The sequence below is a fragment of the Leifsonia sp. Y862 genome, from assembly GCF_057669585.1.
Genome location: NZ_JBYHFR010000001.1, coordinates 1,088,349 through 1,143,288, shown reverse-complemented (window position 1 = coordinate 1,143,288; position 54,940 = coordinate 1,088,349). Strand labels below are relative to the sequence as shown.

Below are 54,940 nucleotides of genomic sequence, written 5' to 3'. Positions count from 1 at the left end.
TAGGGAACCCTGAGAAGTTCGTGTCAGAATCGGCCGTCTCTCAGCGACACTTTGAGCAATTCGGAGCGCACACACAAGGTGCCGAGATGACTTAGGATTAGTGAAAATGCAATACGTAAGAGGAGCAATGGACGTCGCTGTAGAGACCCGGACCACAAGCGGATCGACAAGCGTCCGGCAGACTTTCAAGGCCTATCTGTCCCTGACGAAGCCGCGTGTTGTCGAACTGCTACTCGTTGTCACCGCACCCACCATGATTCTGGCGGAGCGGGGCATCCCGAACCTGTGGCTCATGCTTGCCACTCTCATCGGTGGTTCGCTGAGTGCCGGGTCTGCAGGTGCCTTCAACTGCTACATCGACCGCGATATCGACCGCATCATGAAGCGGACCAAAGATCGTCCGTTGGTGACGGGAGAGCTGACCGACCGCCAGGCACTCGTATTCGCGTGGGTGCTCGGAATCGCATCCATCGTGTGGCTGCTTGTCTTCACAAATTGGCAGGCCGCAGCGCTGTCACTCGGCGCCATCCTGCTGTACGTGGTCTTCTACACGATTATCCTCAAGCGCCGCACCGCGCAGAACATCATCTGGGGCGGAGTGGCCGGCTGCATGCCGGTACTCATCGGCTGGGCTGCCGTGACCGGCGATCTGTCGTGGCCGCCGTTCATCCTCTTCGCGATCATCTTCCTCTGGACCCCGCCGCACTACTGGCCGCTGTCCATGAAGTACCGCGACGACTACCAGGCAGCCGGCGTGCCGATGTTGGCCGTCGTCCGCGGGCGCACCCAGGTCGGACTGCAGGTCATCCTGTACGCATGGGCGACTGTCGCGTGCTCGTTGCTGCTGATTCCGATCGCGCAGATGGGCGTGGTCTACACCGTCGTCGCTCTCGCGAGCGGTGGCTGGTTCATCTACGAGACGCACCGCCTGTACAACCTGGCCATTCGTCACGAGCACGTTTCACCGATGCGGGTGTTCCACGGCTCGATCACCTACCTCACGCTGGTGTTCCTCGCGGTGGCCATCGACCCACTGCTGCCTTTCTAGAAAGCACCGTGAGTCCGGGCTAGAGTCCGGGCATGGGAATCACTCAGTACTTCGTCGCGTCGACGATTGACGGTTTCATCGCCGACGAGAATGACCGCATCGAGTGGCTGCTGCAGTTCGGCTTCGAGCCTTTTCAGGCCGGCTATGACGACTTCATGCGCTGGGTCGGCGCGATCGTTATGGGCGCCACGACCTACGAATACCTCCTTGGTGCCGACGAGTCGTGGGCCTATGGCGTGCTGCCAGTGTGGGTGCTCACATCACGCACGCTGCCTGCGGTACCCGGCGCCGACATCCGCTTTCACCACGGTGATGTGACGGCCGTGCACTCTGCCTCGCTCGAGGCGGCGGCCGGCAAGAACGTCTGGGTGATGGGCGGCGGCAACGTCGCTGCGCAGTTCGCGGATGCCGGCCTGCTCGACGAGCTGCTGCTCAGCATCGTTCCGATCCTGCTTGGCGCCGGAAAGCGACTGCTGCCGCTCTCAGGCCCAACGAGTCCGCTCACGCTGCAGCGGACCAGGGCGCTGTCGAACGGCGCCCTGGAACTCGCATACAGCCTGTCAGGCAGCCGCAGCTAGCGGGCGGCCGACTCCAAGCGCTCTGAGGTGGCGTCCGGCACGGAAGCGACAGGCAGCTTCAGGTTCAGGATCACGGCCACCATCGCAGCGACGAGCGCGCTGGCCAGCACCATGTGGATGCCGACGAGCATGGCGGGGAGGCCCAGGTTCGCCTGCAGGAGTCCGACGGCAATCTGGACCAGTTCGACGCCCAGCAGCAGCATGGCCCACAGCCTGGTGGGCAGCTGCAAGCGGATCGCGGCGACGACGAGCACGATGGTGAGCACGAAGGTCGCGTATGCGGGCCAGGCGTGGAAGTGCTGCATCAGCTCGGAGTTCAGGCCGTTGCGAGGAGCGTCCGCATCACCGGCGTGCGGGCCTGAGCCAGTCGTCATGATGCCGACGAGCACGGTGATGGCAACCACGAAACTCGTGATGTGGGTGAGGATCAGGTACCAGCGGGGGACCGCGGCAGCACGTGGGCCGGGCGTCGTGTACGTGCGCTGCAGGAACGCGGTGCAGAGGCCGACGAGCACAGCAGAGACGACGAAGTGCAGCCCGACGACGTACGGGTTCAGCTGGGTCAGCACGCTGATGCCGCCGATGACGGCCTGTGCAGGGATGCCGAGGCCGGCGAGCAGGGTGAGCCAGAACAGGTCGGGGCGAGACTTCCGCACGCGCAAGATGGCAATGAACGCGAGAATCGCCAGCAGGCCAAGTGCGACGCCGAGCAGGCGGTTTCCGAACTCGATGATGCCGTGGATGCCCATTTCAGGGGTGTTCACGATCGATTCGTCGGTGCACTTCGGCCAGGTGGGGCAGCCGAGCCCAGAACTGGTCAGTCGTACAAGTCCGCCAGTGCCGATCAAGAGGATCTGAGCGGCGAGGTACACCCACGCGATCACACGCAGTCGTACATCAACCCGATCGGGTACCAGTGCCCAGATCCGCTTCAACTGTTTTACTCCTTGTTCGTCAAGACTTGTGAAATCGCCGTGTGACCACTACTAAACCCACATTCAACCTGTAGAATTAGGTGTTTCATGGATCGTGCAAGTGATGTGCCCGGCGGGCAACACGCGCGAATAGTCCATGAACATCTTAGGTACGCAATGTAGCCGTCCACACAATCCGTTCCCGCGCAGGGTCTCCTTCTGGAGTGCTGTCCGGGAATGACCGGACTGATATCCGGGTTGTTGTGGATAGGAGAAGAGGTAAGTATGTCGGATGTCCTGCTTGACCGCCCCGAACTTGAGGGGCTGGGTACCTACGAATTCGGTTGGTCAGACCCTGACGCCGCTGGCGCATCTGCGCGGCGCGGAATTTCGCCGGAGGTTGTTGCCGACATTTCGGCGCTGAAGAGCGAGCCAGAATGGATGCTGAACCGCCGCCAGAAGGCCCTGCAGCTTTTTGAGCGCAAGCCAATGCCGACGTGGGGCGCAGACCTCTCTGAGATTGACTTCGACAACATCAAGTATTTCGTCCGCTCGACGGAGAAGCAGGCCCAGACCTGGGACGACCTTCCTGACGACATCAAGAACACGTACGAGAAACTCGGCATCCCAGAGGCAGAGCGCCAGCGCCTCGTCTCCGGTGTCGCAGCCCAGTACGAGTCAGAGGTTGTCTACCACCAGATCAACGAAGAACTCGAAGCCCAGGGCGTCATCTTCATGGACACCGACACGGCGCTCAAGGAGCACCCGGAGTTCTTCGAAGAGTACTTCGGCACGGTCATCCCCTCCGGCGACAACAAGTTCGCCGCCCTCAACACGGCCGTGTGGTCGGGCGGATCCTTCGTCTACGTGCCGCCTGGCGTGCACGTCGAGATCCCGCTTCAGGCCTACTTCCGCATCAACACCGAGAACATGGGCCAGTTCGAGCGCACGCTCATCATCGCCGACGAGGGCAGCTACGTTCACTACATCGAGGGCTGCACCGCCCCGATCTACAAGTCGGACTCCCTGCACTCCGCCGTCGTCGAGATCATCGTGAAGAAGAACGCCCGCGTTCGCTACACGACAATCCAGAACTGGTCGAACAACGTCTACAACCTGGTCACCAAGCGTGCGACGGCTGCTGAAGGCGCGACCATGGAGTGGATCGACGGCAACATCGGCTCAAAGGTCACCATGAAGTACCCGTCGATCTACCTGATGGGTGAGCACGCCAAGGGTGAGACCCTGTCCGTCGCATTCGCCGGCCCCGGCCAGCACCAGGATGCCGGCGCCAAGATGATCCACATGGCTCCGTACACGCAGTCATCCATCGTCTCCAAGTCGATCGCCCGTGGCGGCGGCCGCGCCGGATACCGCGGTGAGGTGCGAGTGGATGCCGCTGCGCACCACTCAGCGAACACCGTGCGCTGCGACGCGCTGCTGGTCGACACCAAGTCGCGTTCAGACACGTACCCGGCCATCGACATCCGTGTTGACGACGTGCAGCTCGGCCACGAGGCCACGGTCTCGCGGGTCAGCGAAGAGCAGCTCTTCTACCTGATGAGCCGCGGCATGCCTGAAGACGAGGCCATGGCCATGATCGTGCGTGGCTTCATCGAACCAATCGCCAGGGAGCTCCCGATGGAGTACGCCCTCGAACTCAATAAGCTCATCGAAATGGGCATGGAAGGATCCGTCGGCTAAATGACCGCCGCCTCTGCGCCAGCATCAAGCGCTTCAACAGCTATGCCCACGAACGAACAGCACGGTATCAAAGAGCATTCAGACGGTCGGTTCGGGTTCGTTCCCGTTCAGACACGGTCGGATCGCTTCAAGAGCGTCAACGTCACCGACTTCGAGGCCGTCACCGGTCGCGAAGCGGTGTGGAAGCTCTCTCCCGTCGGCAAGTTCACCGACCTTACAGGGGGAGACCTCGACGGCTCGCCGTACCAGATCCAGTCAACGGATGCCCCCGGCATCTCCGTTGAGTGGGTCGGTCGCGACGACGCCAGGATCGGCACCGCCGGCACCCCTGAAGAGCGCGCATCCGCCAACGCCTGGACCAACTTCGAGCAGGCCTTGGCCGTCACCGTCAGCGGTGAAGAGGCCAAGGAGATCACGATCACTCGTGCCCAGCTTGGCGATGCTCCTCGTGCAGCCCACACGATCATCGAGGCCAAGCCGTTCAGCCAGGCCGTTGTGATCCTGCAGAACACCGGATCTGCCCGCCTCACGGAGAACGTCGAGATCATCCTCGGCGAATCGGCGAACCTCACCGTCGTCACGCTCCAGGAGTGGGATGGCGCGGCCGTGCAGCTCGCGAACCACTTCGCCTCCGTCGGCCGCGACGCCAGGCTCAAGCACGTTGTCGTATCCCTCGGCGGCAGCATCGTTCGGGTCAACCCGTCGATTCACCTCGCCGGCGCAGGCTCCGACATCGAGGCGCTCGGCCTCTACTTCGCGGATGCCGGCCAGCACCTCGAGCAGCAGGTGTACGTCAACCACGACGCACCCCACAGCCGCAGCCGTGTGACGTACAAGGGTGCGCTGCAGGGCGACGGTGCGCGCACCGTGTGGATCGGCGATGTGCTCATCGGCAATTCAGCTCCTGGCACCGACAGCTACGAGCAGAACCGCAACCTGGTTCTCACCGAGGGCACGCGCGCAGACTCGATCCCGAACCTCGAGATCGAAACCGGCGACATCCTCGGGGCTGGCCACGCGAGTGCGACCGGCCGTTTTGATGACGAGCAGTTGTTTTACCTGCAGTCCCGTGGAATCTCGGAGGACGAGGCCCGGCGCCTGGTCGTGCGTGGATTCCTCACCGAAATCGTGCAGCAGATCGGTTCGCCGGCGCTCGAAGAGCGCTTGCAGAAGGCGATCGAAGCAGAACTCCGCGGAACGGATGTGAAGTAGATCATGGCATCCGTCAAGATTTGTGCCCTCGACGACCTGACGCCGAACGAAGCTGTCAAGGTCGAGATCGACGGGCTGCCCATCGCGGTCGTCCGCGACTCAGCCGGCGACGTCTTCGCCATCGGTGACACGTGCACCCACGGTGATATCTCGCTGTCTGAGGGTTTCGTCGAAGACGACACCCTTGAATGCTGGGCCCACGGGTCCAAGTTCTCGCTGCGCACCGGCAAGCCGATCACGCTCCCAGCCTACGAACCGGTGCCGGTGTACCAGGTGTCACTGGTCGACGGCGATGTCTACATCGACCCGGCCGTCACCATTCCCGTCTGAGAACCAGACCTGCACCTGTCCGCTGCACAGCATCCGGCGTCCAGACGCCAATTTTTATACGAAGAAAGTGAATTTCATGTCTGTTCTTGAGATCAAAGACCTGCACGTCAGTGTCGAGACCGACCAGGGCACCAAGCAGATCCTGCGGGGCGTCAACCTCACCATCAACGAGGGCGAGATCCACGCGATCATGGGCCCCAATGGCTCAGGTAAGTCAACACTGGCGTACACGATCGCCGGTCACCCGAAGTACCACGTCGAGAGCGGATCCATCCTGCTCGACGGCGCAGAGGTGCTGACGATGACCGTCGACGAGCGTGCACGCGCCGGTCTGTTCCTGGCCATGCAGTACCCGGTCGAGATCCCCGGTGTGTCCGTCACCAACTTCCTGCGCACCGCGAAGACCGCGATCGACGGCGAAGCTCCCGCGATCCGCAGCTGGATCAAGGAAGTCCGTGAGGCAATGACCAAGCTGCGCATGGACAAGTCCTTCGCAGAGCGCAACGTGAACGAGGGCTTCTCCGGTGGAGAGAAGAAGCGTCACGAGATCCTGCAGCTCGAGCTTCTGAAGCCGAAGTTCGCCGTGCTCGACGAGACCGACTCTGGCCTCGACGTCGACGCGCTGAAGATCGTGTCTGAGGGCGTCAACCGTGCCAAGGAGAACTCCGACCTCGGTATTCTCCTCATCACGCACTACACGCGCATCCTGCGTTACATCAAGCCGGACTTCGTGCACGTGTTCGTCAATGGACGCGTCGCAGAGCAGGGTGGCTCTGAGCTGGCCGACCGTCTTGAAGATGAGGGATACGATCGCTATCTCGAAGCGTCGAACGTAGGCTAGTCGCATGGTTTCAACGCTCAGTCCCACGCGCTACGACGAAATCGAAGAAGCGCTCAAAGACGTCATGGATCCAGAGCTCGGCATCAACGTCGTCGACCTCGGTCTGATCTATGACCTTGGTTGGGATGACGAGAACGACGCTCTCATCATCCACATGACCCTGACCTCCGCTGGCTGCCCTCTCACCGATGTGCTCGAAGAGCAGACGGCTGAGGCGCTCGATGGCGTTGTCGACCAGTTCCGCATCAACTGGGTGTGGATGCCGCCGTGGGGTCCTGAAAAGATCACCGATGACGGCCGTGACATGATGCGTGCCCTCGGGTTCGCCATCTAACACTCGTTCTGTGAGCGGGCGGATGTCCGTTGTTTCACCAATTCGGCGTGCGCGCCGTTTCCATAAGTTTCATACTTGTGGAAACGGCGCACATGCCGTTTTGTGCGAAATGGGGCATTGTGCGGCATCGTCGACGTGTGGCGCCCAGCCTGATGGTGGCGCTCGTGTGTGCCCTGGCCACACTGTCTGCCTGTTCGTTGTCGACGGACAGGCGTCTCGTCGAGGGCGAAGCAGAACAGCTGACCGATGCGTCGTTCTATGAACTTGCTGAGCCTGTAGCCCCAGGGGAACCAGGCGACATCGTGCGCACTGAACCCATTGAGAGTGCGCCTGACGGCACCAAGGCGTGGCGCGTGCTCTATCACTCGCGGGATGTTCACGGGTCTGACATCGTGGTCTCCGGCACGGTGCTGGCCCCTGATGTGTCTGGCGCGGTGTCGGACCGGGCAATCGTGTCCTGGGCGCATCCAACGACCGGTGCGGCCGAGCATTGTGCGCCGTCACGAGGCGTTGATCCGTTCCTCCTGGTCGAAGGGGCACGTGCCATGGTGAAGGCCGGGTACGTCGTTGTCTCCACCGACTACCCGGGCCTCGGGGTGGCCGGCCCCGATTCATACCTCATCGGTACAAGTGAGGGGAACAGCGTGCTTGACGTGGCACGCGCGGCTCGCCTTATTCCAGACGCACACGCCGGAGCCGATCTTCTGCTGTGGGGACACTCGCAGGGTGGCCAGGCCGCGCTCTTCGCCGGGCAGGATGCGGCGTCGTACGCTCCAGAGCTGAACCTCACAGCCGTCGCTGTCGCGGCACCGGCGGCAAACCTTGCTCAGCTATTCGCCGATCATCTCAGCGATGCCTCAGGCGTCACGATCGGCTCCTATGCATTCTCGGCCTACGTCTCTGTATACGCGGCTGAGTATCCAGGCCTCTCGCTGACGTCGATTCTCACGGAGGCCGGCGCGAAAGCGACTCCGGCTATGGCGCAGCTGTGCCTGATCAGTCAGCACCCCTGGCTGCACGCCGATGCCGAGAAGCTGGTTGGGAATTACACCACGGTGAACCCGACCTCAATCGAACCGTGGGCAACGCTGCTCGCTCTGAACACTCCAGGGGGAAAACCGCTTGGCGTTCCCTTGCTCATCGCGCAGGGGGAGAAGGACACTCTCGTTCTTCCCGCTGCCACTGCAGCATTCGTCGCTGCAGAGTGTGCGTCGGGGGAGCATGTGATCTACGACACGATTCCGAAGGCCACGCACGGCACGGTTGCTCTTGATGCTGTGACGACGGTCGTGGAGTTCTTTGCGGCCGCCAGCGCTGGAGCGCCGCCAGCCTCGACCTGTCCCTGATGTGTTGCCTGCCTGCTATGCCGGCCGCCTGGCTATGCCGTGAGCCGCGCGCCGGAGCGATGCACGATGTGGTCAGCGACATAGGCTGCGTCGCGACCGACCCCGCCCATGAGCGCGGAAGTCAGCGCGTACTGGAACGGAATCCCCACGAAGTAGAGACCAGGCAGGTCGGGCAGCACGCCGCGATCCTGGTCTGGCCAGCCGTCCTGGCGAAGCGGCAGCCCGTCGATGAAGCGGAAGTCAGGGCGATATCCCGTTGCCCAGATCACGGTGGTGGGAGTCAGGCGCTGGCCGTCCTCTGTGACGGGCCGGCCGTCATCCACTCTCTCGATCCTGCCGACCCTCGTCACGCCGGCGGCATCGATATCACGTGTTGAAATGCCAATCAGCGGGGCACCCTTCTGGGTGAAGCCGACCGCGGCGCGACGGCCAATGGGCGTGCTGCGGGTGAGCACGGAGTTGATGAAGCGCCAGTACGCGCCACTCGCATACCGCAGCGCTGCTTCGGGAACATGCGGTGTCGGGCGACCGGCCAGCGTGACCGGATGTGTGTGGGCCAGCTCGCGTGCGATCTCTGAGCCTGAGGTTCCCGCGCCGATGACCAACACAGGACCATCCGGGAGCAGCGACGGTCGACGATAATCCGTTGTGTGCAGTTGGGCGATCGAGGGATCCAGCTCACCCGCTATCGCTGGAATGTGTGGAACAGTATGGGAGCCCGTCGCGACGACGACGTTCTCTGTGACAAATACCGCTGGACCGGCGATCGGACCAGCGGCCGGGCCTGCAATGCTGACCTGCCACCCTTCGGGCGTCATGGCCACCCTGCTCACGACGGTGCCCGTGCGAATGTTCAGGCCCCACCGATCCGCATAGGACTGGTGATACGCCGCAACGGCGTCTTTGCCTGGCATGCTGTCTGGTGGGGCAGGGAACCTGAGGCCGGGGAGGCCATCGTGCCTGGCCGGTGTGAAGAGAGCCAGCGAGTCCCATCGATCGCGCCACACGTCGCCGACCCTGTCCCGCGCCTCGAGCACGAGCGGCTCGGCGGGGAGCAGTGACGCCTCTGTGCGCATCCACGCCGTCGGCAGCATGGACGTATCGCTGGCATGAACGCGCGCGGCGACGAGCTGTTTCTGCAGTGCGTGGGCAACGGCGAGGCCTGCCTGGCCGCCGCCGATGACAATGGTGTGGAGCAGACGCGGTGCGTGATCGTCGTGCATGATGCCCTCCAGCCGGTGGACCGATTCGTGGCACACAGTATCTGGCACGGCGCTCAGGGGACAGCCACCAACAGCAGTCCGGTGCCGCGTCATCAGTGATTAGAATATCACTCCAGTCACTGGAACGGTATGCTAATCAAGTGATGACAACCGCGGAATCCCGGCCGACTCGACCCTCAAGACGCGATCTACAGAGCGCGGCGACGCGGGATGCCGTGGTCAGGGCAGCCAGTGCGCTGATGCTCGAGCGCGGGTACATCCCAACATCCATCACCGCTATCGCACGGGAAGCAAACGTTGCGGTGCAGACGATTTACAACTCGATCGGCGGCAAAGCGGAGCTGCTGGCAGCGGTGCTCGACCACCTCGCAGCTGGCCCAGATGCTCCTGCCCTCGTTCCGGATGTCATGCGCGCTCGGGTCAGTGAGGCGCGCACGCCGGCCGATGTGGTGACGATCATGACCAACTGGTTCGTTGACGTCAACCAGCGCACGGCTCGCATCAACCAGGTCATCAGCCAGGCGGCATCCGTTGACCCCGATGTGGCAGAGCTGGAGCAGCGACGTTCTGCGAGACGGCTGCACAACTATGGGGAAGCCGCCTCACGCCTCCGTGCGCTGCGTGGGTTGCGGAGCGGCCTGAGCGACCACGAGGCGGCCGCAGCGCTCTGGTCCATCGGGCATCCGCAGATTTATCGGTCTCTTGTCGGCGACATCGGCTGGTCAGCGGATGCGTATCGCCAGTGGGTCAGAACGTCCCTGACGGCACTGTTGGCATAGTGCGCGTACTCGGGCAGCCGCGCGAGGAAATATACTAGAGAGTTGGTCCAGTCGGACCCGAACCTCACCATCACCTTCGAACGGACTATTGCTGTGCTCAGTGTGCAAGATCTCGAAATCCGAGTTGGAGCACGCGTGCTCATGGAGGGCGTGAATTTCCGCGTCTCCGCAGGCGACAAAATCGGTCTGGTCGGGCGTAACGGTGCGGGTAAGACCACACTGACCAAGACGCTTGCGGGGGAGACCCTGCCCACCAAGGGCAAGATCGATCGCATCGGTGAGATCGGCTACCTGCCGCAGGACCCGCGCTCAGGCGACCCGGAGATGCTCGCCCGCACGCGCATCCTCGATGCGCGTGGCCTCGGCACGATCGCGCTCGGAATGCATGAGTCGAGCCTGCTTATGGGCGATTCGGATGAATCTGTCAGCTCAGCCGCCATGCGCAAGTACTCCCGATTGACCGACCAGTTCAACGCGCTCGGCGGCTACTCAGCCGAGGCGGAAGCTGCGTCGATCGCCAGCAACCTGAGCCTCCCAGACCACATCCTCGACCAGCAGCTGAAGACGCTCTCCGGTGGACAGCGTCGACGCATCGAACTCGCACGCATCCTGTTCTCTGCCGCAGAGACGATGATCCTCGATGAGCCCACCAACCACCTCGACGCCGATTCAGTGGTCTGGTTGCGCGAATACGTCAAGAACTACCGCGGCGGATGCATCATGATCAGCCACGACATCGAGCTCGTCGGCGAGTCGGTCAACCGCGTCTTCTACCTCGACGCGAACCGCACCGTCATCGACGTGTACAACATGGGCTGGAAGCACTACCTGCGCCAGCGTGCATCTGACGAGGAGCGTCGCCGCAAGGAGCGCACGAACGTCGAAAAGAAGGCCTCTACCCTGCAGCTGCAGGCTGCCAAGTTCGGCGCCAAGGCCAGCAAGGCTGCCTCAGCGCACCAGATGGTTGCTCGCGCTGAGAAGATGCTCTCCGGACTGGAAGAAGTGCGCGCTGTCGACCGCGTGGCCAAGCTGCGCTTCCCAGAGCCTGCTCCCTGTGGGCGCACGCCGCTTATGGCGACCAACCTGTCGAAGAGCTACGGCTCCCTCGAGATCTTCACGGCCGTCGACCTCGCGATCGACCGTGGCTCCAAGGTCGTCATCCTGGGCCTGAACGGTGCCGGAAAGACCACCCTCTTGCGCATGCTCGCCGGCGTCGACAAATCGGACACCGGTGAGATCCTGCCCGGCCACGGCCTGCGTATCGGCTACTACGCCCAGGAGCACGAGACGATCGACGTCAAGCGCTCCGTGTTGCAGAACATGGTGTCGTCGTCGCCCAACATCACTGAGATGGAAGCCAGGCGCGTGCTCGGCTCGTTCCTGTTCACCGGTGATGACTCCAACAAGCTGGCCGGCGTGCTGTCTGGTGGCGAGAAGACCAGGCTCGCCCTGGCCATGATCGTTGTCTCCGGCGCCAACGTGTTGCTGCTTGACGAACCGACTAACAACCTCGACCCAGCCAGCCGCGAGGAAATCCTCGACGCCCTGGCGAACTATGCCGGCGCTGTTGTCCTGGTCAGCCACGACGAGGGTGCCGTCGAGGCGCTGAACCCCGAGCGCGTCCTCATCCTGCCTGACGGTGTTGAAGACCACTGGAACAAGGACTACCTCGACCTGATCACGCTTGCGTAGCAGGGTGTAGCAACACGAAGGGCCGGGAATCTGATTCCCGGCCCTTTCTGTCATGATGGCGCCATGCGTTATACCCCCGACTACATCGTCACAGACCCTGAGGAAGTCAAGCGGTTGATCCGCGAGAACCCCTGGGCAACCATCGTCTCCAGTACCGCGAAAGGACTGGTGGCGTCGCATTATCCGGTCATTCTGGAAGAGGATAGCGACGGCATCAGCATCGTCAGTCATGTCGGTCGTCCAGACGACCGCGCCCTTGAGCTGGGGGAGCACGAGGTCATGATCATCATCCAGGGCCCACACGGCTACGTGTCGCCTGGCTGGTACGACGGCAAGCCGGCTGTGCCGACGTGGAACCACGTCACGGCGCACCTCTACGGCACGCCAGAGGTGCTGAGTGATGAGGAGAATTGGCGGATGCTCAGCACGCTCGTGCAGCACTTCGAACACAAGCTGCCAGAGCCGAACCTGCTCGAGGACAACGAAGAGTACGGCCGCCGCATCGTGTCTGGCACCGTCGGATTCCGGCTGCTCGTCGACAGGTTCGAGGCCCGCGCAAAGCTCAGCCAGGACAAGACAGACGAGATCGTCGGCCATGTTGTTGCCGAGCTCGAACACGGCGAGAACTACGCCCACCCCGACCTCGCAGCGGAGATGCGCAGGGTGCACGACAAGTGAGCGCGTTTGTAGCGACTGGCCCGATGGCAGCGCCTGCGGAAGACCTGCGCAGGTAATAGGAAGGTGCAGGCCCGTATTCTTGAGGCTTCGCGGTCGTGCCGATGTCCGGCAATCGCTACACAGTCACACGAGTACAAAGGAACACCAGCACCAGTGGAATCATCTGCGACTGTGAGTCGTGACATCCAGGTCGGTTCGCCTGACGACATTCTCCGGCGGGTCAGCTCGGTCCCCGATCGAACGTATTTCCCCACCATGGACGAGCTCACCGCTCGCTTCGAGAAGCTGCACGCTGACAATCCGGAGTTGATCACCGCCCAGCGCATCGGAACCAGCCGTCTGGGAGAGGGCCTGTGGATGTACTCGATCGGGAATGGCAGCCTGTCGCACCTCGTCGTCGGCGGAGTGCACCCGAATGAGCCGGTCGGCGCCTGGACAGCCGTGCACCTGCTTGAGCAGCTCGTCACCGATGAGGAGCTCCGTGCCGGTCTCGATGCGCGCTGGAACATCGTGCCGTGCATCGATCCCGACGGCGCCAGGCTCAACGAAGGCTGGTTCAACGAACCAGGCGATCGTGGCAGCTACGCGCGGGCGTTCTACCGACCTGCACCCAACGAACAGGTCGAATGGACCTTCCCATGGGCCTATAAGAAGGCCTACTTCGACGCCATGCTCCCAGAGACGCAGGCGCTCGCTCGCGCCATCGACCTCACGAGGCCAGACCTCTACGTCCCGCTGCACAACGCGGAAATGGGCGGCGTCTACTACTACCTCACCCGCGACGTGCCGGAAATCTATGACCTGCTGGCCGCTGTGCCCGCGAGCCTTGGACTTCCCCTCGACAAGGGAGAGCCGGAAGGCGGGCATCTCAAGGAGCTCGCACCGGCCATCTTCATCACGGGCACTCTGGAGGAGGTTTATGACTGGATCGAGTCCCTCGGCGGTGACCCGTTCCCGGTGGGCTCCGGCGGCAATGCCTCCAGCGACTACGCCCTGCGCTACGGCACGCTGTCGATGATCGCCGAGCTTCCCTACTGGAAGCATGCCGACGCCGACAACACCGTGCCGATCGAGGAGACGTATTCGTCGCTTCTCGCACGCACCGGTGAGACATTCGTTGACTTCGGGACAGAGCTGAACTCGCTGCTTGACCAGGCAGAGCCGATGCTCAGCCTCGACACCCCGTTCATCCGCGCATCCCGCGCCTTCGTGCCGATGATGACGTCGACAGGTGAGTCGAACGTTGCTCGTTCGAAGCAGTCGGAATCCCAGCGCCCCGCAACTGTCGCCGAACGCTTCGGCTGCGAAGACCTGATTCACATGTTCCGGCTCCGATTCGGCGGAATGCTCCTGCGCGCGTTCGAGGCAGAAGTGAACGCGGGCACGGCGCCGGCAGAGCTGCGCCGCATTTCAGAGCGGATGCGTGACCTCTACACCCGGTGGCAGGCAGAGGCCGCGGCCGACAACGATGCTGATGATATTCCGATCGCCTCGCTCGTCGGAGTGCAGTACGGGGCGATCCTCACCGGCGCTGCGTATTTCGCTGGCACCCTGTAACGAGATTCGGGCGCGCGGGCCGTCTCGCTCAGCCCTGCCATCCCGCGGCACATTGCCGGTGAATCAGCGGTTGTGGCCGAGGAGCTCGTCTTCGATCTCGGCGTCGCTTCGCGGCTTGGCCGCCTGCTTGCGCGCCCGCTCAGCGGCACGATCCTGCTCGTCAGGGTCGAGCGCGTTGATCGTGCGGAACTCCTGCCTGGCTGCCCAGCCGAGGCCCACGAATCCCATCAGGGCGAACACGAACCACTGGAACGCGTACGACAGGTGTGGGCCTTCGTCCCTGACCGGTCTCGTCACGGCCACCGGACGTTCGTCGGGCGCCGGGTCTTCGCTGGCCATCAGGCCGTATGCGCCGGTGTAGGTCGGCTTGTCGACGCGACCGGCGATGTCCTCAAGATTGATGGTGGCGATCTGGTTCCCGCTCGCGGTTCGGCCGGCAAGCGTCGGCTCGCCGGCTTTCAACCGGACGACGACGGTGACGGGGCCCGTCGGAGCCGCGGGGACGACATCCGGTGCGTCCTGTGCTTCACCGGTCGGAAGCCAGCCACGGTCGACGACAAAAACCGTGCCGTCGTCGAGCAGTAGCGGGGTGAGTACTTCAAAGCCCGGGTTGATATTCAGCGGACGGTTGCGTGCCAGAAGTTCCTGGTCAACCAGGTACGTCCCGGTCATTTCGACCTGGAGCCATTTCTGGGACTCGTCGAAGGAATCAAGGGCCGGCAGCGCCTCATCGAGCGCCACGGGGGTTGAGTCAAAGTTCGCGTCAACCCTGGCGATTTCTGCCTGGGCCTCCGCGCGCCGGGACAACTGCCAGGCGCCGAGCGCGCAACACACGAGCGCAAACACGATAGTGAGCGCCAGGTAGCCGGCCCATCGCCGGGAAACGAGGAATGACCAGCCCTTCACGCCTTGGTCACCTCTGTTGCGGCAGCGGATGCGGCGTCGCCGTGCAGCGGAGTCACGCGCAGCGGGAAGTCACGGGCGCTGATGAACTCGCGCAGGTAATCGACGTGTTCGTCGCAGGCTAGCCAGGTCTTCACTCTGTCCTCAGTGTGTATGCGGGGGTTGCGCCAGTCGAGTCGCCACGATGCCGGCTCGCGGCAACCTGCTCGCGAGCAGGTGTCGTGGTCAAGGTCCATGCCCTGCAGGATCACTGTCGCTTGCCTTCTGTTGAATCGCGGGGGTCATCCGCAGGCTGTCGTGGGCGCACGGGAAGGATTCCACCTGGCCGCTCCACCTGGCCGCCTCGCGGATCGGAGTGGACATTGGCCAGCACAACGGCAAAGTACGGCAGCACGATCGCGGCGGTTGCGAATACCAGCAGCCACCAGCCCTGCACGAAGAGCATCATCACGATGCAGACAACGCGCACACCCATCGCGATCGAATACTTGATCATTCGATTGCGTCGTTCGACCTCTGGGGAGAGGGGAAGGGATGTGATCGCCTGCTGCTTCATTCCAACTGTCGCTTCATCAAGGTGCTGCGGTTCGTACCGGTGCCTCTTAAGACTACGTCTCGCGGGAGGGTTCGAGCGCACGCCCTAAGCTGAACTCAGGTATGCGCGGCTGTGAATTCGCCGTGCCCAGATTGGATACAGGCATGACGACTCCCAGGACAGTACTCGTAACCGGTGGAAACCGCGGTATCGGCTTCGCAATAGCCGAAGAATTCGTGGCCCAGGGCCACAGGGTCGCCGTGACCGCTCGCTCCGGCGAGGGCCCGGCAGGAACCCTTACCGTGCGTGCAGACGTGACGGATGCCGCATCCGTTGATGCCGCATTCACCCAGATCGAGGCCGAACTCGGCCCGGTCGAAGTTGTCGTCGCCAACGCGGGCATCACCAAAGACACCCTGCTCATGCGGATGTCTGAAGATGACTTCACCTCCGTCATCGACACGAACCTCTCCGGTGCGTTCCGCGTGGTCAAGCGTGCCTCAAAGGGCATGCTCAAGGCACGCTTCGGTCGCATCGTGCTGATCTCCAGCGTCGTCGGACTGTACGGCTCTGCCGGCCAGGTCAACTACTCAGCGTCGAAGAGCGGTCTGGTCGGAATGGCCAGGTCGGTGACCCGCGAACTCGGGTCGCGTGGCATCACCGCCAACGTTGTCGCGCCCGGCTTCATTGAAACGGATATGACGGCAGAGCTGCCTGAAGCGCAGCAGGCCGAGTACAAGCGCAACATCCCGGCCGGCCGCTTCGCCACGCCGACAGAGGTCGCGCGCGTTGTCACCTGGGTGGCTGGGGACGACGCCGGCTACATCTCCGGCGCCGTCATCCCCGTTGATGGTGGACTGGGCATGGGCCACTAGGCCCCGCCAGTCGCTTCAGACCCTTAGGCGCTTCCGCAGTTAGCCGCGGAGCCCGAGCACGGGAAGCAGCTGGCTCAGGTCACACACGTTCATGACCAGGTCGGCTTCGTCCTTCACGCGCGGCTTGGCGTTGAACGCCACGGAGAGACCGGCAACGGCCATCATCTCCAGGTCGTTCGCGCCATCGCCGACGGCGATCGTCTGGGGGAGTGCAATGCCGTCTTGCGCCGCCCACTCCCGGAGTGCGGCGGCCTTGGCGGCCGCGTCGATGATGGGGCCGACGAGGCCGCCGGTCAGGCGACCGTTGTCGACCTCGAGGCGATTGGCGCGCCAGTGGTCGAGGCCGAGCGATGCGCCGAGTGGGTCGAGCAGTTCGTGGAAGCCTCCTGAGACAACGCCGACGATGCTGCCGTGCTCGTGAAGTCCCGCGATCATGTCGTGCACGCCAGGCGTCGGCCGGATCTGGGCGCTGACGTCCGCGAAGACCGACGTGGGCAGGCCCGCCAGCGTGGCGACCCTGGCCCGCAGGCTCTCTGCGAAGTCCAGCTCGCCGCGCATGGCGCGTTCTGTCACGTCGGCAACCAGTTCACGTGAGCCAGCGGCATCCGCTAACAGCTCAATGACTTCGTCTTCGATCAGGGTCGAATCCGCGTCGAGAACGACGAGGAACCGGGAGGAATTGTGGGGGATGGGGCGATGAAGGGTGGAGCGGGTCACGGGTGTACTCGAACTCCCTTGCCAACGACGGTGATGCCGGAATCGGTCACACTGAACCCCCTGGCCAGGTCGCGCTGACGGTCGATACCGACCTGTGCTCCTTCTTCAATGACAACTTCCTTATCCAGAATTGCGCGATGCACGGTGGCATCGGGGTGAACCTGGACGCGATCGAAAATGATCGAGTCGACGATTTTTGCACCAGAACCAATTGTCACCCAGGGGCCGAGCACGCTGCGCTCAATGTGGGCGCCGGAGATGACGCATCCGAGCGACACCACTGAATCGATCATCGTGCCGAGCGCACCGCGTGCGTCGCGCACGAACTTCGCCGGCGGTGAGTTGAGCTGGCGGCTGAAGATCGGCCATGACTGGTTGTACAGGTTGAACACGGGCAGGGCGGAGATGAGGTCCTGGTGGGCTTCGAAGAACGAATCGATCGTTCCGACGTCGCGCCAGTAGTAGCGATCCCTGTCCGTCGAACCCGGCACGTCATTGCGCTTGAGGTCGTACACGCCGGCCTGGCCGCGTGCGACGAAATCAGGGACGATGTCGCCGCCCATGTCGTGGCTGGAATCTGTCCGTTCGCCATCGCGGAGAACTGCTTCGATGAGGGCGTCCGTGTTGAAGACGTAGTTGCCCATCGAAGCGAATACCTCGTGCGGCGCGTCGGCGAGACCAACGGCATCCGTCGGCTTCTCGCGGAATTCTCGAATGCGATCCGGAGTGGCCGCGTCGACCTCGATGACTCCGAACTGGTCGGCCAGGCCGATCGGCTGGCGAATGGCGGCGACGGTGGCCTGGGCGCCAGACGCCACATGGGCCTCAACCATCTGGCTGAAGTCCATGCGATAGACGTGGTCAGCACCGACCACGACCACGATGTCAGGTTTCTCATCGTGGATGAGATTGAGGCTCTGCAGGATGGCATCCGCTGAACCGCTGAACCAGCGTTTGCCGAGGCGCTGCTGGGCGGGGACTGACGCGATGTATGAGTTGACGAGGCCTGACACATGCCAGGTCTGCGACACATGACGGTCGAGGCTGTGCGACTTGTACTGCGTCAACACCACGATCTGACTCAGCCCTGAGTTGATGAGGTTTGACAGTGCGAAGTCGATCAATCGATAGTGGCCACCAAAAGGCACCGCTGGTTTGGCTCGGTCTTCCGTCAGCGGCATTAGCCGCTTTCCCTCGCCACCCGCTAAGACAATGCCAAAGATCTTCAAAGGCTTCATGCCTTTACAGTAGGGCCAACCAGGCCATCTGAGGCATTTGACTAACGTATGTGTCTGGCTTCGGCTGCGCTAGCTTTACTCCATGCGAGTAGACCTGCTGACGAAAGAGTATCCGCCGGAGATTTACGGCGGTGCTGGGGTGCACGTGACGGAGCTGGTGCGGGCGCTCCGCACCGAGATGGACGTGACAGTGCGGTGCTTCGGCGCCCCGCGAACTGACGCGCACACTGTTGCATACCCGGTGCCGGCGGAGCTTCGTGAGTCAAACGGTGCGCTTGCCACGCTGGGTGTCGACCTGCAGATGGCGGATGCCGTCGGGGGAGCCGACCTTGTCCACTCCCACACCTGGTATGCGAACGGCGCAGGCCACCTGGCCAAGTTGCTGCACGGCATCCCTCACGTCGTCACAGCACACAGCCTCGAGCCGCTCCGGCCGTGGAAGGCCGAACAGCTGGGCGGCGGATACCGTGTCTCCAGCTGGATCGAGAAGACGGCATTCGAAGCAGCGGATGCCGTCATCGCCGTCAGCGGCGGCATGCGTCGCGACATCCTCCGCTGCTACCCAGATCTCGACGAGTCGCGTGTGCACGTGGTCTACAACGGTATCGATCTCGATCGGTGGAAGCCGGTGCATGACCCTGAGCTGGTACGTTCCCTCGGCATCGACCCAGATCGCCCCGCTGTTGTCTTCGTCGGCAGAATCACTCGGCAGAAGGGCCTTCCGTACCTGCTGCGCGCTGCCGCGCTGCTGCCGCCTGACGTGCAGCTCGTTCTGTGCGCCGGTGCGCCAGACACGCCGGGGATCATGGCGGAGGTCACCGCAGGTGTCGAGCAGCTGCAGCGTGAACGCGACGGCGTCGTCTGGATCGACAGGCTGCTGCCGCACCACGAGCTCTCTGCGGTGTTGACCGCTGGCACCGTTTTCGTCTGCCCGTCGGTCTATGAACCGCTCGGCATCGTGAATCTCGAGGCAATGGCGTGCGGGTTGCCGGTGGTCGGAACAGCAACCGGTGGCATCCCAGAGGTCGTCGTCGATGGCGTCACTGGACGACTGGTCCCCATCGAACAGATGGAGGACGGCACCGGAACCCCGATCCATCCAGACCGATTCGTGGCCGATCTTGCGGCGGCTTTGACCGACGTGCTCAGCGATCAGGCGAGGGCGGCCGAGATGGGCGCCGCAGGGCGAAAGCGGGCGGAGGTCGAGTTCAGCTGGACCAAGATCGCCACCAGGACACGGGAAATCTACCGGTCTCTCCGGTAGCGGGGTGCCGCGACGGACGACCAGCTGAAGCCCGATAACATGGCTGTATGGTCAACGTTCTTGAGCTCTCCGACGTGTCTGTCGTTCGCGGCGGCACCCCAATCCTGGATTCAGTGAGCTGGAGCGTCGACGACGATCAGCGCTGGGTGATTCTCGGTCCGAATGGCGCCGGGAAGACGACGATGCTGCAGATCGCTGCAGCTCTCGGCTACCCGACCAGCGGCACCGCTGAGGTTCTCGGCGAGCCGCTGGGGGGAACGGATGTCTTCGAGCTGCGTCCGCGCATCGGCTTCGCGTCGACCGCGCTGGCACGCAAGGTTCCGGGTGCAGAGCGAGTGCTCGACGTGGTGATGACCGCCGCGTACTCCGTGACCGGCCGCTGGAACGAAGAGTACGAAGAGATCGACGAACGTCGTGCACAGCGCGTGCTGTCAGAGTGGAAGCTCGATCACCTGGGCGAACGCACGTTCGGCACCCTGAGTGATGGTGAACAGAAGCGGGTGCAGATTGCCCGCGCGGTCATGACAGACCCTGAGCTCCTCCTGCTCGACGAACCGGCCGCAAGCCTTGACCTGGGCGCACGGGAAGAGCTGTTGCAGCTGCTGGGCGGCTACGCCAGTTCGCCCAACGCCCCCGCCATCGTCATGGTCACTCATCACGTCGAAGAAATTCCTCGCGGCTTCACCCATGTGCTTCTGCTCAAGGCCGGTCGTATCGTCGCTGCAGGCCCGCTGGCGGATGCGCTGACCTCCGAGACGCTGAGCGACACCTTCGGCATGACCATCGAGCTCTCAGAGGCCGAGGGCCGCTACACGGCTCGCGCTCACGAATAGTCCGCTCAATGTCGGCCGAATCAATCGGCTTCTGCTAAACTCAGTAGCTGGCCCTGTGGCCGGACAACTTTTTCGCCGTGTTTGGCGAGACAGAACTCACCAATCGCAGTTTTCATTCATCAAATCGCAACAAGGAAGTCTTCATGAAGTCTGACATTCACCCCGAGTACGCTCCCGTGGTTTTCCGCGACCTCGCGTCGGGCGCGACGTTCCTGACCCGTTCGACGGTCTCCAGCTCGAAGACCATCGAGTGGGAAGACGGAACCACGTACCCCGTGATCGACGTTGAAATCTCTTCGGAGTCACACCCGTTCTACACGGGCAAGCAGCGCATCATGGACTCCGCCGGACGCGTTGAGAAGTTCAACTCGCGCTACGCGGGTTTCGGTAAGTAACTCTTCCGCACGCGAACACCGCGTACGAGAAAGGGCGACCAACTTCGGCTGGTCGCCCTTTTTGCGTGTCTCGCCGGTAGCGAGCCGAGTTGGCTCCACTGGGGGAGCCAACTCAACCGGGGAGCGCGCTAGCTCAACGCTCCGGCCAGCCGCCGTGTGCAATGAACTCTGGGTCGCGGGCGCGACGCATGTACTCCTGGAAGCTTGCGGCCTGCTCGGCAGACCACGTCACTTGCAGGGCGTGCAGTTCGGCGGCTGTTGCCGGCAAGAGGGCTCCATGCGTGCGAGCGATGGCCTGGGCGACGCGGCCGGCGGCAATGGCATCCGCCCCTGAGTCGTGAGCGTCCTCGAGGATAACCCCGTAGAACTCGGACGTGACCGTCAGCGTGCGCTTGCCCTTGCGGTAGCGGTCGACAGCCTTGTCGATCACCAGGGGGTCGATGACGGGTGACGGCGTGACCAGCGGGCGGATGCCGTGACGCATCGCCTCCCGGTTGAGCAGGGTGAGGTCATATGGCGCGTTGTACGCCACCAAGGGCAGAGAACGATCCAGGGCCGACTTCAGGGCGGCGACGATCTCTGCGACGCCTGTGGCAGCATCCTGGCCGTGCTGCCTGGCGTGCTCCGTGGTGATGCCATGCACGTTCGTGGCCTGTTCGGGAATGTCGATCACAGGGTCGAGCAACCAGTCGGTGCGCTCAAGCACCACGCCGTCGGCGTTGATGACCGCCACGGTCGCCGTGACGATCCGACTCGTCTCCACGTCTATGCCCGTGGTCTCGAGGTCGAAAACGGCCAGTGTGTCGCTCCATGTGCTCATACCCAAAGCCTACGGGCGACCCCTGACAGAACCGGCCAGGCACACACGAGCATCGTGTGGTACCTGGCCGGTATGAAACGTCAGCTGGCTAACCGCAGTGCCCGTTAACCGCAGTGCAGCCAGTAGAAGCTCTGCGCGCCCAGCGTCAGGGTCAGCGACCCGTCGTCATCGAAGCTGGGGAACACGGCGCCGCCAAAGAGGTCGTACAGGCGGGTGCCCGCCATGTCCGCGTCTTCGATCTTGAACGCCACCGGGTTGTGGGCGAAGCTGAACACGCAGAGCACGGTCTCCGGCTGGTCGCCGTAGCGAGTGCCCGTGCCGTCGTACTCGCGGATGAACGCCAGTACTGACTCATGGTTGGTGTTCAGCACCCGGATCGTTCCCAGACCGAATACCGGGTGCGCCTTCCGCACGTGAATCACGTTGCGCACCCAGTGCAGCAGCGAACCCGACTGTGCCAGCTGGGTCTCGACGTTGGTCTGCGTGTAGTTGTAGACCAGCGACTGTACGACAGGCAGGTAGAGCTTGCCTGGATCGGCGGCCGAGAAGCCGGCGTTGCGGTCGGGCGTCCACTGCATGGGCGTACGCGAACTGTCGCGGTCGGGGAGCCAGATGTTGTCTCCCATGCCGATCTCGTCGCCGTAGTAGAGGAACGGGCTGCCAGGCAGGGCGAACAGCAGGGCGTGGGCGAGTTCGAGCTCTGCACGCGAATTGTCGAGCAGGGGAGCGAGGCGACGACGGATGCCGATGTTGGCGCGCATCCGCGGGTCGTATGCGTACCAGCCGTACATTGCCTGGCGGTACTCCTCGCTGACCATCTCAAGGGTCAGCTCGTCGTGGTTGCGCAGGAAGACGCCCCAGCCGGCGCCCTCTGGGATGTCTGTGGTCTCAGAGAGCACTCGCACCAGTTCTGCGGCCTGCTGGGAGCGCAGCGAGTAGAAGATGCGCGGCATGACGGGGAAGTCGAATGCCATGTGGCACTCCGGTTCTTCCTCTGTGCCGAAGAACGCGGCAACTTCACGTGGCCACTGGTTCGCCTCTGCGATCATGATGCGGCCCGGGTAGTCCCGGTCGACCATTGCGCGCAGTTTCTTGATGAATTCGTGCGTCGGCGGCTCGCCCTCGCCGTTTCCCTCTTCTGACTCGTACAGGTATGGAATGGCGTCGAGACGGAATCCGTCAACACCGAGGTCAAGCCAGAACCTGACGATTTCGAACAGCGCGTCGTGCACAGCCGGGTTGTCGAAGTTGAGGTCTGGCTGGTGCGAGAAGAAGCGGTGGAAGAAGAACTGGCGCCGCACCGGATCGAACGCCCAGTTCGATTCTTCGGTGTCGGTGAAGATGATGCGGATGTTCGGGTACTTCTCGTCGTCGTCGTTCCAGACGTAGAAGTCGCCGTATGGGCCCTCTGGGTCTTCCCGAGACTGCTGGAACCACTCGTGCTGGTCTGACGTGTGGTTCAGCGGCAGGTCGATCACGACGCGCATGTTGCGCTCGTGGGCCTTCGTGACGAGGTCCTTGAATTCGTCGAGGGTGCCGAATTCTGGCAGGATCGCGCGGTAGTCGGCAACGTCGTATCCGCCGTCTTTCAACGGGGAGTTGAAGAAGGGGGGAATCCACAGGGCATCGATGCCCAGCCACTGCAGGTAGTCGAGCTTGGAGACGAGGCCGGCCAGGTCTCCAGAACCATCCGAATTGCTGTCTACGAATGACCGCACCATCACCTCATAGAACACGGCGCGTCGGAACCATTGCGGGTCGAAGGCCAGTCCGGGAAGTTGGATGGGTGCGGTAAAGCTCACGTCGATCCTTTCGGCCCGATTACGGGCGCAGGCTGAGAGAAAGTGTTGGGACGAGTCTAGGTCGCTGAATGTGGCGTTTGTACAGTTCCAGCCGTGTCTGCATGCCTAAACTTAGGCGTGATGATCGTACCTTCGCCATTTGCAGGGCAACTAGCCCAGATTCCCGTACGGACGGGCTCAGCATCCGTCTTGGGCAGCAGTACCCACTTCTGGGATTACGGTGACCCTGCCGCAGCGACGACGATCGTGATGGTTCACGGTTTTCGTGGTGATCACCATGGGTTGGAGCCGGTCGTCGCCCAGCTGTCCGGGTACCGGATCATCTCGCCCGACCTGCCTGGGTTTGGCGAATCGACGCCCCTGGCGGCGGTCGCCCATGACATTCCCGGCTACAGCGCGTGGCTCGGCGAATTCAGCGAACAGCTGCAGCTCACCGGCCCCGTCGTCATTCTCGGCCACTCGTTCGGCTCGATCATCGTCTCTGGCGCGGTCGCTGGCGGGTTGCCCGCTGACCGCGTGATCCTGGTCAACCCGATTGCGGCCCCCGCCCTGTCAGGGCCGCGCGGCATCCTGACCCGACTGGCCGTCTTCTACTACTGGGCCGCCGCCGCGCTGCCGGAGCGGGCAGGCTTTGCGCTGCTCCGCAATCCGCTCATCGTGCGCATCACGAGCCTGGCCATGGTGAAAACCAAGGACAAGTCGCTCAGGCGTTGGATCCACAACCAGCACGACAGGTACTTCTCTGCATTCTCAGACCGACGCGTCGTGATGGAAGCCTTCACGGCATCCGTGGGAAACGACGTCAGCGAATTCGCTGCCCGCATCGCGCAGCCGACCCTGTTGATTGCTGCCGAAAAAGACGACATCACCGCGGTGCCAGCCCAGTACCGTCTGCAGAAGCTGTTTCCGAACGCAGAGCTGCGCGTGATTTCTGATGTCGGCCATCTCATCCACTACGAGGTTCCGGCCCAGGCGGCCGCCCACGTACAGAGCTTCCTGGCGGTGACCCCAGAATGAGGATCGTTTTCGACTGCCGGTACACCCGCTTCGACCAGCACGACGGCATCAGCCGGTATACAGCCGGCATCGTCTCAGAGCTGGCGAAGCTGCATCCCGTCACCATGCTGATCAGCGACCACCGCCAGCTTGACCTGCTGCCTGCGCTGCCGTGGGAGATCGTCAGGCCGCCGACGAGTGTGATGGAACCATTCATGGCGCGCACTCTCAACCGGCTGAAGCCCGACGTGGTGTTCAGCCCCATGCAGACCATGGGTTCGTGGGGTCGCACATACACGCTGCTGCTGACGGTGCACGACCTCATCTACTACACCAATCGCACACCACCGCGAAACCTGCCGTGGCCGATCAGGGGCTTGTGGCGCCTGTATCACCTGTCGTGGTGGCCACAGCGGATGCTGCTGAATCGCGCCGACGCCGTCGTCACTGTTTCGGAGACAACCAAGAAGCTCATTGAGCAGCACAACCTCACGAGCAAGCCCATCACCGTCGTGTCGAACGCGGCCACGCCACCGGCCGGTTCGAGTGGCTCGAGCCTTGACCGCACGATGCCGGCGTCGGGGATTCTCGTGTACATGGGCTCGTTCATGCCGTACAAGAACGTGGACGCGCTCGTGCGCGCCGCCGCAGCGTTGCCCGGCTACACGCTGCACCTCATGAGCAGGGTCGACGATGCAGAGCGCACGCGCCTGACGGCTCTCGCCCCGCAGGCAAACCTGGTGTTCCACAATGGCGCAACGGATGCCGAATACCTCGAGTTGTTGCAAGAGGCCACTGCCCTCGTCACGGCATCACGCGATGAAGGATTCGGGATCCCGCTCGTCGAAGCGATGAACGTCGGCACGCCCGTGATTACCAGCGACATCGCGATCTTCCGCGAAATCGGGGGAGAGGCCGCGCTCTACTTCAATCCGGATTCTCCCGACGAGCTCGCCGCCAGGGTGCTGCAGCTGAGCACACCAAGCGAATGGGAGACTCGCTCGAAGCGATCTGTCACCCAGGCGTCACAGTTCACCTGGGCGCGTTCGGCGAAGACGCTGCTGGCTGCACTGACGGACACTGTGGCCGCGCGCCGTGGTGCGGGCTCCGCCGCCGCCGCGGTAGCCGCGTCACCAACGACGGCAACTGCCGCGACAACCGACTAGTCGCTGGCGCCGGCCTGTGCCCGCGATCTGCGCGCGAGGTCCCAAGACGTCCGCCAGCGCTCGCTCCTCGAGCCGCGGCCAGGTTCAGGCGGAGAAAATGCGACACGCCGCATGCGGGTGGCGTGTGAACACGGCGTGTCGCAAAAACTCCGTCTGAGTTGCGCGACGGCTCGAGCGAGTATCAGCAGGGCGTCTTGGATGACCTTGTGGTCGACGAATCCGAGTACCGGCTTGCCGTCGATGACTGGTGGAACTGCGTGCACGAGACCGGTGCAGAACCGACTGAGATCGCAGCCAACGGCAGCGAGCTCGGTTTCAGCTACGCCATAGAAGCTGAAACTCAAGCGGATGTCGAAACGATCGAGCGGGTGGCTGACGCATGCGTGGTTGAGTACTACGAGGCAATCGGGAGAGTGTGGATGTCCCAGGGCACCGAGCTCAGCTGAGGATAAGGGCGGACGCCGCAGGTCAGCCCAGGCGGCGCGCCCGGATGACCACGTCCTCGGTGTGATGCGCTCCTGCGCCACCGTTCACGTGGCGAGGCCGCGTCTCGTCCACTTCGACCTGCCAACTGTCATCCAACAGGTCAGCGACTCCGGCGGGGCTGACGTAGTCGTCTGGACTGAATCCGTGCGCATTGGCCTCCCCCGTGGTGGGTGCGGGGTGGTGCACGATGAGCAGCACGCCACCGGGAGCAACCGCATCGATCAGTGCTCGCTCGGCAACGTTGTCGTCGGTGCGAAGCAGCGCCGGGTATTGCGCGGAGACCAGATCGAAGGCGCCAAGTGGCAGCTCCGCTTCAACGAGGCCGGCGTGCAGCCACCGCACGTCGACGCCCAGTCGCTCAGCTTGTTCGGCTGCCCTGTCGAGTGCCACCTTCGAGACGTCCAACGCGGTGACATCCCAGGCCTGTTGTGCGAGCCAGATGGCATCGGCGCCCTCGCCGCAGCCGACGTCCAGTGCCCGCCCAGGGCGCAGCCCGTTCGTCTCGCTCACGAGACAAGCGTTGGGCTGGCCGCTCCACAGCTTGTCCATGCCGGAGTAGCGCTGGTCCCACAGGTCTTCGACGGCAGCTGGTTCCCGTGGTGTGTGAATGGTGGGAACGTCCGACGTGCCGTTGATCTTGTCCATTACTGCAGCATGCATCGTGCCACGCCCACCACCAAATTCTCGTGCCGAAATGGCAACACGAGCGCCGCTCTCGTGTCTGATTCCCGCCAGACGTGGCGCGCATCCGCTGATGGAATGTACCTATGAACACCACGCTCGCCGCTCAGGCTCTTCATTTCCATTCTCTCCATGACACCTCTCAGCCGCTCGCTCTTGTGAACGCCTGGGACGTCGCCAGCGCCCTGATTGTCGAATCCGCGGGCGCCCGGGCCGTTGCAACCACGAGCGCCGGCCTCGCATGGTCGCTGGGCATGCCAGACGGCGACCGCCTCGGCCGCGAGCAGGCTCTGGACGTCATGGCTCGGATTGCCGCCGCTGTCACAGTGCCCGTCACCGCCGATATCGAGAGCGGATACGCCACTAGAACAGCGGATGTAGCGGCGACCGTTGATGGGCTTCTCACGGCGGGCGCCGTGGGAATCAACATCGAAGACGGAGTGTGCGGGGTCGATGAGTTGGCCGCACGCATCACCGTTGCCCGCACCGAGGCTGATCGGGCCGGGGTACGGCTGTTCATCAACGCGCGCACCGATGTTTTCCTGCGCGGTATTGGAGAACCGGAACAGCGCGTCACGGAGAGCATCGCCAGGGCTGCTCGTTATCTGGATGCAGGGGCAGACGGAATGTTTGTGCCCGGTGCTGTGGATGCCGAGACGATCGCCGCGCTGACTGCTGGAATCGGAGCGCCGGTGAACGTGATGGTTGGCCCCGGCTCGCTCAGCGTCCCAGAGCTTGCCCGCCTGGGGGTTGCCCGTGTCAGCCTGGGGTCCAGTGTGGCGCAGGCGGCGTACGCCGTCGTGGACCGTGCGACAGCGGAACTGCTTGACTCAGGAACCTACGATGCGGTTGCGGGCGGGCTCGACTACGGCGAAATCAACGGCCTGCTTGACCGACAACGCGCTGAGTCAGTAACGCGCTGAGTCAGTAACGCAGACGAATAGGGAACGCGGCCGAGACGGAGAGCGAGAATAGAGTCGTGACAATCGAGGAGCATGCGGCGCAGACAATCGTCGCGAGCGCAGCTGATGACGCACATGGGTCGCAGCACGATCCGCTGTTCGATGAGCGGTACCGGGCGATTGACGCCCGCGATACCCGGTTTGACGGGCAGTTCTTCACCGCGGTGTCGTCAACGGGAATCTACTGTCGCCCATCGTGCCCGGCTCGCACACCGAAAGCGCAGAACGTCACCTTTTACCTCACGTCTGCGGGCGCGCACGAGGCTGGGTATCGGGCGTGCAAGCGTTGTCTGCCAGAGGCCGCACCCGGGACCCCTGAGTGGGATCTGCGTCGGGATCTGGCTGGCAGGGCGATGCGGTTGATCGTCGATGGAGTCGTGGACCGCGAGGGCGTGAACGGTTTGGCTGCCCACCTGGGGTACAGCGAGCGGCAGGTGAACCGCCTGCTCGTGGCTGAGCTCGGCGCCGGACCACTTGCACTGGCTCGTGCGCGGCGAGCGCAGACAGCTCGGAGCCTGCTGGTCGGCACCGACCTTCAACTGGCTGACATCGCGTTCGCCGCCGGCTTCGGATCGGTTCGGCAGTTCAACGACACTTTTCTGCAGGTGTTCGCCGCGCGCCCTGGCGAGGTGCGGGCGCGGCATCGCACTGCCAACGCCGGGCCAGCCTCCGCACACATCGAATCACCCGAAGACGGGGCGGAGATGACCGGCGGCGCACCGGTGCGCCTCAGTCTCGCTCTCCCCGTGCGGCAGCCGTTCGATGCTCCAGGCCTCTTTCGATTCCTGGCGGCGCGTGCGATCACCGGTGTCGAGGCCGCCGAGCTTCCCGTCGACGGTCCACTACGGTACGCGCGCAGCCTGTCGCTCCCGCACGGCCCGGGCGCCGTCGAGATCGTCGCGACACAGGTTGGGGACTCTGAGTGGCGCCTCCAGGCGGAGTTGGAGCTCGCATCGCTCGCCGACGTCGCCACCGCCGTGGCTCGCGTGCGGCGGATGCTGGACTTGGATGCTGACCCTATCGCTGTCGACGCCGCACTCAGTGCAGATCCCGCCTTGGCGCCGCTTGTCAGTAGAACCCGCGGAATACGGGTGCCCGGTGCGATAGACCCCCACGAGCTCGTCATCCGCGCCATTGTCGGGCAACAAATATCGGTTGCCGCAGCGCGAGGACACCTGGGTCGCCTCACGGCGATGCTCGGCACGCGCTACACGTCATCCTTTGCCGGCATTGATCGGCTGTTCCCTGCACCGGGCCAGATCGCAATCGGGCTGCCGGAGGCGGTGCCCGGCGATCCGCTCGATCCTGATCGCCCGCTCAGGCTGCCCGGCCGCTCCGTACGCACCGTCGTCGCAACTGCCCGTGCCCTCGCCGACGGCGAGCTCGTCGTCGATGTGGGCGCAGACCCAGAATCATTGCGAGAACGACTTGTGGCCCGGCCGGGGATCGGGCCGTGGACTGCCGCGTACATCTCGATGCGAGTACTGGGGGACCCTGATGCCTGGTTGCACGGCGATGTCGCCTTGGTCGCCGGCGCGATCGCGGTGGGCACGCTCGAGCCCAACCTGCCGAAGGCGGCTGCGCACCGCGCCTTGGGCAACAAGGCCGCCGCGTGGGCGCCGTGGCGCTCCTATGCGGCCCTACACCTGTGGCAGGCAGCGACCGCCGCCACTCAGCGCCCCAGAGACAGCGGCTCTTCGCGGTTCGCGGTGACTTGACACTTCTTTGCCTACCGCCAGATCGGTTATCGGCGCACCCGATACCGCAGGTGAAGCACTCGGTTTCCCTGAATCACCACGTCAGGATCCTCCAGCATGTTCTGCGCATGGACCGACCCGAAGTAGCGCTTGCCTGACCCGAACACGACGGGTACGACGTCCATGCGCACCTCGTCGATCAGGCCAGCGGCAAGCACCTGCCCGCCGACGTCGCCAGCGGCGACCTCGACCACGCGGTCACCCGCAAGCTCCTGCGCCTTGGCCACGGCTGCCTCGATGCCGTCGACGAAGTGAAACGGCGCCTCGGGGTCCCAGCCCTCTGGCTCCGGGCGGTGCGTCACGACGACCACGTGGTCGATCCCGCCCGGAGGCTTCCCATCCCAGCCGTCCGTCATGTCGAAAACGTGGCGGCCGACGACGGTCGCCCCGATCTGGTCCCAGTACGGCCGGGTGTAGTCGTAGGACGTCTGCGACACCGTCAACGCGCCGCTCTCGTCCAACGGCACGTCACCGCTGGTCAACCAGTCGAACAGCGGTCCGGGCTGGTCATTCTCGTCCGCGATGAAGCCGTCCACCGACACCGAGCTGTACATGACTACTGTGCCCATGGGGCGCTCCTCTGCCTTGGTATGCCCCCAAAATAGCCGCACTTCACGGTTCGTGGCGGATTGACCTTCTCAATCCGGCAGGCCTTTGACCTGTACGTTCTCGCCGACCATCGACCACCCGGCTTCGAGCTCAGTCGAGTCAGGCACCACCCTGGCCGACACACCTGCCCCATCCACCGTTACGCTATTGCCACAGCCGGCGAGCCAATCGGGCGTGTCGCGATAGATGAGCACGCAGATCTCACCATCCGTCGCTCTGGCGAGGTAGAAGCGGACCCCTGCATCGTCGCCGACGAGCCGGATTGAATCGGTCACCAGCCAATCCGCCGCATCGTCTTTCAACGTCGCCGGAAGCACGTCGGAATCCTCGGCCTCCCGATCGAGATCCGAGTAAGTGAATGTCGTGACACACCCCGTGAGGGTTGCTGCGGCAATAAGGGCGAGCGGAACGAGCACGATTCGAATCCCCACGAGCTGTTGCATGACCGCAGCCTACCTATGCCGCAGATAATTCCACCAGCAACGGCCGGCAAGCCAACTACAGGGGTTCGGACAGGTGCATCGAACGTCGGACTCGGGTTTCTCTGACGGGCTGAGAACTGGGGGCTGATCCATTGCTGCGCTGGATGCGATCGTTGACGAGGGGGACTGACGCATGACGGGCATGCGGAGCCTGAGACTACGCTCTTGCTCATGGAAGACCAGGATCAATCGTTTTTCGGGTTCGCGTCTGCTCTACCTGTGCCGATATCGCGTGGTTCAGCGCTTTATGTGGCGGGCAGCAGTGAACCCAAGCACGTGAGGCACGCCTCCGGCTACTCCGAGTTCGCCACCTTTGTCGAGAATCACGGTGAGGATGCTGCCAACTTAGCCGCGAGCATCCCTCAGCTCATTAGTTTCGTTCAGTCCCACGCGCCCGACATTGCGACCGATGCGACTCTGACGACGTCAGCCGCTCGGTTTCTCAGCAACGCACTAGTTCAACATCACCCGGATGCTCACTGGCGCGCGTACGAGGGCAGTGGGACGACGGTGGGGGATTCTCGGCTGGAGTTCGACGTAGATGCAGTCCTCGAGCGGCTAATCAACAGTGACCGTGACGAGGGCCAGCGCATAGCGGGTCTCGTCCTCGCGTGGGGCAATGCGTAGGCGGCTCAACGGCTGTGACGCCGATAGTCGCCATCATGGTGCGACTGTGCGCACCTTCCTCAGCGAAAGCACGGCGCCAACAAGGGCAGTCGCCACACAAGCGAGGACAGTGATCGTGCCTGCCCAGGCAGGACTCGCGGTGATGAGCCCTTGACCATCTGCACGCACCCAATCGCAGGCCCGCCCAAGCGGCCACAGTTCGAAGTGCCCGTGCACTGGCGCTGCCTCCGACATCGTTGCAAAGGGAGCGAATTCAGGGCGAGGTCCTTCGACGAAGCATTTGTAGTCAAGGCCACCATAGATGGCGGCCAGCCATGCCGACGCGACCACGCCGAGAGCAGCCACGACGCCAACCACCAGCAGGGCTATGCCGACCAACCGCATCATCTCAGGGGCCGACCGCCGTCGACCATCGTCGCTGGGTGTGTACAACGATGTCGCGTTATCGTGGTCGAACGTCTTGATGCCGGTCATCCCACCGATGGTCTTCGCGGCGGTAGTCATGAGGTGTCCGAGCACCCGTCCGACCAATCGCAATGCCTTCATCACGCCACCCCCTCCGGGGAGCGTAGCTCGTGGGGGCGCAGATGTCTCGTAAGTGACACCCCGTCAAACAGGCCAGATGAGTTCCCATAGAGTGCATTTATGACTCAAGCGCGTTGGCAGAAGATCACCGACATCCCGCTCACGATCGCCGCCGTCATCTTCCTCATCGCGTATGCATGGCAGATCATTGGCAATCTGAGCGGCGCAGCCGGTGCGATTGCGGAGCTGGTCATCTGGGCCACCTGGGCGGCCTTCGTTCTGGACTACGTCGTCAACCTTGTGCTTGCACCTCGCCGGTGGGTGTGGTTTCGCACCCACATCTTCGACTTCCTCATCGTGGTCCTCCCCGTCATTCGACCGCTCCGCTTGCTGCGGCTTGTCACGATCCTGAGCGTGCTACAGCGAACGGCCGGTGCTGCCTTCCGCGAGCGCGTCGTCACGTACGTGATCGGCGCATCCGTGCTTCTTGTCTTCGTCGCGTCGTTGGCCGTTCTCGACGCAGAGCGGTCAGCCGCTGGCTCAACCATCACGACCTTCTGGGATGCACTGTGGTGGGCGTTCGTCACCATCACCACTGTCGGCTACGGTGATTTCTCGCCCGTGACGGGGCTGGGGCGCATCATCGCGGGCGGACTCATGCTCGGGGGTGTAGCCCTCCTTGGTGTCGTGACCGCGACCCTCGCATCCTGGATCGTCGAGCGGGTTGCGAAGCAGGAAGAGGACGATCGGGCAGCCACCCGCGGCGAGATCAAGGCCTTGGCTCACCAGATCGCGCAGCTACAGGACAGCCTTGACAGCAGGGCTCCCTGAAGCCTCCTGCGCCAGTACCGGTCTACGGGCAAACCCCTAGCGGTACCACTCCTCATCAATGGTCGCGAGGCGCGAGGGCTCCAGTTCTTGGCTCAACCCATAGAACCTCTGGAAGCTCATGATCAGCGGCCGCCACTTGTCAGGATCGATACGGTTCAGTCGGCCCTCCTGTTGAACCGCCGGGTGCACGTGCACGCGTGTCACTTTGACCTCGAAAATGAGTACAGTGCCCGCGTCGGCCGGATCGCCCATCTCCAGCGGATGCATGCCCGTCACGCGCCCCTCCATCGTGACTGGGCACTCTGCCGCTCGTGCAGGCCGAACAGTGCTGGAGGGAACCGCTGTCAAACCTGAGTGGGCGAACTTCTCGCCTACGTGCCGGTAACCCACCGTCTCCTTGGCGGCAGGCACGGGGTCTCTGCCTGTCGTCAGCGCCAATCTGTTGACGACGTGCACCTGATCGACAGACGGAAGGTTGACGACCACTTCCTTCGTGGCACGCAGGTTAATCGCCGTTTGGCTACGGGCACCCATGCCAAGAACGGCGGTCTGTCCGAGCCAGAAGATCGAGGACATGGGGGCGAGATTCAGACGGCCAGCACTATCCACCGTGCTCAGGAGCGCGACGGGCGTGCCGAAGTAGAGAATCGCCGGATCGATGGATACGTGGGAAGCAGACATCTGTCGTCCAACCGGTAGAGACGGCGACTGCACTCATTGCGGTCGCTCATATCAGGTAGACGCTCCCGCTCTCAGAAACGTGAGATCGGCCTCAGCGCACCCAGCGATACGGCGTCGTGGTCGAGACCCTGACGAGCCCGGATCGCTCGAGGATGGGGCGTGAGAACTCTGTCGAGTCGCTGTTGATGAGCGTCTTGCCCATGCGGATTGCCGAGCGGGCGCGAGCGGATGTCAGCGCTCGGTAGATTCCCCTGCCTCGCCATTCCTCGAGGGTTGCGCCGCCCCAGATGCCGGCGAACTGGGTGCCGCGGACTGGCTCCAGCCGACCGGCGCTGACGATGCGCCCATCCGCTTCTGCAATCCACAGCTCCATCCCGTCATTGAGGGACAACCGGCGCAGAAGCGCGTTTGCCATGTCGTCCGAGGGGACGTCACCGAAGGCCTCATCGGCCATCGCGCTCATTGCGCGCACGTCTGCCTCCTCCGTGACTCGACGCAATGTCACGCCGTCCGGCAGCGAGACATCCGCGGCAAGGGCCTGCGCATCGCCAATCATGATCGACTCCTGCTCATCCGGAGCAAAGCCGTTCGCTACCAACGCCTCGTGCAGTCCAGGTGCGTAGTCATGTCCGCGTGTCTTCCACTCCACCCTGGTGATGTCCGGGTTGGCACGGTAGTGGTCAAGCGCTTCTGGAACCAGACGCGTAATGGTGTCGGCATTCGCCCCGCCGAGGTCCCTGTAGGTGATGAACCCACGCCCGCCTGCGAACGTCACGAGGCGTAGTGGGCCGTGCAGGACGAACGACAGCGCACTGGGTGTTTCAGCGTCCGTGCGCAGCTGTTCGTCGTAAGCGGCAAGGAGCAGCGAGGAGTCGGTCATGGCCTCATGCTAGTGCCGGCCTACATTGTCCTCAGCGGATCGCGCGGCCGCACGCGCGTCGATGGAATGCTCCGGTCGGCGCGTATCCGGATGGAAAAGCGGCTAAGGCGTGCACCACGCGTGCCAGATCCGTAGGGTTAGTGCATGACAAGCCTGTGGGAGAGTGTCACGAGAGTACGGGCGGGAATCTGGTTCGTCGTTGCAGTGCTGTTGACAGTTGCTGGATACGTAGGCAGTGCGGATATTTTCTGGACAATTCTCTGGCTCGTTCCGCACGCGGTGATTCTGATCGGTGTATGGCGCAGCAGCCGGGCAGCATGGGCAGTACTGGTCGCCGTAAGCGCGAGCCTTGCGATCGCGCTTGCCGTTGTGGGCGCAGGAATGTTGTTCGGTTCTGGATTCTTCATGAACATCTCTTGGTGGGGTCCAACTGCCCACGGTGCGGCATTGCTCTGCCTGGTCGCCTTTCGAGCAAGCAGGCGGCGAGCTGAAACCCACCAGCATCAAATGGTCATTGCGCCGCTAGCCTGAATCCCGGTGCGATCAGAACCACTAGCGACCTCGCGCTATGGTGCCCGCATGGGGAAACGTCTTTCATTGTTGGTAGGACCGGTTGTCGTGACGTTATATGCGGCGGTGATGGTACTGACGATTGCGCTGTGGGATCCAGCGGCAGCCGTCCCGGCGTTGACCTACCCAGAGATCGTGGCGGGACTTGGTGAGGCCGGAGTGAACGTGACCTCTGAAGTGATCGGTCTGATCGTGTGGGGTGCTGTTGGCGTCGTGCTCGCGCTTGTACTGAGCGTCCTCGGAGCCACCGGGCATGTCGGACGAGATTCTGTCCTCATGGGGCATCTCGCGGTAGTAGCGGCTGGCGCGCCAGCATACTTCCTTGGGTCATTCTCGCTCAGGATGGATGTTGCAGACACCTTTGCGGTCGGGGGTGGTGACCACACGCCGTTGGGGGGAGCCATGTATGCCGTCAGCGGGTTCGCCCTGCTGGCACTCGCCGCCGTGTTTATTCAAAGTGTGCGTCGGAACGAAATCGTTGCGCATACGGGAAGCACGCTGAAAGCGTGAAGCCGCTCGATCAGGCCTCGAAAGCTGTCGACTGGGTCGACAGCACGATCGAGGGCCCGCACGGACCTATATCCGTGCGATGGTATTCGCCCAGCGGCACTGCTCCTGTCAGTTCCACACCGATCGTGTGGGTTCACGGGGGAGGGTTCTTCAAAGGCGACCTCGACCTGCCAGAGTCGCATGACGTCGCGCGAGCGCTGGCAGCAGCGGGATTCCGGGTCGTCACCGTTGGCTATCGACTCGCGACCGTATCAAGGCTTCGTCGGACGTCGAGTGGGTTTCGGTGGAGCCCGTCCGTCCACTATCCGGTACCGGTTGATGATGTCGTTGCCGTGGTGAGGGAGGTGCAGCGCGCGGCACCCAATGGGGTGATTCTGGGCGGTGCAAGCGCCGGTGCGTGTCTGTCAGCCGGCGCCGTACTTGGTCTGGCCGACAACGGGGCTGACGCTCTCGCAGGTGCCTTCTTCGCCTATGGACTATTCCACGCGGCGCTGCCGAAACGGTCGGCCCATTTACGTAGCCGCCTCCGTGGCCGTCGCCGCTTCGTCCACACTCCGATGCTCCTCAACCTGACGAATCTCCACTACGCAGGCACGCGAGCCGCGCTGTCTGAAAGCCATGCTTTTCCCGGTGATCACCCCCTGCACGGCTTTCCACCGACGCTCATGCTCGACGCTGATCGCGACTCAATGCGCGCGTCCGGCGGTCAGTTCGCCCAGGAACTTTCTGCCGCTGGGGTCGCAGTGGACTACCGCGTGTTGCCCGGGACCTTCCACGCATTCCTCAACCGTCCCCAAGAACCGAGCTTCGCGGAGGGCTTGCGTCTCATCATCGAGTGGGCCTGCCGGATACAGGCGTAGGACGCGTTATCTGTGACGAGCGGTTCCAGAAGCGGTGCGATATGGTGTCGTTTTATCTGTGAGCCCTGGGGAGGCCCCAACGAGTCGACGGATGGCGGCCCAGGAACAACAAGGCTGGTACCGACTTGCCACGCGTGTACTGGATGGCGTGCCTACCCGCGGAGAGGGCGCGGTCAGTGAGGCAGCTGTCTCACTGAAGGACGCTGCTCCTGCGATCGCCCTGGGCGCCATGGGAACGACCGGAATCGGGTCCGCGGAGTGGGACACTGGCCTCCAGGACTTGTCGGACGCCTGCGCCGAGGCAGATGTCGAGGCAGCCATTGAGATGTTCACCGGCGGCTGATCTGCCGATTGGCGATCTGAGCGATTGCGCGCAGGAGGTCTCTACGTGCCGCGGGGGGATAGTTCGACAGCCCGGAAGCGGATGCCGCGCGATCTACTGACAGTCCAGACGAGTGCGCCAGCGGCGATGATAGCTGCGAGCAGCCCGACGATGTGGACGGTGAGCGAGACGACGCCGTGTTCCGGAAGGAGGAACCCGTAGGGAACCCAGCCATCGGTTACGCCGCGGATCAGGACCGTGGTCAGCCACAGGACTGGGTAGGGGAGCAGTATCCAAAACTTTCGCCAGGGTAAGCGGGGGCGGTCGACGATGAGTAGCCAGTCGAGTGCAACGAGGGCCGGGAAGACGAGGTGGAGGATGACGCTCACCCAGGGCGGTGCAGTCCCTGTTCCCGGCACGAGAACGTTGTAAATCACTGCGACGACGAGCAAGTATGCCGTCGCGATTCCCCGCATGAGGGTGAGCGAGGGAGGGACGTGTCGGCCGAGAACGATGAGCGCCCCGGTCGCGATGAGAATGAGGCTCGTGATCAGGCTTGTCTGGTTGGTGAAGTATCCGAAGTAATCGAACGGGTTGCCGTCTCCGACAGCGATGCGGAGGGCGTAGACATACACGAGAACCGCTGTGATCAGCAGGCCGCTGCCCAAACGGCAGATCCCCACCACGACAGCTCTTGGTTGGATCGCTGCGTCAGACATCACAAGCGACAGCCTATCGAGCACGGCCTGAACAGCATGGACTGAGCCGGGGCTCGGGCGCACTATGGACCCTGGCTCATGGACCAGAAGCATTCGGGATGTAGCGGGATGCCGCTAAAGCGCAGCGGGACAGTCGCGGTCGATCCTCTAGCATGAGCCTGTGACCTACACCGATGCGGCACCCATGGCGAACGCCCCCGTGCCGGGAGTTTCGTTGCCGCAGGCCATGAGTCGGTTGATGAGCGGTACTTTTCGCCTCCGAGGCCGGGCGAGCCGCAGCGAGTACTGGTGGTGGATGCTCGTCAACATCGTCGTGCTGGCGATTGCGCAGCTTCTCGTTCCTGCGCTGATCTCGGGGCGCACTCCACAACCGACCCTGCTGTTGGGGCCCTTTGGCTCGTGGTTATTCGCGAACATTAGGTTGTTCAACGGGCATCAGACCGACGCACCGAGTTCACCGGTTGCGGCGTTCTTCTTGCTCTGCGCCGCGCTCTGGTTGATCTTCACCGTCATCCCCGGCTTCACCGTCGCAGTTCGTCGCCTTCACGACTCGAACCTCTCTGGGTGGTGGACGCTGCTTGCGCTCGTTCCGCCCGGCTCATTCGTTTTGCTCCTGCTCGCGACCCGACGATCCCGGTCAGAGGGCGCCCGTTTCGACGTCTAGCTCCCTCGATCCGCTGTTTCGCGTTGCCATATTCCCTGCGAATGTTCCGCAACTGACAAGATCAACCCATGACCGAACCAGTAGTGCGGGTAACGCTTCTTGAACAACCACTCGCCGACAAGACCACCGCAGCAGTGGAAGTTCGTCGCATCACATTGCAACCGGGAGTCGTAGGTGGCCCGCACTACCACAACGGTCCGGTCTTCGGATCACTTGAAGCTGGATCGGTCTACTTCCAGGTGGATGGGGGACCGGAGGTGATTCTGTGGGCGGGGGACGTGTTCTATGAGCCTGCTGGCGTCCTGATCAATCGGTTCGATGCGACGGCTGAAGGCGTCACCTTTCTCGGCTATTTCTTGACGGGTCCAGGCGAGAAGCCTGAGCTCGTCCCGGGGCGCCCGAGCTGAGTCCGTTGCACTAACGCTAGTCAGTTTCACTAACACTGTTGTGGGTGTCGTGGCGAGCGGATAGCGTTCCCATCGTCCTGCTCGCCTCGATTCGTTGGGAAGCACAGATGAGAATATTCGCCTTCGTCATGTCGGTCGTCGTAACGACGCTGATCCTGATGGGTGGGATCGTGCTGCTCGTCGTGTCGTCGCCTCACGTCGCTCCCGGCGCGCTCCTGATCGTGTCTATCGGCCTCAGCCTGATAGTGATGGCGCCGATGGTGATCGGCTCATACCTCGCGTACTGGGGCGCGCATCCGTCGGACGAAGCGGCCCAGCGCTACCAGCGCCGCGGATTCGGAATCGTATTAGCGGTGGAGGTCCTCGGGCTCATTGCGCTCGTGGCCGGGGCGATCGTCGGGCACGTTGCGATTTGGTATGCACCGGTAATGATCGTGTTCGCGATCGTGTTGACGGTGCTGGCGGTCGTGATCGGCGGTGAGCTCCACGGCTACGACGTGCGGCATCCACAACCGCTGGCGTCCGACGTTGATCTGAGTCGTGCGGCACACGCGAAGCGCATTCGGACGATTGCGATTGTCTTCTTTGCCACGTTGATCACGGGGATTGTGCTTGTGCTTGCGCTCCTCTTGCCGCAGACCGACCCTCCTTCTTCCGGCGAGCTGTGGGTGGCCGTCCTGTACGCGATTATCGTGGCCTGCTTCGCGGGCGCATTCGCCACGATCGTCACCAGTCTCCGGCTGGCCCGTCGGATGCGCGACGCGGCGGGCGGGGATTTCGCGTCCGCTCGGCGGATCTCTCGCGTCGTGGTCAGGGGCAAAGATGAGCCCCTCAGCGACAGCGACCTGCCCGCGGCGGCAGACTACGCACTATTCGCCTCCGTCTACTTTCGGTACCAGCTCGCGTACTTCGCTCTCCTCTACCTAGGCATCATCGGCCAGGGGCTCACGCAATATGCGCAGGGCATCAGCACCTTCGGTCTCTACATGGGTGTGGCCCTCGTGCTGGTGTTTCTCGTGCTGCTACCGATCCTGCTCCGGCAGGCGCGGCGCACAAGCCTCTATGCCGCCGAGCATCTGGCGGCAGCTGACCGGGCTACACCGCGCGCAGCTAGCTCCTAGCGGATCGTGTGGAACGCGTCCCCGACCTTGCGGATCGTCGCATCGAAGTGGGTGAGAACGAGCTGCCCGTCTTCCCAATCGAAGTCGTGCACCGATCCATTGGCGATGATCTCGTCGTGCCGCGGCCGTTCGCCATCCGTGATGTGACGGATGAGGGTGCCGATCACCCCGCCGTGACTGACGACGAGCACCGAACCGCCATCGTGTTCTTCTGCGATGCGGCCGAGCGCCGGAATCACCCGGTCAAGCACCTCTTGCCTGGTTTCGAGGCCAGGTACGGCCACGCCGTCAGGGAAGCGTGCCATCCGCTCGTCGAAGGTGAGCCCCTCGATCTCGCCGTGGTGGCGTTCGGTCAGCTCCGGGATCACCTGCGGGGGAGTGAGGCCGACCTCGCCCGCGATGATGCGAGCCGTCTCCTCGGCTCGCGTCAGCGGGCTTGCTACGACGGCATCCCACTCGCGCTCGCGCAGCGCTGCGCCCACTTCTGCGGCCTCTGCACGCCCCGTCGAGTTCAGGGGGATGTCGGTGCTGCCCTGAATCTTCTTGTGCAGGTTCCAGTCGGTCTGGCCGTGACGCACGATCGACAGTCTCGTCATAGAAGTGATGTCCCTTGAAATGTCGGTGTGGTGGGCCTGGGTGGTGCGGGTGGCAGCGAAGCGAGCGGGCGATGAAGCCAGCAGCCTACGCGCCCAGGCGGAGCGCCAGTCCGGCGAGCGCCTCAGAAGCGCCAGCCTCCAGCCTAATCAGCGCCCGGCCATCGCCCTTGGTCGGTCCGCGGTTGATGATGACGATCGGCAGCTTGCGACGCCTGGCTGCTTCCAGCAAACGGATGCCGGAATTCACCGCCAGCGACGAGCCGGCGACAAGCAGCGCATCCGCTGTCTCGACGAGCGCCAGTGCCTCAGCGAAGCGTTCTGTGGGAACGAACTCACCGAAGAACACCACATTGGGCTTCAACATGCCCCCGCACACCGTGCACTCAGGGATGCGGAAGTCGTCGATGTCGGTGACCTCGACGTCGCCGTCTGGGTTCACCGTCACTCCCTCTGGCGTGAGGATGCCTGGGTTCTCCGCCTCCAGGCGACTGCCAACGCTTTCGCGGCTGAACGCCTGCCCGCAGTTGAGGCAGATGACCCTGTCCATCGACCCGTGCAACTCGACGAGGCGGCGTGAACCCGCGCGGGTGTGCAGGCCGTCGACGTTCTGCGTCACGACACCGGTGAGTGCTCCCTGCTCTTCGAGCATGGCCAGCGACAGATGCCCCAGGTTTGGCTCTGCGCTGCTGAATCGACGCCAGCCGAGGTGGCTGCCTGCCCAGTAGCGCTTGCGTGCCCGCTCGTCGCCGACGAAGGTCTGGAAGGTCATCGGGGTGCGCACGGGCGCGCCCTCGCCGCGGTAGTCGGGGATCCCGGAGTCCGTACTCAACCCCGCACCGGTGAGAACCGCCGTTCGCCCGCCACGAAGCAGATCGGCAACGGCGTCAAGCGACGCATCCGGTGCCATCTGTGCGAGTCCTGCGGTATCAGCGGTCATTCTTTCCTCTACATATGAGCATGGTGTGACCTGATTCTAAAACAACCCTGATTCTCCGTTTGTTTCCGCAGGTGGCAGTCTTGAGAGGCCCCTCCATCGAAAGGCTCCACCGCTGTGCACCTGATCCGTATTGACGACCTCGACCTGGCCGGCTTGTCTGACTACTCCCGACTGACGGATGTCGCCCTACGCCGCGTGATGGAGCCGGAGGGTGGGCTGTACATCGCAGAGTCGAGCAAGGTGATCTCCCGCGCCCTGGCGGCCGGCCACCAGCCTCGGTCTGTTCTCCTGCAGGAACAGTGGTTGCCAGACATCGAGCCCCTGCTGGCCGAGTGGCCAGACGTTCCCGTCTACGTGGGGGAGCCAGCCGTGCTGGAGAAGCTCACCGGCTACAACCTGCACCGTGGGGCCATGGCAGCCATGCACCGGCCGCCGCTTTCCTCGGTAGAAGATCTCATTCGGGATGCCCGCCGCATCGTCATCCTCGAAGACATCGTTGATCACACCAACGTTGGTGCCATTTTCCGGTCCGTCGCAGGCCTCGGCGCCGACGCCGTGCTCATCACGCCGCGCTGTGCAGACCCGTTGTACCGCCGGAGTGTCCGGGTCAGCATGGGCACGGTGCTCCAGGTGCCCTGGACGCGACTGCCTGAGTGGTCAGAGGCCGTGCCGATCCTGCACGGCGCCGGATTCCACCTCGCTGCCCTTGCCCTCTCAGATGACGCGGTGACGCTTGACGAGTTCGCAGCAGACCAGCCGGAGCGCATCGCCATCGTGCTGGGCGCCGAAGGCGACGGCCTCAGCGCCTCAGCGATGGCCGCGGCCGATACGGTGGTCACGATTCCGATGCTGCACGGCGTCGATTCGTTGAACGTCGCATCCGCCAGCGCCGTCGCGCTCTACACGCTCCGATGACGGTCGCCGGGAATCGGGTGCTGCGCAAGGCGGTTCCCCAGTCGGTCGCCGATAGAATCGACGGATGCAATTGACTAGGCGCCAGATCTACCGACGTCGACGTATCGCGGTACTGAGCGGCGCTGCCGTCGTACTCATCGCGGTCATTTACGGATTCAGCACTGGACTGGCCCCGCTGCGGGCCAACGCAGCCGAACTGACGCCGTCAGCGACTCTCACTCAGGCGGCAGCGACCCCTGACTGGCCCGGCTACGGAACCAGCGCGCTCGGCGCCGTCGGCTTCGATGGTGTCCTGGCGACAGAGGGTGACCAGTCACAGGTGCCGATCGCCAGCATCACCAAGATGATCACGGCATTGGTACTGCTCGAGGCGAAGCCACTTGCAGCCGGTGACGAGGGTCCAGACATCACATTCACGGATGCCGATGTCGACATCTACTACGACACCATCGCCGAAGACGGGTCGTCAGCGCCGGTCTCTGTGGGCCAGGTGCTGTCGCAGCGCGAAGCCCTCGAGGTCATGCTGCTGCCCTCAGCCAACAACTACGCATTGACGCTGGCCAACTGGGCCTTCGGTTCAGAGGACGCCTACCTGAGCGCCGCTGCCTCCTGGCTCGACGCGCACGGCCTGGCCGACACGCACGTTGTCGATACCAGCGGTCTGTCTGCGAACAGCGTCAGCACGCCAGCCGACCTCATCGAACTCGGAAAACTCGTGGTTGCCGACCCGACGGTGTCCGCCATCGTCGCGATGCCGACCGCCACGGTACCCACAGTCGGCGAAGTGACCAACACCAACAAGCTGCTCGGCACCCACGGCGTCGACGGAATCAAGACGGGCACAACGGATGAGGCTGGCGCCTGCCTGCTCTTCTCCGCAGACTTCACCGTTGGCAACCACACGGTCACCCTCATTGGTGTTGTCCTCGGCGGCGATACGCACTCTGAGCTCAACGACTCCATCGCAAACCTCATCGAGAGCGTGAAGTCCGGCTTCCAGGAGGTGCAGCTCACCGAACAGGGAGCTGCGTTTGGGTCATACACAACCGAGTGGGGACAGACCGCCCAGGCGGTGGCAGCTGACTCCGCGTCTGCACTCGTCTGGTCAGACACCCCCATCACCGCGGCCGCGTCAGCCAAGGACATCGCGACAGGTGCTGCGGGGGACTCTGTGGGCTCCGTTGACTACACCGTCGGCAGCCAGGTCATTACTGTCCCGCTGGTGCTTGACACGGAGCTGAGCGACCCAGGCTTCGGCTGGCGCCTCACGAACCCGACCAAGCTCGGCTAGAACCGACGCGCGACTCAGCTCTTGTTGCCTGCCTCTGGCTCTTCTGGGGAATGCCGTTCGCCGGCATACGGGCCGGCATCAGGACGCTTGGGCAGCAGGTTGTCGCCAGACGACTGGTGCCTCAGGCGCCGCAGCACCCACGGCATCAGGTGCTCCCTGGCCCACACGAAGTCACTCGTGCGCGCCTGGCGCCACGATGTTGCTGGAAGCGGCTCAGGGCGCATCGGCTCGAGCGAGTTCGGAACGTTGAGCGCTGCCAGCACCATGCGAGCGACGGTGTGATGTCCGAGCGCGTTCAGGTGCAGCCGATCAGGAGCCCACATCCGCGAATCCTTGATCTCGGTGAGCGCCCACAGATCGGCGACGATGCAGTCATACCGCGCGGCGATCGCCCGCACATTCTCGTTGTAGATCGCCACCTTGCCGCGGATGCCGCGAAAGACCGGTGAGAAGCCGAGATCCGCGCCGGTGAAGATCACGATCGTCGCCCCGTCGCGGCTCAGGCGAGCAATAGCGTCATCGAACTGGGCGGCGATCGCGTCGGGATCGGACCCCGGGCGAATGACATCGTTGCCCCCGGCTGAAATCGTGATCAGGTCGGGACGCAACGCCAAAGCCGGTTCGATCTGTTCGTCCATGATCTGACGGATCAGTTTTCCGCGCACAGCAAGATTGGCGTATGAAAAGTCAGCTGTGCCCTGGCACAGTACTTCGGCTACCCGATCGGCCCACCCTCGATAGCCTCCGGGCACGGACGACTCTGGGTCACCGATTCCCTCTGTGAACGAATCTCCCAGCGCGACGTACCGTGACCACGGATGCAGTTGTTCAGGCATGGTTTCATTCTGCACGGTCAGGCAAAGGACAGCGCAACTTGATAGGTTTGTTCGAAGTGAATACTCCGCCCCTCTTCGGCCCAGCTCAGGGCACATCAGCAGCAGAGCATCTCTCTCCGTCATTCCCGGAACGTGCAGCATGGGGTACTGCAAACAAGCTCCGCGCATGGCAGGCAGAGGCTCTCGACGCCTACTTCCTTACCGAACCCCGCGACTTCCTCGCTGCCGCAACACCTGGGGCAGGAAAGACCACGTTCGCGCTGCGTTTGGCGGCAGAACTGCGGGCAAGGCGCGTCATCGACCGCATTACCGTCGTCGCGCCGACCGAGCATCTGAAGCGCCAGTGGGCGGAGGCTGCGGCTCGGGCCGGCATCCGTCTCGACCCGTACTTCAAGAACAGCGACAGCCGTTACGGAAGCCACTATCACGGCATCGCCGTCACCTATGCGCAGGTCGCGACACGCGCGGCCCTGCACCGCGACCTCACTTTGTCACATCGAACTCTCGTCATTCTTGACGAGGTCCACCACGGTGGAGATGCCCTCAGCTGGGGAGACGCGATCCGCGAGGCCTATGAGCCGGCGACGCGTCGACTCTCGCTGACGGGAACGCCGTTCAGGTCTGACACCTCCCCGATCCCGTTCGTGAACTACCTGCCAGACAAGCACGGCATCCGTCTCTCGCAGAGCGACTACAGCTACGGCTACGGGCGTGCGCTCGAAGACGGCGTCGTCCGCCCTGTCATGTTCATGGTCTACGCAGGCCACATGACGTGGCGCACCAAGGCCGGCGACGAGATGGAGGCGAAACTCGGTGAGGGAAACACCAAGGACATCACCTCCCAGGCCTGGCGCACAGCGCTCGACCCAGGTGGCTCCTGGATTCCCGCCGTTCTCAGGGCGGCCGATCTTCGACTGAGCGAAGTGCGAAACGGCATACCGGATGCCGGCGGCCTGGTCATTGCCACCGACCAGACGAGCGCGCGTGCGTACGCAGCCATGCTCGAAGACATCTGTGGCGAATCGGTCACCGTCGTGCTCTCTGATGAGAAAGAGGCGAGCGACCGGATCGAAGAGTTCTCGCACAACACCAAGCGGTGGATGGTCGCGGTGCGCATGGTGTCTGAGGGCGTTGACGTTCCGCGTCTCGCGGTCGGCGTGTACGCAACGAGCGCATCTACCCCCCTGTTCTTCGCGCAGGCCATCGGACGTTTCGTGCGCGCCAGGCGACGCGGTGAGACAGCGTCGATCTTCCTGCCAGACGTTCCGAGCCTTACCAATCTCGCCCACGCGCTGGAGATGGAGCGCGATCACGCCCTCGACCGCCGTAATCGCGACGATGAGGGCGACGGGATGTACAACCCCGAAGACGCCATGGTCGCCGACGCGAATCGGCAGGAGAAGGGCTCTGACTCACTTCTTGAGGAGTTCAGCTGGCAGGCGATTGATTCGCAGGCCACCTTCGACCGCGTTGTGTTTGACGGTGACGAGTTCGGCCAGCTCGCAGAGCCTGGCACCGACGAGGAACTCGACTTCATCGGCATCCCAGGGCTGCTGGAACCAGAGCAGGTGTCCGAGCTGTTGCGACAGCGCCAGGCCAAGCAATCGAAGCGTGTCGACGATCGTCGCAAGAACATGACCGAGGAAGAAAAGAGCGAGGAAGACATCCCGCTCTACCGCACGCTGAAGGAGCAGCGCACGCTGCTGAACAGCCTGGTCGGCATGTGGGCGAAGCTCGCCAACGAGCCGCACGGCATGGTGCACGCCGAGCTCAGGCAGCTCTGCGGTGGCCCGGCCGTCGCGCAGGCGAGCGTCACCCAGCTGCAGAAGCGGATCGACCTGCTGCGGCGCCGTCTCGGTCGCAGCTAGTTCATCTCATTCGTATCGTGCCGTAGACGCTTTCACAGACGTCCCTCAAATCGCATAAACCCTGCCTGATATCGCATAAACTCGGAGGGTGAAAGACACCGCTCAGCCTGATACGAAGAAATCCGATCTCGACAGAGTCGATCGGGCACTTCTCAAAGCGCTGTCGGTCAACGCGCGCGCCTCTGGTGCTGCCCTGGCCGCTGAGATCGGTGTCGCTGAGTCGACGGTCTCTCTCCGGCTCCGCCGGTTGCAACAGCTAGGGCACATTCGCGGTTACCGCGCCAACATCGACCTCGCGGCGCTCGGCGCCTCGCTGCAGGCACTCATTGCGGTGCGCCTCGCCAAGCACGCCAGGGCGCAGATCGACGACTTCACCAGCGCTGCGCCACACTGGCCTGGTGTGATCGGCATGTTCCACGTTGCCGGCGCAGACGACTACCTGTTGCATGTGGCCGCAGCGGATGCCTCGTCACTCCGCGACTTCGTGCTCGAGCACCTGGCGGAGCACCCGGCTGTCGCGCACACAGAGACCAACCTGATCTTCGAGTACGTCGACGGCGACGGCTGGCAGGACCTGGTCCAGTAACGCCGCAGCTCGGCTGACTCGGCCGCTCAGTCACCGGTCCGCGCAGCAGGCGTACGCTGGCGACGTGACCGCAGAGCACGCACACTGGAGTCCCCTCAGGACCTGGATGTTGAAGGGCCTGGTCGATGCGCGCGGCGCGCACGTCGGCCCACTGGCACAGCACGTTGAGAAGACACATTCCTGGTGGCGTGTGATGTGCCTGACCGGCGTGGACTACTTCTCCACGCTGGGCTACCAACCCGCCATTGCCGCGCTGGCCGCCGGCCTCCTGTCGCCGCTGGCGACGATCGTGCTGGTCGCCCTGACACTGGCCGGCGCGCTACCCGTGTATCGCAGGGTCGCTGCGGAGAGTTTTCAAGGTTCCGGCTCGATCCACATGCTCGAGCGCCTGCTGCCATGGTGGGGCGGCAAGCTCTTCGTGCTCGTGTTACTCGGCTTCGCTGCCACCGATTTCATGATCACGATCACGCTGTCAGCAGCGGATGCCTCGGCTCACGCCATCCAGAATCCGCTGGCGCCTGCCTGGATGCACGACGGCCAGGTCGTGGTGACCCTTGTGCTCATTGGGCTGCTGGGGGCGGTCTTCCTGCGCGGGTTCACCGAAGCGATCGGCATTGCCGTTGTTCTCGTCGCCGTCTATCTGGCGCTGAACCTGGTGGTGGTTGGTGTGAGCATCGCCCACGTCGCCGAGAACGCCGTCGTCGTCACCGATTGGTGGAGCGCACTGAACGCCGAGCACGGCAACCCGTGGGTCATGGTGGGCATTGCCTTGATCGTGTTCCCGAAGCTCGCGCTCGGGCTTTCAGGATTCGAGACCGGCGTTGCGGTGATGCCCCAGATCACCGGTGACGCAACGGATGCGCCCAGCCGCCCCCTCGGACGTATCAGGGGCGCCAGGCGGCTGCTCACCACGGCGGCGATCATCATGAGCTGTTTCCTCATCACGTCGAGCATCGTGACGACGTTCCTTATTCCGCAGGACGAGTTCCTGCCGGGAGGCGAAGCCAACGGCCGTGCACTGGCGTATCTCGCGCACGCCTACCTCGGACCGGTATTCGGAACCATCTACGACATCAGCACCATCTGTATCCTGTGGTTCGCGGGAGCATCCGCTTTGGCCGGCCTCCTGAACCTCGTGCCCCGCTATCTGCCCCGGTACGGCATGGCGCCCCAGTGGACACGGGCCGTGCGCCCGCTGGTGCTGGTGTTCATCGCCATCGCATTCCTGATCACCATCGAGTTCCAGGCCAGCGTCGACGCGCAAGGCGGTGCATACGCGACCGGCGTGCTCGTGGTGATCACCTCGGCGTCAGTCGCCGTCACCCTCTCTGCGAGGCATCATCGCCAACACAAGGCCACGATCGGGTTCGCGCTCGTGTCAGTGATCTTCCTGTACACAACCATCGCCAACGTGATCGAACGGCCAGACGGCGTACGGATCGCCGGATTGTTCATCTTGGGGATCGTTCTGGTCTCGCTCGTTTCCCGACTGCGCCGGTCGTTCGAGCTGCGGGCGACGTCTGTCGTGTTCGATCCGGTTGCGCTCGACTTCATCATGGAAGATGCCGAGGAATACGGAGTCATCCGCCTGATCTCGCATGAGCCGAACAGTGATTCTGCCGAGGAATACCGGGAGAAGAGCAGGGAGGAGCATCGCCACGGCAACCTGCCACATCGCTCACCGATGCTCTTTCTCGAGGTGCACGTGTCCGACTCGTCGGATTTCGAGGAAGACCTGCTCGTGCGTGGCGTGGCAAAACACGGCTATCGGGTGCTGCAGGTCACGAGCGCCAACGTGCCCAACACCATCGCTGCCGTGCTCCTCGAGATTCGCGACGTGACTGGGCTGGTGCCTGAGATCTACTTCGAATGGACAGAAGGGAACCCGATCTCAAATATGTTCCGGTACCTGATCACCGGGGGAGGCGAGGTCGCTCCCGTTACGCGAGAGGTCTTGCGGGAAGCCGAAAAGGATGCAGCGCGCAGGCCGCGCGTACACGTCAGCTAGCCGAGAATGCCCATGTTTCCGTAAGCACTCAGCCGCCAGCAGAGAGTGCAGTTTTGAACGAGGCGAGATCTAACGCAGGCACAGGAAGAGCTGGCCGGTCGCAGGCGCGGAGGCCGTCGAGCATGAGAACCAGATACCGTCGCCACAGGTCTGGACTTTCGTCGCTCATTCGGTAGACACCGTTGAGCATTGCGAAGATCGGGCCGATGTCCGTGACAGATATTCCTTCGCGGAGAACTCCAGCCTTGCTGGCTCGGTGGAACAAAGGAGATAGAACAGCAACGAGATTCTCGGCGATGCGCTCGTTAGGCCCGATGCCGTCGTGTCCGAGGAACGTCTCACACAAACCGCGATCCTGCGCCTGATTTGCCGCAGTGATCTCAAAGAAGGTCACGATTGCTCGCCACGGGTCTTCGATCTCCAATGCGATTTGCACGTCGGCCAGGGCAGAGTCAACTGCCGCTTCGTACAAGGCTTCGATGATCTCTCGTTTGCTGGCGAAATTTCGGTACACGGTTCCAACCCCAACTCCCGCGTGCTGAGCGATGTCCTCCAGCGTTGCAGAAAGGCCCCGCCGCGCAAACACCTCACGCGCCGCCTGCACCAGACGCTCGTTGTTCAGGGCCGCGTCTTTCCGCTTGGCGCGCGTGAGGGATTCGTCGATTGGCATGAATCCATTATCGTCTCGGATGAGTCACCACCATCGGGTTCTCACCCGTCGACGGGAATGCCGTCTAACGTCCGCTCGCAAAGGCGCGCACCTGCTCGGCCATCCGGTCGAGTTCGGCGGACACCGCAGGCGACGCGGTGGCGAGGGGTGCAGCCGCCGCGCTGCGCAAAAACTGCCCGAACAGGGTCACGAGTACGCCTTCGGGCACAGTGCGTAACGCGTTGAAGCCACGCGGGACCGGCCGAGTCGGCAGGGCCTCGAGGTTCTGCTTCATGCGCCGGACCATATTGCGTATCGCGTCTGGGTTACGGGCCAGAGACGTCGGACCGCCCGCAGCGTGCACGGCCTGCCCGAGCGGCACCTCGAACGCAGCGTGTGTCTTGAGCCAGGCGTCAATCCGGGGTTCAGCCTTGGCGTTGATTCCTGCGGAGCGAAACGTCTGCACGATTCGTTCCAGTCGCGGAGTGGTACGGCCATCGGGTTCGCCGATCGGCATTGAGACCAGGCGGGTCATCAGTGAGGCAGCCCTGTAGCGAACCACCTCTCCATCCATGGTGCCGGCTTCTGGAGGAAAGCCGAGCAGCACACGCTCGCGGCCGATTACCGCGCCCAGTGGCTCCGGACCGGTCGCCCAGTTCAGCAGGAACAGTACGTCGCCGGTGTGCCCGGCAATTGACTCGAGCACGGCGTCCACCTGATGGGTGCGGACGAAGACGACTGTCAGGTCGTAGAGGCCGTCCGGGCGCTCGACTACGGGAACCCGGACGTGCTTGATGGCCGGACTGTCGCCCTCAGCGAGAAGCACGCCGTGCTCGCGCAGGGCTGCCAGTCGCTCGCCTCGGGCGAGGAGCGCGACGTCGTGCCCGGCCTCATGCAGGCGGACAGAGAACAGACTCCCGGTGACACCGGCACCGTATACAAGAATCTTCATGGCAGCTCCCTCAGGTCGCTAAGCGGAATTAGCTATTCCGCAACGAATCTACACTAAACGGAATGGTTAATTCCGATTAGCGATCCGGAGTTAAGCGCGATCTCACCCGTGCGAGTCCTGGCGGCATCCTTCGCGGGTTAACGAAGCAACGCCCCTGCCGAAGCAGGGGCGTTGCGATTAGTTCCGAAGAACTATGCGGTTCTAGAAGATCCGCGCGGCTCTATTTAGAGGCCGCGGATGTTCTCAGCCTGGGGACCCTTGGGGCCCTGGGTGACCTCGAACTCAACCTTCTGGTTCTCGTCGAGGGACTTGTAGCCGCTCGAAGCAATTGCCGAGTAGTGTGCGAACACGTCAGCGCTTCCGTCATCGGGTGCAATAAAGCCGAAGCCCTTTTCAGCGTTGAACCATTTCACGGTACCTGTTGCCATTATGAAACTCCTCCAGGAGTGTTAGATCGGTTCCGACTGTCGGAACCGTTCGTCGCGGTATTCGTCGTCCGCTTCCGAAAGGAATGTGGCGCATCAACCGAGATCGATGCGTTTTAAGACGTGCAAGCACTACAACTTCTTTATAGACACTAGCCCACGAACCTGACTTTTCACCGGTTTCTCTCAAGAATGTGTTCCAAAGCGTTATGAACGGATTTTCTCAGCCGTTACAAAATCGATCAATTGCTCCACGCGGCCCAGCAATTCAGGCTCCAAATCCATGAACGAACGCACCTGCCCAAGAATGCGTTTCCAGGCCATCGCAATGTCGGCTTGTTCGTCATGCGGCCAGCCGAGGGCGTCGCAGATGCCGTGCTTCCACTCGATTGAGCGGGGAATCGTCGGCCAGGTCGTGAGTCCAAGGCGCTGTGGTTTGACCGATTGCCAGACATCAACGTACGGATGTCCCACCACGAGAACGTGTTTTCCATACGGTCCGCGCGCCACGGCATCGGCGATTCGGCTCTCCTTCGATCCGGGAACCAAATGGTCGACGAGAACACCGACTCGGCGTGTCGCGTCTGGTCGGAACTCGTCGAGCAGTTCCGCCAGATTGTCGACACCCTCGATGTACTCGACGACGACGCCCTCGATGCGGAGGTCGGCACCCCACACCTTCTCGACGAGTTCTGCATCGTGTCGTCCCTCGACGAAGATGCGGCTGGCCCTCGCCACCCTGGCGGGGGCGTTGGCGACGGCGAGCGACCCTGACGCCGTACGCGCCTTCCCCTGTGGGGCAGCTGCTGCCGGCCTGACGAGCACGACGGGTTCTCCGTCGAGGAGGAAACCGGCTCCGAGCGGGAACAGCCGCAGTTTGCCGTGCCGGTCTTCGAGGGTGACGATGTTCTTCTCAATGCGAATCACCGCACCGCAGAAGCCCGTCACCACCTCTTCGACGACGAGGTCGCGGGTTGCTTCCTGGGTTCGGGTGTTCTTCTTGCCTGCGTCTCTCCATCCGGGGGAGAGCACATCGGAGCCGTATCGATCGTCCATCATCACCTCATCGACGTTAGTCGAACTCGGTTGGCCGAACGTGCTGCATGGCAGGCGTGCGCTGGCACTCAGCGGAAATCCCGTGAGCGCGTCTGGGCGCCCAGCGCGAGGCTTTCGAACTTGTCGGCGATCAAGTTGGTGATGCCCTCCGGCGAGCGTTCCAGGATGCCGCGCACCACCAATGCTGGCGATTCCCTCGCGATCCGGCGATACCGATTCCACACGCCGACGCCGGCGATCACGTTGAGCGTTCCTGTCTCATCCTCCAGGTTGATGAACGTGACACCGCCGGCTGTTGAGGGTCGTTGGCGGTGGGTTACCACGCCGCCAACCTCGACACGTCGGCCGGATTCGTGTGTGGCCAGCTGGTCGACGCGCAGGGCGCCCCTGGCCTCCAGCTGGGACCTGGCGTGCCGCACAGGGTGATCATCGGTTGAAATGCCCGTTGCCCACAGGTCGTAGACCACCTGCTCTGCCTCGCTCAGCATGGGCAGCAGCGGCGGCTGCACGAAGACCACGGAGTCACGCAGATAGCTCGCCTTGTCCTGCGCGGCGTCGCCGGCATTCCACAGTGCCTCGCGGCGCTCGAGGCCGAACGACTCGAAGGCACCGGCCGCGGCGAGCGCCTCCAGCTGCTCAGTCGAGAGCCCGGCCCTGCGTGACACGTCTGCCATCGACAGGTAGGGTCCGGCAGCGTCCCGCTCCGCGACGATGGCCTCGGCGAGCGCACCCCCGATACCGCTCACCTCTGCCAGGCCGAGCCGTACCGCGAATGCGCCGTCCCTCCGATGCTCTGCCGTCTGCGAGCCCCGTGACCGCTCAAAGGGCGGCACAGGAGGCTGCTCTGCGGCGAGGCAACTGTCGAGCGTGTCGGCAAGGGCTGTCGCCCCATCGACCAATTCCAGCCCGGCCTCAGCGCCAGAGCGAGTGATGTCGGGGCGACGTACCTCGACGCCGTGCCGCCTGGCATCCGCTACCAGGGTCTGTGGGGAGTAGAAGCCCATGGGCTGGGCGCGGAGCAACGCGGCCAGGAACGCGCCTGGGTAGTGCAGTTTCAGCCAGGCACTCGCGTACACCAGCAGGGCGAAGCTGATCGAGTGGCTCTCGGCGAACCCGAAGTTCGCGAACGCCTCGATCTTCTCGTAGATGGAGTCCGCGACATCCCCTGTTATGCCGTTTTCTGCCATGCCGGCGTAGAGCTTGGCCTTCAGCGACGAGATCTTCTCGATGCCGCGCTTGGACCCCATGGCTCGCCGGAGCAGGTCGGCGTCCTCTCCAGTGCAGCCGCCGACGGCCATCGCCATCTGCATGAGCTGCTCCTGGAACAGCGGAACACCCAGGGTGCGCTCGAGCACCGGCTCCAGCTTCGGGTGCAGGTAGGTGACCTCTTCCTGCCCCGTCCTGCGGCGAATATAGGGGTGCACAGCCCCGCCCTGGATCGGACCTGGCCGAATGAGGGCGATCTCAACGACGAGGTCGTAGAAGCGCCGCGGCTGCAGGCGGGGGAGAGTTCCCATTTGAGCGCGACTCTCCACCTGGAACACGCCGATCGAGTCGGCGACACAGAGCATGTCGTACACGCCCTGCTCTTCACGCGGGATGGTGTCGAGTCCCCACCGCTCCCCGGTCTGCTCTGCGATGAGGTCGAAGGCGTACTGCAGGGCGGCGAGCATCCCGAGCCCCAGCAGGTCGAACTTGACCAGACCCATCCAGGCGCAGTCGTCCTTGTCCCATTGCAGGACTGTGCGGTTCTCCTTCCTCGCGTGCTCGATCGGGCAGACCTCCCCGACGGGCCTGTCGGTCAGCACCATGCCCCCTGAGTGGATGCCCAGGTGCCGGGGAAACTTCAGCACCTGCTCTGCGAGTTCGATAACGGATGCCGGGATGTCGTTGTCTTCCCCGCCAACCACGCTGCCCCAGCGCTCGATCTGCTTCGACCAGGCATCCTGCGCGCCAGGACTGTAGCCGAGCGCCTTGGCCATGTCACGCACCGCGAACTTGGGGCGATAGGTGATCACGTTGGCGACCTGGGCGGCATTCAGCCTCCCGTACCGGCGATAGACGTACTGGATGACCTCTTCACGGCGGTCGGAGTCGAAGTCGACGTCGATGTCTGGCTCTTCCTCGCGCAGGCTGGAGAGGAAGCGTTCGAACGGCAGGCGGTAAAAGATCGAGTCAACGGCGGTGATGCCCAGCACGTAACAGACAGCCGAGTTGGCGGCGGATCCGCGCCCCTGGCAGAGGATGCCCTTGCTGCGTGCGTACTGCACGATGTCATGCACGATCAGGAAGTAGCCGGGGAAGTCCTTGGCCTCGATCACGGCGAGTTCCTTCTCGATCCGCTCCCGCACCAGGTCGTTGTACTGCGGATACTTCTCGGCCGCGCCCGCCCACGCCAGCTCCCGCAGCCAGCTCATGGGGGTGTGCCCATCCGGCACATCCTGCCTGGGCAGCTTGGGTCGTGCCCGTCGTAGCGAGAAGGCTAGCTCGTCGGCCAGCGGCACCGTGTTGCTCACTGCGGTGGGGAACCGCGCGAACAACGCCGCCATCTCAGCGCCGCTTCGCAGGTGCGCACTCGGGCTGGCTGGCAGCCAGCCGTCCATCTCGTCGAGACTTCGCCTGGCACGAACGGCAGAGAGCGCCGCAGCCAGTCGGTGCTCTGCTGGGCTCGCATAGTGCACGTTGTTGGTGGCGACGAGGGGGAGCCCCGCCTCCTCGGCGAGCACGGCCAGCGTGTCGTTGACGGCGCTGTCTTCCGGATGCCCGTGGTCGAACACTTCGACATACACGTTGCCATGACCGAACAGGGTCACGAGGCGATCGAGCTCAGCGGCGGCAGCGGCGGGGCCACCGATGGCGAGGGCCTGCCGAACGGCGCCCTTCCGGCATCCGCTCAACACGACCCAGTGTCCGGCCGCCTGCTCGGCCAACTCGTCGAGGTCGTAGAGCGGCTTGCCCTTCTCGTCACCGGCCAGCTGGGCATGGGTCAGCGCGGAGGCGAGGCGGTGATAGCCCTCTTCGCGGCGCGCCAACACCACCAGGTGGGTGCCCTCAGGGTCGGCGATGCCGTTCTGCGGGGTGTTCAGGCCCAGCGACAGCTCTGCGCCGAAGACCGTCTTCATCTCTGGGTAGCTCTCTGCCGTCTCCGCCAAGCGCACCACGCCGTAGAAACCGTCGTGGTCGGTCAGCGCAAGTGCATGCAGGCCCAGCCGTGCCGCTTCCTCCAGCAGCTGCTCAGGAGAGCTGGCCCCGTCGAGAAAGCTGAAGTTGGAGTGCGCGTGCAGCTCCGCGTACGGGACGACGGATCCGGGCGCCGGGCGCGGTGACTGCTGCTCCGGTGGCTCATA

59 protein-coding genes (1 of these 59 running past the window's edge) are annotated in these 54,940 nt (G+C 63.5%); 35 read left to right on the top strand and 24 right to left on the bottom strand.

Annotated elements, in window-relative coordinates; all coding sequences use genetic code 11:
- Positions 1-127 precede the first annotated feature (127 nt).
- Together AC25Z0_RS05380 and AC25Z0_RS05375 are read left to right on the top strand one after the other, a co-directional pair.
- Positions 128-1,048: a heme o synthase gene (locus tag AC25Z0_RS05380; RefSeq protein ID WP_488132537.1), complete on the top strand. Its 921-nt coding sequence runs from the start codon at positions 128-130 to the stop codon at positions 1,046-1,048.
- A gap of 32 nt (positions 1,049-1,080) precedes the next feature.
- The gene (locus AC25Z0_RS05375; RefSeq protein ID WP_488132536.1) at positions 1,081-1,626 is read left to right on the top strand and encodes a dihydrofolate reductase family protein; all 546 of its coding nucleotides are present in this window, start codon (positions 1,081-1,083) and stop codon (positions 1,624-1,626) included.
- Here the strand turns inward: AC25Z0_RS05375 and AC25Z0_RS05370 are convergent.
- Positions 1,623-2,561, bottom strand: coding sequence for a COX15/CtaA family protein (locus AC25Z0_RS05370; protein ID WP_488132535.1), 939 nt, complete (start codon positions 2,559-2,561; stop codon positions 1,623-1,625). The genes AC25Z0_RS05375 and AC25Z0_RS05370 overlap by 4 nt on opposite strands.
- Before the next feature lie 264 nt (positions 2,562-2,825).
- Between AC25Z0_RS05370 and sufB the strand changes: the two genes are divergently transcribed.
- From sufB to AC25Z0_RS05340, 6 genes are all read left to right on the top strand, one after another.
- Positions 2,826-4,244, top strand: a complete 1,419-nt coding sequence (gene sufB, locus AC25Z0_RS05365; RefSeq protein WP_488119163.1) for a Fe-S cluster assembly protein SufB — start codon at positions 2,826-2,828, stop codon at positions 4,242-4,244.
- Positions 4,245-5,456 (top strand): Fe-S cluster assembly protein SufD, encoded by a 1,212-nt coding sequence (sufD, locus tag AC25Z0_RS05360; RefSeq protein ID WP_488132534.1) that lies wholly within the window; start codon positions 4,245-4,247, stop codon positions 5,454-5,456.
- A gap of 3 nt (positions 5,457-5,459) precedes the next feature.
- Complete coding sequence (locus AC25Z0_RS05355) at positions 5,460-5,786, top strand: non-heme iron oxygenase ferredoxin subunit (RefSeq protein ID WP_488119161.1); 327 nt, start codon at positions 5,460-5,462, stop codon at positions 5,784-5,786.
- 76 nt (positions 5,787-5,862) lie between these two features.
- Positions 5,863-6,627, top strand: coding sequence for a Fe-S cluster assembly ATPase SufC (gene sufC / locus AC25Z0_RS05350; protein ID WP_488119160.1), 765 nt, complete (start codon positions 5,863-5,865; stop codon positions 6,625-6,627).
- Positions 6,628-6,631: 4 nt separating this feature from the next.
- Positions 6,632-6,961: a metal-sulfur cluster assembly factor gene (locus AC25Z0_RS05345; protein WP_488119159.1), complete on the top strand. Its 330-nt coding sequence runs from the start codon at positions 6,632-6,634 to the stop codon at positions 6,959-6,961.
- A 137-nt stretch (positions 6,962-7,098) separates the two neighbouring features.
- The gene (locus AC25Z0_RS05340; RefSeq protein WP_488132533.1) at positions 7,099-8,307 is read left to right on the top strand and encodes a lipase family protein; all 1,209 of its coding nucleotides are present in this window, start codon (positions 7,099-7,101) and stop codon (positions 8,305-8,307) included.
- 32 nt (positions 8,308-8,339) lie between these two features.
- Here AC25Z0_RS05340 and AC25Z0_RS05335 read toward each other — a convergent pair whose 3' ends face one another.
- Positions 8,340-9,530: a flavin-containing monooxygenase gene (locus tag AC25Z0_RS05335; RefSeq protein ID WP_488132532.1), complete on the bottom strand. Its 1,191-nt coding sequence runs from the start codon at positions 9,528-9,530 to the stop codon at positions 8,340-8,342.
- A gap of 143 nt (positions 9,531-9,673) precedes the next feature.
- Here AC25Z0_RS05335 and AC25Z0_RS05330 point away from each other — a divergent pair, with 143 nt between their 5' ends.
- The 4 genes from AC25Z0_RS05330 (at position 9,674) to AC25Z0_RS05315 (ending at position 14,236) form a co-directional block, all read left to right on the top strand.
- Positions 9,674-10,309: a TetR/AcrR family transcriptional regulator gene (locus tag AC25Z0_RS05330; RefSeq protein ID WP_488119527.1), complete on the top strand. Its 636-nt coding sequence runs from the start codon at positions 9,674-9,676 to the stop codon at positions 10,307-10,309.
- 93 nt (positions 10,310-10,402) lie between these two features.
- On the top strand, positions 10,403-12,001 hold the full coding sequence (locus AC25Z0_RS05325) for an ABC-F family ATP-binding cassette domain-containing protein (RefSeq protein ID WP_488119526.1): 1,599 nt from the start codon (positions 10,403-10,405) through the stop codon (positions 11,999-12,001).
- Positions 12,002-12,064: 63 nt separating this feature from the next.
- Positions 12,065-12,679 carry an FMN-binding negative transcriptional regulator gene (locus AC25Z0_RS05320; RefSeq protein WP_488119156.1) on the top strand — a complete coding sequence of 205 codons (615 nt, stop codon included), beginning with the start codon at positions 12,065-12,067 and terminating at the stop codon, positions 12,677-12,679.
- Between the two features lie 171 nt (positions 12,680-12,850).
- The gene (locus tag AC25Z0_RS05315) at positions 12,851-14,236 is read left to right on the top strand and encodes a M14 family zinc carboxypeptidase (protein ID WP_488132531.1); all 1,386 of its coding nucleotides are present in this window, start codon (positions 12,851-12,853) and stop codon (positions 14,234-14,236) included.
- Between the two features lie 63 nt (positions 14,237-14,299).
- Here AC25Z0_RS05315 and AC25Z0_RS05310 read toward each other — a convergent pair whose 3' ends face one another.
- The 3 genes from AC25Z0_RS05310 to AC25Z0_RS05300 are packed head-to-tail and all read right to left on the bottom strand — an operon-like array spanning position 14,300 to position 15,695.
- A complete protein-coding gene (locus AC25Z0_RS05310) occupies positions 14,300-15,142 on the bottom strand; it encodes an SURF1 family cytochrome oxidase biogenesis protein (RefSeq protein WP_488119154.1) in 843 nt (280 codons plus the stop codon).
- Entirely contained in the window at positions 15,139-15,375 is a 237-nt protein-coding gene (locus AC25Z0_RS05305; RefSeq protein WP_488133117.1) for a hypothetical protein, read from the bottom strand. The genes AC25Z0_RS05310 and AC25Z0_RS05305 overlap by 4 nt, the downstream gene beginning before the upstream one ends.
- An 11-nt stretch (positions 15,376-15,386) precedes the next feature.
- Positions 15,387-15,695 (bottom strand): DUF3099 domain-containing protein, encoded by a 309-nt coding sequence (locus AC25Z0_RS05300; protein ID WP_488119153.1) that lies wholly within the window; start codon positions 15,693-15,695, stop codon positions 15,387-15,389.
- Between the two features lie 143 nt (positions 15,696-15,838).
- On the opposite strand from AC25Z0_RS05300, the gene AC25Z0_RS05295 reads away from it, so the two are divergent.
- Positions 15,839-16,549 (top strand): beta-ketoacyl-ACP reductase, encoded by a 711-nt coding sequence (locus tag AC25Z0_RS05295; protein WP_488132530.1) that lies wholly within the window; start codon positions 15,839-15,841, stop codon positions 16,547-16,549.
- Positions 16,550-16,588: 39 nt separating this feature from the next.
- On the opposite strand, the gene serB is transcribed toward AC25Z0_RS05295, so the two are convergent.
- Complete coding sequence (gene serB, locus AC25Z0_RS05290) at positions 16,589-17,266, bottom strand: phosphoserine phosphatase SerB (protein WP_488119151.1); 678 nt, start codon at positions 17,264-17,266, stop codon at positions 16,589-16,591.
- Entirely contained in the window at positions 17,263-18,504 is a 1,242-nt protein-coding gene (gene glgC / locus AC25Z0_RS05285) for a glucose-1-phosphate adenylyltransferase (protein ID WP_488119150.1), read from the bottom strand. Before glgC ends, serB begins: the two co-directional genes overlap by 4 nt.
- An 82-nt stretch (positions 18,505-18,586) precedes the next feature.
- On the opposite strand from glgC, the gene glgA reads away from it, so the two are divergent.
- The 3 genes from glgA to AC25Z0_RS05270 all read left to right on the top strand — a co-directional run bounded on the left by glgA (position 18,587) and on the right by AC25Z0_RS05270 (position 20,996).
- On the top strand, positions 18,587-19,768 hold the full coding sequence (glgA, locus tag AC25Z0_RS05280) for a glycogen synthase (RefSeq protein WP_488119149.1): 1,182 nt from the start codon (positions 18,587-18,589) through the stop codon (positions 19,766-19,768).
- Between the two features lie 47 nt (positions 19,769-19,815).
- A complete protein-coding gene (locus tag AC25Z0_RS05275; RefSeq protein ID WP_488132529.1) occupies positions 19,816-20,601 on the top strand; it encodes an ABC transporter ATP-binding protein in 786 nt (261 codons plus the stop codon).
- A 143-nt stretch (positions 20,602-20,744) separates the two neighbouring features.
- Positions 20,745-20,996 carry a type B 50S ribosomal protein L31 gene (locus AC25Z0_RS05270; RefSeq protein ID WP_414803448.1) on the top strand — a complete coding sequence of 84 codons (252 nt, stop codon included), beginning with the start codon at positions 20,745-20,747 and terminating at the stop codon, positions 20,994-20,996.
- Positions 20,997-21,129: 133 nt separating this feature from the next.
- On the opposite strand, the gene AC25Z0_RS05265 is transcribed toward AC25Z0_RS05270, so the two are convergent.
- Positions 21,130-21,816: an exonuclease domain-containing protein gene (locus AC25Z0_RS05265; RefSeq protein WP_488119147.1), complete on the bottom strand. Its 687-nt coding sequence runs from the start codon at positions 21,814-21,816 to the stop codon at positions 21,130-21,132.
- A gap of 104 nt (positions 21,817-21,920) precedes the next feature.
- Positions 21,921-23,618, bottom strand: coding sequence for a maltose alpha-D-glucosyltransferase (treS, locus tag AC25Z0_RS05260; RefSeq protein WP_488119146.1), 1,698 nt, complete (start codon positions 23,616-23,618; stop codon positions 21,921-21,923).
- 120 nt (positions 23,619-23,738) lie between these two features.
- Between treS and AC25Z0_RS05255 the strand changes: the two genes are divergently transcribed.
- The 3 genes from AC25Z0_RS05255 (at position 23,739) to AC25Z0_RS05245 (ending at position 26,226) form a co-directional block, all read left to right on the top strand.
- Entirely contained in the window at positions 23,739-24,635 is an 897-nt protein-coding gene (locus AC25Z0_RS05255) for an alpha/beta fold hydrolase (protein WP_488133116.1), read from the top strand.
- Positions 24,632-25,780, top strand: coding sequence for a glycosyltransferase family 4 protein (locus AC25Z0_RS05250; RefSeq protein WP_488119145.1), 1,149 nt, complete (start codon positions 24,632-24,634; stop codon positions 25,778-25,780). The genes AC25Z0_RS05255 and AC25Z0_RS05250 overlap by 4 nt, the downstream gene beginning before the upstream one ends.
- Before the next feature lie 194 nt (positions 25,781-25,974).
- On the top strand, positions 25,975-26,226 hold the full coding sequence (locus AC25Z0_RS05245) for a hypothetical protein (protein WP_488132528.1): 252 nt from the start codon (positions 25,975-25,977) through the stop codon (positions 26,224-26,226).
- Between the two features lie 22 nt (positions 26,227-26,248).
- Here the strand turns inward: AC25Z0_RS05245 and AC25Z0_RS05240 are convergent, their stop codons facing one another.
- Entirely contained in the window at positions 26,249-26,911 is a 663-nt protein-coding gene (locus AC25Z0_RS05240; protein ID WP_488132527.1) for a class I SAM-dependent methyltransferase, read from the bottom strand.
- Between the two features lie 122 nt (positions 26,912-27,033).
- Between AC25Z0_RS05240 and AC25Z0_RS05235 the strand changes: the two genes are divergently transcribed.
- Together AC25Z0_RS05235 and AC25Z0_RS05230 are read left to right on the top strand one after the other, a co-directional pair.
- Positions 27,034-27,870 carry an isocitrate lyase/PEP mutase family protein gene (locus AC25Z0_RS05235; RefSeq protein ID WP_488132526.1) on the top strand — a complete coding sequence of 279 codons (837 nt, stop codon included), beginning with the start codon at positions 27,034-27,036 and terminating at the stop codon, positions 27,868-27,870.
- Positions 27,871-27,956: 86 nt separating this feature from the next.
- Positions 27,957-29,627 (top strand): DNA-3-methyladenine glycosylase 2 family protein, encoded by a 1,671-nt coding sequence (locus AC25Z0_RS05230; RefSeq protein WP_488133115.1) that lies wholly within the window; start codon positions 27,957-27,959, stop codon positions 29,625-29,627.
- A gap of 26 nt (positions 29,628-29,653) precedes the next feature.
- Here the strand turns inward: AC25Z0_RS05230 and AC25Z0_RS05225 are convergent, their stop codons facing one another.
- The gene (locus AC25Z0_RS05225) at positions 29,654-30,235 is read right to left on the bottom strand and encodes a dihydrofolate reductase family protein (RefSeq protein ID WP_488119141.1); all 582 of its coding nucleotides are present in this window, start codon (positions 30,233-30,235) and stop codon (positions 29,654-29,656) included.
- 69 nt (positions 30,236-30,304) lie between these two features.
- Complete coding sequence (locus AC25Z0_RS05220; protein WP_488119140.1) at positions 30,305-30,718, bottom strand: hypothetical protein; 414 nt, start codon at positions 30,716-30,718, stop codon at positions 30,305-30,307.
- Between the two features lie 210 nt (positions 30,719-30,928).
- Between AC25Z0_RS05220 and AC25Z0_RS05215 the strand changes: the two genes are divergently transcribed.
- Complete coding sequence (locus AC25Z0_RS05215) at positions 30,929-31,384, top strand: hypothetical protein (RefSeq protein ID WP_488119139.1); 456 nt, start codon at positions 30,929-30,931, stop codon at positions 31,382-31,384.
- A 33-nt stretch (positions 31,385-31,417) separates the two neighbouring features.
- Here AC25Z0_RS05215 and AC25Z0_RS05210 read toward each other — a convergent pair whose 3' ends face one another.
- Positions 31,418-31,933, bottom strand: a complete 516-nt coding sequence (locus tag AC25Z0_RS05210) for a hypothetical protein (RefSeq protein WP_488132525.1) — start codon at positions 31,931-31,933, stop codon at positions 31,418-31,420.
- Between the two features lie 96 nt (positions 31,934-32,029).
- Between AC25Z0_RS05210 and AC25Z0_RS05205 the strand changes: the two genes are divergently transcribed.
- Positions 32,030-32,740, top strand: coding sequence for a potassium channel family protein (locus AC25Z0_RS05205; protein ID WP_488119137.1), 711 nt, complete (start codon positions 32,030-32,032; stop codon positions 32,738-32,740).
- Between the two features lie 36 nt (positions 32,741-32,776).
- Here AC25Z0_RS05205 and AC25Z0_RS05200 read toward each other — a convergent pair whose 3' ends face one another.
- Positions 32,777-33,421, bottom strand: a complete 645-nt coding sequence (locus tag AC25Z0_RS05200; RefSeq protein ID WP_488132524.1) for a flavin reductase family protein — start codon at positions 33,419-33,421, stop codon at positions 32,777-32,779.
- A 91-nt stretch (positions 33,422-33,512) separates the two neighbouring features.
- Positions 33,513-34,301, bottom strand: coding sequence for a GNAT family N-acetyltransferase (locus AC25Z0_RS05195; protein WP_488132523.1), 789 nt, complete (start codon positions 34,299-34,301; stop codon positions 33,513-33,515).
- Positions 34,302-34,445: 144 nt separating this feature from the next.
- On the opposite strand from AC25Z0_RS05195, the gene AC25Z0_RS05190 reads away from it, so the two are divergent.
- The 4 genes from AC25Z0_RS05190 to AC25Z0_RS05175 all read left to right on the top strand — a co-directional run bounded on the left by AC25Z0_RS05190 (position 34,446) and on the right by AC25Z0_RS05175 (position 36,584).
- Positions 34,446-34,832, top strand: a complete 387-nt coding sequence (locus AC25Z0_RS05190) for a hypothetical protein (RefSeq protein WP_488132522.1) — start codon at positions 34,446-34,448, stop codon at positions 34,830-34,832.
- 48 nt (positions 34,833-34,880) lie between these two features.
- On the top strand, positions 34,881-35,381 hold the full coding sequence (locus tag AC25Z0_RS05185) for a hypothetical protein (protein WP_488132521.1): 501 nt from the start codon (positions 34,881-34,883) through the stop codon (positions 35,379-35,381).
- A complete protein-coding gene (locus tag AC25Z0_RS05180; RefSeq protein WP_488132520.1) occupies positions 35,378-36,241 on the top strand; it encodes an alpha/beta hydrolase in 864 nt (287 codons plus the stop codon). Before AC25Z0_RS05185 ends, AC25Z0_RS05180 begins: the two co-directional genes overlap by 4 nt.
- A 91-nt stretch (positions 36,242-36,332) precedes the next feature.
- On the top strand, positions 36,333-36,584 hold the full coding sequence (locus AC25Z0_RS05175) for a hypothetical protein (RefSeq protein WP_488132519.1): 252 nt from the start codon (positions 36,333-36,335) through the stop codon (positions 36,582-36,584).
- 41 nt (positions 36,585-36,625) lie between these two features.
- On the opposite strand, the gene AC25Z0_RS05170 is transcribed toward AC25Z0_RS05175, so the two are convergent.
- Positions 36,626-37,282 carry a Pr6Pr family membrane protein gene (locus tag AC25Z0_RS05170; RefSeq protein ID WP_488132518.1) on the bottom strand — a complete coding sequence of 219 codons (657 nt, stop codon included), beginning with the start codon at positions 37,280-37,282 and terminating at the stop codon, positions 36,626-36,628.
- Between the two features lie 160 nt (positions 37,283-37,442).
- Between AC25Z0_RS05170 and AC25Z0_RS05165 the strand changes: the two genes are divergently transcribed.
- From AC25Z0_RS05165 to AC25Z0_RS05155, 3 genes are all read left to right on the top strand, one after another.
- Entirely contained in the window at positions 37,443-37,946 is a 504-nt protein-coding gene (locus AC25Z0_RS05165; RefSeq protein WP_488132517.1) for a DUF805 domain-containing protein, read from the top strand.
- A 68-nt stretch (positions 37,947-38,014) separates the two neighbouring features.
- Entirely contained in the window at positions 38,015-38,353 is a 339-nt protein-coding gene (locus AC25Z0_RS05160) for a cupin domain-containing protein (RefSeq protein WP_488132516.1), read from the top strand.
- 107 nt (positions 38,354-38,460) lie between these two features.
- Positions 38,461-39,474: a hypothetical protein gene (locus tag AC25Z0_RS05155; protein ID WP_488132515.1), complete on the top strand. Its 1,014-nt coding sequence runs from the start codon at positions 38,461-38,463 to the stop codon at positions 39,472-39,474.
- Here the strand turns inward: AC25Z0_RS05155 and AC25Z0_RS05150 are convergent.
- Both AC25Z0_RS05150 and AC25Z0_RS05145 read right to left on the bottom strand, forming a co-directional pair.
- Positions 39,471-40,070 (bottom strand): histidine phosphatase family protein, encoded by a 600-nt coding sequence (locus tag AC25Z0_RS05150; protein WP_488132514.1) that lies wholly within the window; start codon positions 40,068-40,070, stop codon positions 39,471-39,473. The genes AC25Z0_RS05155 and AC25Z0_RS05150 overlap by 4 nt on opposite strands.
- 85 nt (positions 40,071-40,155) lie before the next feature.
- The gene (locus tag AC25Z0_RS05145) at positions 40,156-41,007 is read right to left on the bottom strand and encodes a Sir2 family NAD-dependent protein deacetylase (RefSeq protein WP_488132513.1); all 852 of its coding nucleotides are present in this window, start codon (positions 41,005-41,007) and stop codon (positions 40,156-40,158) included.
- A gap of 114 nt (positions 41,008-41,121) precedes the next feature.
- Between AC25Z0_RS05145 and AC25Z0_RS05140 the strand changes: the two genes are divergently transcribed.
- Both AC25Z0_RS05140 and AC25Z0_RS05135 read left to right on the top strand, forming a co-directional pair.
- On the top strand, positions 41,122-41,922 hold the full coding sequence (locus AC25Z0_RS05140; RefSeq protein ID WP_488132512.1) for a TrmH family RNA methyltransferase: 801 nt from the start codon (positions 41,122-41,124) through the stop codon (positions 41,920-41,922).
- Positions 41,923-41,986: 64 nt separating this feature from the next.
- Entirely contained in the window at positions 41,987-43,213 is a 1,227-nt protein-coding gene (locus AC25Z0_RS05135) for a D-alanyl-D-alanine carboxypeptidase family protein (RefSeq protein ID WP_488132511.1), read from the top strand.
- 14 nt (positions 43,214-43,227) lie between these two features.
- Here AC25Z0_RS05135 and AC25Z0_RS05130 read toward each other — a convergent pair whose 3' ends face one another.
- Positions 43,228-44,049 carry an SGNH/GDSL hydrolase family protein gene (locus AC25Z0_RS05130; RefSeq protein ID WP_488132510.1) on the bottom strand — a complete coding sequence of 274 codons (822 nt, stop codon included), beginning with the start codon at positions 44,047-44,049 and terminating at the stop codon, positions 43,228-43,230.
- A gap of 56 nt (positions 44,050-44,105) precedes the next feature.
- Here AC25Z0_RS05130 and AC25Z0_RS05125 point away from each other — a divergent pair, with 56 nt between their 5' ends.
- From AC25Z0_RS05125 to AC25Z0_RS05115, 3 genes are all read left to right on the top strand, one after another.
- The gene (locus AC25Z0_RS05125; protein ID WP_488132509.1) at positions 44,106-45,917 is read left to right on the top strand and encodes a DEAD/DEAH box helicase; all 1,812 of its coding nucleotides are present in this window, start codon (positions 44,106-44,108) and stop codon (positions 45,915-45,917) included.
- An 88-nt stretch (positions 45,918-46,005) separates the two neighbouring features.
- Positions 46,006-46,503 carry an Lrp/AsnC family transcriptional regulator gene (locus AC25Z0_RS05120; protein WP_488119123.1) on the top strand — a complete coding sequence of 166 codons (498 nt, stop codon included), beginning with the start codon at positions 46,006-46,008 and terminating at the stop codon, positions 46,501-46,503.
- A gap of 106 nt (positions 46,504-46,609) precedes the next feature.
- Positions 46,610-48,511: an APC family permease gene (locus AC25Z0_RS05115; RefSeq protein WP_488133114.1), complete on the top strand. Its 1,902-nt coding sequence runs from the start codon at positions 46,610-46,612 to the stop codon at positions 48,509-48,511.
- 28 nt (positions 48,512-48,539) lie between these two features.
- On the opposite strand, the gene AC25Z0_RS05110 is transcribed toward AC25Z0_RS05115, so the two are convergent.
- The 5 genes from AC25Z0_RS05110 to AC25Z0_RS05090 form a co-directional block, all read right to left on the bottom strand.
- A complete protein-coding gene (locus AC25Z0_RS05110; protein WP_488132508.1) occupies positions 48,540-49,181 on the bottom strand; it encodes a TetR/AcrR family transcriptional regulator in 642 nt (213 codons plus the stop codon).
- Between the two features lie 64 nt (positions 49,182-49,245).
- Positions 49,246-50,112 (bottom strand): ketopantoate reductase family protein, encoded by an 867-nt coding sequence (locus AC25Z0_RS05105; RefSeq protein ID WP_488132507.1) that lies wholly within the window; start codon positions 50,110-50,112, stop codon positions 49,246-49,248.
- Between the two features lie 224 nt (positions 50,113-50,336).
- Positions 50,337-50,540, bottom strand: coding sequence for a cold-shock protein (locus AC25Z0_RS05100; RefSeq protein WP_026851477.1), 204 nt, complete (start codon positions 50,538-50,540; stop codon positions 50,337-50,339).
- A gap of 204 nt (positions 50,541-50,744) precedes the next feature.
- Positions 50,745-51,593: a DUF3097 domain-containing protein gene (locus AC25Z0_RS05095; RefSeq protein ID WP_488133113.1), complete on the bottom strand. Its 849-nt coding sequence runs from the start codon at positions 51,591-51,593 to the stop codon at positions 50,745-50,747.
- A gap of 68 nt (positions 51,594-51,661) precedes the next feature.
- On the bottom strand, positions 51,662-54,940 hold the 3' portion of the coding sequence (locus AC25Z0_RS05090) for an error-prone DNA polymerase (protein ID WP_488132506.1). Its footprint extends 126 nt past the window's final position; the window shows 3,279 of its 3,405 coding nt (coding positions 127-3,405); its start codon lies beyond the right edge, outside the window; the stop codon is at positions 51,662-51,664.

Excerpts from the sequence above, each read along its gene's own strand:
- AC25Z0_RS05380 (WP_488132537.1), top strand. The coding sequence starts at position 128 with ATGGACGTCGCTGTAGAGACCCGGACCACAAGCGGATCGACAAGCGTC.
- AC25Z0_RS05375 (WP_488132536.1), top strand. The coding sequence starts at position 1,081 with ATGGGAATCACTCAGTACTTCGTCGCGTCGACGATTGACGGTTTCATC.
- sufB (WP_488119163.1), top strand. The coding sequence starts at position 2,826 with ATGTCGGATGTCCTGCTTGACCGCCCCGAACTTGAGGGGCTGGGTACC.
- sufD (WP_488132534.1), top strand. The coding sequence starts at position 4,245 with ATGACCGCCGCCTCTGCGCCAGCATCAAGCGCTTCAACAGCTATGCCC.
- AC25Z0_RS05355 (WP_488119161.1), top strand. The coding sequence starts at position 5,460 with ATGGCATCCGTCAAGATTTGTGCCCTCGACGACCTGACGCCGAACGAA.
- sufC (WP_488119160.1), top strand. The coding sequence starts at position 5,863 with ATGTCTGTTCTTGAGATCAAAGACCTGCACGTCAGTGTCGAGACCGAC.
- AC25Z0_RS05345 (WP_488119159.1), top strand. The coding sequence starts at position 6,632 with ATGGTTTCAACGCTCAGTCCCACGCGCTACGACGAAATCGAAGAAGCG.
- AC25Z0_RS05335 (WP_488132532.1), bottom strand. The coding sequence starts at position 9,530 with ATGCACGACGATCACGCACCGCGTCTGCTCCACACCATTGTCATCGGC.
- AC25Z0_RS05330 (WP_488119527.1), top strand. The coding sequence starts at position 9,674 with ATGACAACCGCGGAATCCCGGCCGACTCGACCCTCAAGACGCGATCTA.
- AC25Z0_RS05320 (WP_488119156.1), top strand. The coding sequence starts at position 12,065 with ATGCGTTATACCCCCGACTACATCGTCACAGACCCTGAGGAAGTCAAG.
- AC25Z0_RS05305 (WP_488133117.1), bottom strand. The coding sequence starts at position 15,375 with ATGGACCTTGACCACGACACCTGCTCGCGAGCAGGTTGCCGCGAGCCG.
- AC25Z0_RS05300 (WP_488119153.1), bottom strand. The coding sequence starts at position 15,695 with ATGAAGCAGCAGGCGATCACATCCCTTCCCCTCTCCCCAGAGGTCGAA.
- AC25Z0_RS05295 (WP_488132530.1), top strand. The coding sequence starts at position 15,839 with ATGACGACTCCCAGGACAGTACTCGTAACCGGTGGAAACCGCGGTATC.
- glgC (WP_488119150.1), bottom strand. The coding sequence starts at position 18,504 with ATGAAGCCTTTGAAGATCTTTGGCATTGTCTTAGCGGGTGGCGAGGGA.
- glgA (WP_488119149.1), top strand. The coding sequence starts at position 18,587 with ATGCGAGTAGACCTGCTGACGAAAGAGTATCCGCCGGAGATTTACGGC.
- AC25Z0_RS05275 (WP_488132529.1), top strand. The coding sequence starts at position 19,816 with ATGGTCAACGTTCTTGAGCTCTCCGACGTGTCTGTCGTTCGCGGCGGC.
- AC25Z0_RS05270 (WP_414803448.1), top strand. The coding sequence starts at position 20,745 with ATGAAGTCTGACATTCACCCCGAGTACGCTCCCGTGGTTTTCCGCGAC.
- AC25Z0_RS05265 (WP_488119147.1), bottom strand. The coding sequence starts at position 21,816 with ATGAGCACATGGAGCGACACACTGGCCGTTTTCGACCTCGAGACCACG.
- AC25Z0_RS05255 (WP_488133116.1), top strand. The coding sequence starts at position 23,739 with ATGATCGTACCTTCGCCATTTGCAGGGCAACTAGCCCAGATTCCCGTA.
- AC25Z0_RS05250 (WP_488119145.1), top strand. The coding sequence starts at position 24,632 with ATGAGGATCGTTTTCGACTGCCGGTACACCCGCTTCGACCAGCACGAC.
- AC25Z0_RS05240 (WP_488132527.1), bottom strand. The coding sequence starts at position 26,911 with ATGGACAAGATCAACGGCACGTCGGACGTTCCCACCATTCACACACCA.
- AC25Z0_RS05235 (WP_488132526.1), top strand. The coding sequence starts at position 27,034 with ATGAACACCACGCTCGCCGCTCAGGCTCTTCATTTCCATTCTCTCCAT.
- AC25Z0_RS05225 (WP_488119141.1), bottom strand. The coding sequence starts at position 30,235 with ATGGGCACAGTAGTCATGTACAGCTCGGTGTCGGTGGACGGCTTCATC.
- AC25Z0_RS05220 (WP_488119140.1), bottom strand. The coding sequence starts at position 30,718 with ATGCAACAGCTCGTGGGGATTCGAATCGTGCTCGTTCCGCTCGCCCTT.
- AC25Z0_RS05215 (WP_488119139.1), top strand. The coding sequence starts at position 30,929 with ATGGAAGACCAGGATCAATCGTTTTTCGGGTTCGCGTCTGCTCTACCT.
- AC25Z0_RS05205 (WP_488119137.1), top strand. The coding sequence starts at position 32,030 with ATGACTCAAGCGCGTTGGCAGAAGATCACCGACATCCCGCTCACGATC.
- AC25Z0_RS05200 (WP_488132524.1), bottom strand. The coding sequence starts at position 33,421 with ATGTCTGCTTCCCACGTATCCATCGATCCGGCGATTCTCTACTTCGGC.
- AC25Z0_RS05195 (WP_488132523.1), bottom strand. The coding sequence starts at position 34,301 with ATGACCGACTCCTCGCTGCTCCTTGCCGCTTACGACGAACAGCTGCGC.
- AC25Z0_RS05190 (WP_488132522.1), top strand. The coding sequence starts at position 34,446 with ATGACAAGCCTGTGGGAGAGTGTCACGAGAGTACGGGCGGGAATCTGG.
- AC25Z0_RS05185 (WP_488132521.1), top strand. The coding sequence starts at position 34,881 with ATGGGGAAACGTCTTTCATTGTTGGTAGGACCGGTTGTCGTGACGTTA.
- AC25Z0_RS05175 (WP_488132519.1), top strand. The coding sequence starts at position 36,333 with ATGGCGGCCCAGGAACAACAAGGCTGGTACCGACTTGCCACGCGTGTA.
- AC25Z0_RS05170 (WP_488132518.1), bottom strand. The coding sequence starts at position 37,282 with ATGTCTGACGCAGCGATCCAACCAAGAGCTGTCGTGGTGGGGATCTGC.
- AC25Z0_RS05160 (WP_488132516.1), top strand. The coding sequence starts at position 38,015 with ATGACCGAACCAGTAGTGCGGGTAACGCTTCTTGAACAACCACTCGCC.
- AC25Z0_RS05155 (WP_488132515.1), top strand. The coding sequence starts at position 38,461 with ATGAGAATATTCGCCTTCGTCATGTCGGTCGTCGTAACGACGCTGATC.
- AC25Z0_RS05150 (WP_488132514.1), bottom strand. The coding sequence starts at position 40,070 with ATGACGAGACTGTCGATCGTGCGTCACGGCCAGACCGACTGGAACCTG.
- AC25Z0_RS05145 (WP_488132513.1), bottom strand. The coding sequence starts at position 41,007 with ATGACCGCTGATACCGCAGGACTCGCACAGATGGCACCGGATGCGTCG.
- AC25Z0_RS05135 (WP_488132511.1), top strand. The coding sequence starts at position 41,987 with ATGCAATTGACTAGGCGCCAGATCTACCGACGTCGACGTATCGCGGTA.
- AC25Z0_RS05130 (WP_488132510.1), bottom strand. The coding sequence starts at position 44,049 with ATGCCTGAACAACTGCATCCGTGGTCACGGTACGTCGCGCTGGGAGAT.
- AC25Z0_RS05115 (WP_488133114.1), top strand. The coding sequence starts at position 46,610 with ATGTTGAAGGGCCTGGTCGATGCGCGCGGCGCGCACGTCGGCCCACTG.
- AC25Z0_RS05110 (WP_488132508.1), bottom strand. The coding sequence starts at position 49,181 with ATGCCAATCGACGAATCCCTCACGCGCGCCAAGCGGAAAGACGCGGCC.
- AC25Z0_RS05105 (WP_488132507.1), bottom strand. The coding sequence starts at position 50,112 with ATGAAGATTCTTGTATACGGTGCCGGTGTCACCGGGAGTCTGTTCTCT.
- AC25Z0_RS05100 (WP_026851477.1), bottom strand. The coding sequence starts at position 50,540 with ATGGCAACAGGTACCGTGAAATGGTTCAACGCTGAAAAGGGCTTCGGC.
- AC25Z0_RS05095 (WP_488133113.1), bottom strand. The coding sequence starts at position 51,593 with ATGGACGATCGATACGGCTCCGATGTGCTCTCCCCCGGATGGAGAGAC.